The organism is Dietzia sp. Die43, from assembly GCF_024519835.1.
Classification (GTDB): domain Bacteria; phylum Actinomycetota; class Actinomycetes; order Mycobacteriales; family Mycobacteriaceae; genus Dietzia; species Dietzia kunjamensis.
This window is the reverse complement of sequence record NZ_JALJRF010000008.1, coordinates 115,344-169,741: the sequence shown is the minus strand read 5'-3', so window position 1 is coordinate 169,741 and position 54,398 is coordinate 115,344. Positions and strand designations below refer to the sequence as shown.

The 54,398-nt window shown below is 70.6% G+C and carries 59 protein-coding genes, 1 tRNA gene and 1 pseudogene (1 of these 61 only partly in view); 42 read left to right on the top strand and 19 right to left on the bottom strand.

The features are described from left to right. The 3 genes and pseudogenes from NR111_RS08940 to pgi form a co-directional block, all read right to left on the bottom strand. A pseudogene (locus tag NR111_RS08940) lies at window positions 1-322 on the bottom strand (hypothetical protein); the annotation flags it as partial. A gap of 136 nt (window positions 323-458) precedes the next feature. After that, entirely contained in the window at window positions 459-1,049 is a 591-nt protein-coding gene (locus tag NR111_RS08935) for a dihydrofolate reductase family protein (protein ID WP_256820616.1), read from the bottom strand. A gap of 104 nt (window positions 1,050-1,153) precedes the next feature. Beyond that, window positions 1,154-2,812 carry a glucose-6-phosphate isomerase gene (gene pgi / locus NR111_RS08930; protein ID WP_256820610.1) on the bottom strand — a complete coding sequence of 553 codons (1,659 nt, stop codon included), beginning with the start codon at window positions 2,810-2,812 and terminating at the stop codon, window positions 1,154-1,156. Window positions 2,813-2,863: 51 nt separating this feature from the next. Here pgi and NR111_RS08925 point away from each other — a divergent pair, with 51 nt between their 5' ends. After that, a complete protein-coding gene (locus NR111_RS08925) occupies window positions 2,864-3,535 on the top strand; it encodes a DUF5701 family protein (RefSeq protein WP_256820609.1) in 672 nt (223 codons plus the stop codon). 24 nt (window positions 3,536-3,559) lie between these two features. On the opposite strand, the gene NR111_RS08920 is transcribed toward NR111_RS08925, so the two are convergent. Further along, a complete protein-coding gene (locus NR111_RS08920; RefSeq protein WP_069388780.1) occupies window positions 3,560-3,841 on the bottom strand; it encodes a chorismate mutase in 282 nt (93 codons plus the stop codon). Window positions 3,842-3,887: 46 nt separating this feature from the next. Here NR111_RS08920 and NR111_RS08915 point away from each other — a divergent pair, with 46 nt between their 5' ends. Together NR111_RS08915 and NR111_RS08910 are read left to right on the top strand one after the other, a co-directional pair. Further along, a complete protein-coding gene (locus NR111_RS08915; protein ID WP_096907084.1) occupies window positions 3,888-5,324 on the top strand; it encodes a sodium:alanine symporter family protein in 1,437 nt (478 codons plus the stop codon). A gap of 39 nt (window positions 5,325-5,363) precedes the next feature. Continuing rightward, entirely contained in the window at window positions 5,364-7,862 is a 2,499-nt protein-coding gene (locus NR111_RS08910; protein ID WP_256820608.1) for a UvrD-helicase domain-containing protein, read from the top strand. Window positions 7,863-7,938: 76 nt separating this feature from the next. Here NR111_RS08910 and NR111_RS08905 read toward each other — a convergent pair whose 3' ends face one another. Next, window positions 7,939-8,787, bottom strand: a complete 849-nt coding sequence (locus NR111_RS08905; protein WP_256820607.1) for a M23 family metallopeptidase — start codon at window positions 8,785-8,787, stop codon at window positions 7,939-7,941. 318 nt (window positions 8,788-9,105) lie between these two features. Between NR111_RS08905 and sucC the strand changes: the two genes are divergently transcribed. The 6 genes from sucC to NR111_RS08875 all read left to right on the top strand — a co-directional run bounded on the left by sucC (window position 9,106) and on the right by NR111_RS08875 (window position 16,018). After that, complete coding sequence (sucC, locus tag NR111_RS08900) at window positions 9,106-10,272, top strand: ADP-forming succinate--CoA ligase subunit beta (protein WP_120283984.1); 1,167 nt, start codon at window positions 9,106-9,108, stop codon at window positions 10,270-10,272. A gap of 22 nt (window positions 10,273-10,294) precedes the next feature. Further along, window positions 10,295-11,197: a succinate--CoA ligase subunit alpha gene (gene sucD, locus NR111_RS08895; RefSeq protein WP_067717326.1), complete on the top strand. Its 903-nt coding sequence runs from the start codon at window positions 10,295-10,297 to the stop codon at window positions 11,195-11,197. A 127-nt stretch (window positions 11,198-11,324) separates the two neighbouring features. Beyond that, complete coding sequence (locus tag NR111_RS08890; protein WP_256820606.1) at window positions 11,325-13,055, top strand: DUF6350 family protein; 1,731 nt, start codon at window positions 11,325-11,327, stop codon at window positions 13,053-13,055. 148 nt (window positions 13,056-13,203) lie between these two features. Then, complete coding sequence (purN, locus tag NR111_RS08885; protein WP_067717350.1) at window positions 13,204-13,785, top strand: phosphoribosylglycinamide formyltransferase; 582 nt, start codon at window positions 13,204-13,206, stop codon at window positions 13,783-13,785. Then, complete coding sequence (gene purH / locus NR111_RS08880) at window positions 13,782-15,362, top strand: bifunctional phosphoribosylaminoimidazolecarboxamide formyltransferase/IMP cyclohydrolase (RefSeq protein ID WP_096907086.1); 1,581 nt, start codon at window positions 13,782-13,784, stop codon at window positions 15,360-15,362. Before purN ends, purH begins: the two co-directional genes overlap by 4 nt. Before the next feature lie 26 nt (window positions 15,363-15,388). Further along, window positions 15,389-16,018 (top strand): TetR/AcrR family transcriptional regulator, encoded by a 630-nt coding sequence (locus NR111_RS08875; protein WP_256820605.1) that lies wholly within the window; start codon window positions 15,389-15,391, stop codon window positions 16,016-16,018. 23 nt (window positions 16,019-16,041) lie between these two features. Here the strand turns inward: NR111_RS08875 and NR111_RS08870 are convergent, their stop codons facing one another. Next, window positions 16,042-19,659, bottom strand: a complete 3,618-nt coding sequence (locus tag NR111_RS08870) for an indolepyruvate ferredoxin oxidoreductase family protein (protein WP_256820604.1) — start codon at window positions 19,657-19,659, stop codon at window positions 16,042-16,044. Window positions 19,660-19,826: 167 nt separating this feature from the next. On the opposite strand from NR111_RS08870, the gene NR111_RS08865 reads away from it, so the two are divergent. Continuing rightward, the gene (locus NR111_RS08865) at window positions 19,827-20,294 is read left to right on the top strand and encodes an Lrp/AsnC family transcriptional regulator (protein WP_067717341.1); all 468 of its coding nucleotides are present in this window, start codon (window positions 19,827-19,829) and stop codon (window positions 20,292-20,294) included. A 3-nt stretch (window positions 20,295-20,297) separates the two neighbouring features. On the opposite strand, the gene NR111_RS08860 is transcribed toward NR111_RS08865, so the two are convergent. Then, on the bottom strand, window positions 20,298-21,788 hold the full coding sequence (locus tag NR111_RS08860) for an amidase (RefSeq protein WP_256820603.1): 1,491 nt from the start codon (window positions 21,786-21,788) through the stop codon (window positions 20,298-20,300). Between the two features lie 141 nt (window positions 21,789-21,929). On the opposite strand from NR111_RS08860, the gene NR111_RS08855 reads away from it, so the two are divergent. Continuing rightward, window positions 21,930-22,607, top strand: a complete 678-nt coding sequence (locus NR111_RS08855) for a hypothetical protein (protein WP_256820602.1) — start codon at window positions 21,930-21,932, stop codon at window positions 22,605-22,607. A 28-nt stretch (window positions 22,608-22,635) separates the two neighbouring features. Here the strand turns inward: NR111_RS08855 and NR111_RS08850 are convergent, their stop codons facing one another. Next, a complete protein-coding gene (locus NR111_RS08850; protein ID WP_154828363.1) occupies window positions 22,636-22,926 on the bottom strand; it encodes a DUF1540 domain-containing protein in 291 nt (96 codons plus the stop codon). Between the two features lie 356 nt (window positions 22,927-23,282). On the opposite strand from NR111_RS08850, the gene NR111_RS08845 reads away from it, so the two are divergent. From NR111_RS08845 to NR111_RS08805, 9 genes are all read left to right on the top strand, one after another. Next, window positions 23,283-24,857 (top strand): carboxyl transferase domain-containing protein, encoded by a 1,575-nt coding sequence (locus NR111_RS08845; RefSeq protein ID WP_256820601.1) that lies wholly within the window; start codon window positions 23,283-23,285, stop codon window positions 24,855-24,857. Window positions 24,858-24,865: 8 nt separating this feature from the next. Next, window positions 24,866-26,983, top strand: coding sequence for a biotin carboxylase N-terminal domain-containing protein (locus tag NR111_RS08840; RefSeq protein ID WP_256820600.1), 2,118 nt, complete (start codon window positions 24,866-24,868; stop codon window positions 26,981-26,983). Then, window positions 26,976-28,133, top strand: coding sequence for an acyl-CoA dehydrogenase family protein (locus NR111_RS08835; RefSeq protein WP_256820599.1), 1,158 nt, complete (start codon window positions 26,976-26,978; stop codon window positions 28,131-28,133). Before NR111_RS08840 ends, NR111_RS08835 begins: the two co-directional genes overlap by 8 nt. Window positions 28,134-28,136: 3 nt before the next feature. Continuing rightward, a complete protein-coding gene (locus tag NR111_RS08830) occupies window positions 28,137-28,652 on the top strand; it encodes a MaoC family dehydratase (RefSeq protein ID WP_185950209.1) in 516 nt (171 codons plus the stop codon). After that, window positions 28,649-29,515 carry a CoA ester lyase gene (locus NR111_RS08825; protein WP_185950210.1) on the top strand — a complete coding sequence of 289 codons (867 nt, stop codon included), beginning with the start codon at window positions 28,649-28,651 and terminating at the stop codon, window positions 29,513-29,515. The genes NR111_RS08830 and NR111_RS08825 overlap by 4 nt, the downstream gene beginning before the upstream one ends. Window positions 29,516-29,582: 67 nt before the next feature. Beyond that, the gene (locus NR111_RS08820; RefSeq protein ID WP_256820598.1) at window positions 29,583-31,232 is read left to right on the top strand and encodes an AMP-binding protein; all 1,650 of its coding nucleotides are present in this window, start codon (window positions 29,583-29,585) and stop codon (window positions 31,230-31,232) included. A gap of 27 nt (window positions 31,233-31,259) precedes the next feature. Beyond that, entirely contained in the window at window positions 31,260-32,036 is a 777-nt protein-coding gene (locus NR111_RS08815) for a CoA transferase subunit A (RefSeq protein WP_067713235.1), read from the top strand. Then, window positions 32,036-32,689, top strand: a complete 654-nt coding sequence (locus NR111_RS08810; RefSeq protein ID WP_067713237.1) for a 3-oxoacid CoA-transferase subunit B — start codon at window positions 32,036-32,038, stop codon at window positions 32,687-32,689. Before NR111_RS08815 ends, NR111_RS08810 begins: the two co-directional genes overlap by 1 nt. Next, entirely contained in the window at window positions 32,686-33,435 is a 750-nt protein-coding gene (locus tag NR111_RS08805) for a type II CAAX endopeptidase family protein (RefSeq protein WP_256820597.1), read from the top strand. The genes NR111_RS08810 and NR111_RS08805 overlap by 4 nt, the downstream gene beginning before the upstream one ends. Here NR111_RS08805 and NR111_RS08800 read toward each other — a convergent pair. From NR111_RS08800 to rpmB, 5 genes are all read right to left on the bottom strand, one after another. After that, entirely contained in the window at window positions 33,424-34,368 is a 945-nt protein-coding gene (locus NR111_RS08800; RefSeq protein WP_256820596.1) for an AEC family transporter, read from the bottom strand. The two genes, NR111_RS08805 and NR111_RS08800, sit on opposite strands and share 12 nt — an antisense overlap. A gap of 169 nt (window positions 34,369-34,537) precedes the next feature. After that, window positions 34,538-34,795 carry a 30S ribosomal protein S18 gene (gene rpsR, locus NR111_RS08795; protein WP_007632792.1) on the bottom strand — a complete coding sequence of 86 codons (258 nt, stop codon included), beginning with the start codon at window positions 34,793-34,795 and terminating at the stop codon, window positions 34,538-34,540. A 10-nt stretch (window positions 34,796-34,805) separates the two neighbouring features. After that, window positions 34,806-35,111 (bottom strand): 30S ribosomal protein S14, encoded by a 306-nt coding sequence (rpsN, locus tag NR111_RS08790; RefSeq protein WP_017836289.1) that lies wholly within the window; start codon window positions 35,109-35,111, stop codon window positions 34,806-34,808. 3 nt (window positions 35,112-35,114) lie between these two features. Further along, window positions 35,115-35,279, bottom strand: coding sequence for a 50S ribosomal protein L33 (gene rpmG, locus NR111_RS08785; RefSeq protein WP_010542298.1), 165 nt, complete (start codon window positions 35,277-35,279; stop codon window positions 35,115-35,117). A gap of 1 nt (window position 35,280) precedes the next feature. After that, window positions 35,281-35,517, bottom strand: coding sequence for a 50S ribosomal protein L28 (gene rpmB / locus NR111_RS08780; protein ID WP_010542299.1), 237 nt, complete (start codon window positions 35,515-35,517; stop codon window positions 35,281-35,283). A gap of 384 nt (window positions 35,518-35,901) precedes the next feature. Here rpmB and NR111_RS08775 point away from each other — a divergent pair, with 384 nt between their 5' ends. From NR111_RS08775 to NR111_RS08745, 7 genes are all read left to right on the top strand, one after another. Then, window positions 35,902-36,159: a type B 50S ribosomal protein L31 gene (locus NR111_RS08775; protein ID WP_067713246.1), complete on the top strand. Its 258-nt coding sequence runs from the start codon at window positions 35,902-35,904 to the stop codon at window positions 36,157-36,159. Window positions 36,160-36,212: 53 nt separating this feature from the next. Next, the gene (rpmF, locus tag NR111_RS08770; protein ID WP_067713249.1) at window positions 36,213-36,383 is read left to right on the top strand and encodes a 50S ribosomal protein L32; all 171 of its coding nucleotides are present in this window, start codon (window positions 36,213-36,215) and stop codon (window positions 36,381-36,383) included. A 193-nt stretch (window positions 36,384-36,576) separates the two neighbouring features. Then, a complete protein-coding gene (locus NR111_RS08765) occupies window positions 36,577-37,260 on the top strand; it encodes a response regulator transcription factor (RefSeq protein WP_069388691.1) in 684 nt (227 codons plus the stop codon). Then, the gene (locus tag NR111_RS08760) at window positions 37,260-38,651 is read left to right on the top strand and encodes a HAMP domain-containing sensor histidine kinase (protein ID WP_163376479.1); all 1,392 of its coding nucleotides are present in this window, start codon (window positions 37,260-37,262) and stop codon (window positions 38,649-38,651) included. The genes NR111_RS08765 and NR111_RS08760 overlap by 1 nt, the downstream gene beginning before the upstream one ends. A gap of 61 nt (window positions 38,652-38,712) precedes the next feature. Continuing rightward, window positions 38,713-40,164 carry a S1C family serine protease gene (locus NR111_RS08755; protein WP_256820595.1) on the top strand — a complete coding sequence of 484 codons (1,452 nt, stop codon included), beginning with the start codon at window positions 38,713-38,715 and terminating at the stop codon, window positions 40,162-40,164. Window positions 40,165-40,217: 53 nt separating this feature from the next. After that, the gene (locus tag NR111_RS08750; RefSeq protein ID WP_200841576.1) at window positions 40,218-40,736 is read left to right on the top strand and encodes a molybdenum cofactor biosynthesis protein B; all 519 of its coding nucleotides are present in this window, start codon (window positions 40,218-40,220) and stop codon (window positions 40,734-40,736) included. A gap of 14 nt (window positions 40,737-40,750) precedes the next feature. Further along, entirely contained in the window at window positions 40,751-40,882 is a 132-nt protein-coding gene (locus NR111_RS08745) for a hypothetical protein (protein ID WP_256820594.1), read from the top strand. 92 nt (window positions 40,883-40,974) lie between these two features. Here NR111_RS08745 and mscL read toward each other — a convergent pair whose 3' ends face one another. The 4 genes from mscL to NR111_RS08725 form a co-directional block, all read right to left on the bottom strand. Further along, entirely contained in the window at window positions 40,975-41,403 is a 429-nt protein-coding gene (gene mscL / locus NR111_RS08740; RefSeq protein ID WP_185950214.1) for a large conductance mechanosensitive channel protein MscL, read from the bottom strand. A gap of 79 nt (window positions 41,404-41,482) precedes the next feature. Further along, window positions 41,483-41,932, bottom strand: a complete 450-nt coding sequence (locus NR111_RS08735) for a hypothetical protein (protein WP_256820593.1) — start codon at window positions 41,930-41,932, stop codon at window positions 41,483-41,485. 244 nt (window positions 41,933-42,176) lie between these two features. After that, a complete protein-coding gene (locus NR111_RS08730) occupies window positions 42,177-42,557 on the bottom strand; it encodes an FmdB family zinc ribbon protein (RefSeq protein ID WP_256820592.1) in 381 nt (126 codons plus the stop codon). A gap of 38 nt (window positions 42,558-42,595) precedes the next feature. Next, window positions 42,596-43,288 carry a 5-formyltetrahydrofolate cyclo-ligase gene (locus tag NR111_RS08725; RefSeq protein ID WP_256820591.1) on the bottom strand — a complete coding sequence of 231 codons (693 nt, stop codon included), beginning with the start codon at window positions 43,286-43,288 and terminating at the stop codon, window positions 42,596-42,598. Here NR111_RS08725 and NR111_RS08720 point away from each other — a divergent pair. From NR111_RS08720 to NR111_RS08700, 5 genes are all read left to right on the top strand, one after another. Continuing rightward, entirely contained in the window at window positions 43,287-44,186 is a 900-nt protein-coding gene (locus NR111_RS08720) for a UTP--glucose-1-phosphate uridylyltransferase (protein ID WP_256820590.1), read from the top strand. The two genes, NR111_RS08725 and NR111_RS08720, sit on opposite strands and share 2 nt — an antisense overlap. 64 nt (window positions 44,187-44,250) lie before the next feature. After that, window positions 44,251-45,510 carry a gephyrin-like molybdotransferase Glp gene (gene glp / locus NR111_RS08715; RefSeq protein ID WP_067713280.1) on the top strand — a complete coding sequence of 420 codons (1,260 nt, stop codon included), beginning with the start codon at window positions 44,251-44,253 and terminating at the stop codon, window positions 45,508-45,510. Between the two features lie 13 nt (window positions 45,511-45,523). Then, the gene (locus NR111_RS08710) at window positions 45,524-46,192 is read left to right on the top strand and encodes a GNAT family N-acetyltransferase (RefSeq protein ID WP_154828326.1); all 669 of its coding nucleotides are present in this window, start codon (window positions 45,524-45,526) and stop codon (window positions 46,190-46,192) included. Window positions 46,193-46,324: 132 nt separating this feature from the next. After that, entirely contained in the window at window positions 46,325-47,566 is a 1,242-nt protein-coding gene (glpR, locus tag NR111_RS08705) for a gephyrin-like molybdotransferase receptor GlpR (protein WP_132061604.1), read from the top strand. Window positions 47,567-47,679: 113 nt separating this feature from the next. Then, window positions 47,680-47,752, top strand: a tRNA-Ala gene (locus NR111_RS08700). A 33-nt stretch (window positions 47,753-47,785) separates the two neighbouring features. Here NR111_RS08700 and NR111_RS08695 read toward each other — a convergent pair. Together NR111_RS08695 and NR111_RS08690 are read right to left on the bottom strand one after the other, a co-directional pair. Next, the gene (locus tag NR111_RS08695; protein WP_256820589.1) at window positions 47,786-48,934 is read right to left on the bottom strand and encodes a site-specific integrase; all 1,149 of its coding nucleotides are present in this window, start codon (window positions 48,932-48,934) and stop codon (window positions 47,786-47,788) included. Window positions 48,935-48,937: 3 nt separating this feature from the next. Next, window positions 48,938-49,366: a helix-turn-helix domain-containing protein gene (locus tag NR111_RS08690; RefSeq protein ID WP_256820588.1), complete on the bottom strand. Its 429-nt coding sequence runs from the start codon at window positions 49,364-49,366 to the stop codon at window positions 48,938-48,940. A gap of 134 nt (window positions 49,367-49,500) precedes the next feature. Between NR111_RS08690 and NR111_RS08685 the strand changes: the two genes are divergently transcribed. From NR111_RS08685 to NR111_RS08640, 10 genes are all read left to right on the top strand, one after another. Further along, window positions 49,501-49,677 carry an AlpA family transcriptional regulator gene (locus NR111_RS08685; protein WP_256820587.1) on the top strand — a complete coding sequence of 59 codons (177 nt, stop codon included), beginning with the start codon at window positions 49,501-49,503 and terminating at the stop codon, window positions 49,675-49,677. Further along, the gene (locus NR111_RS08680; RefSeq protein WP_256820586.1) at window positions 49,674-50,960 is read left to right on the top strand and encodes an AAA family ATPase; all 1,287 of its coding nucleotides are present in this window, start codon (window positions 49,674-49,676) and stop codon (window positions 50,958-50,960) included. The genes NR111_RS08685 and NR111_RS08680 overlap by 4 nt, the downstream gene beginning before the upstream one ends. A gap of 179 nt (window positions 50,961-51,139) precedes the next feature. After that, window positions 51,140-51,454: a hypothetical protein gene (locus tag NR111_RS08675; RefSeq protein WP_256820585.1), complete on the top strand. Its 315-nt coding sequence runs from the start codon at window positions 51,140-51,142 to the stop codon at window positions 51,452-51,454. Continuing rightward, complete coding sequence (locus NR111_RS08670; protein WP_256820584.1) at window positions 51,451-51,780, top strand: hypothetical protein; 330 nt, start codon at window positions 51,451-51,453, stop codon at window positions 51,778-51,780. The genes NR111_RS08675 and NR111_RS08670 overlap by 4 nt, the downstream gene beginning before the upstream one ends. Continuing rightward, window positions 51,770-51,940 (top strand): hypothetical protein, encoded by a 171-nt coding sequence (locus NR111_RS08665; protein WP_256820583.1) that lies wholly within the window; start codon window positions 51,770-51,772, stop codon window positions 51,938-51,940. Before NR111_RS08670 ends, NR111_RS08665 begins: the two co-directional genes overlap by 11 nt. After that, window positions 51,937-52,278, top strand: a complete 342-nt coding sequence (locus NR111_RS08660) for a WhiB family transcriptional regulator (RefSeq protein WP_256820582.1) — start codon at window positions 51,937-51,939, stop codon at window positions 52,276-52,278. The genes NR111_RS08665 and NR111_RS08660 overlap by 4 nt, the downstream gene beginning before the upstream one ends. Before the next feature lie 313 nt (window positions 52,279-52,591). Further along, a complete protein-coding gene (locus NR111_RS08655) occupies window positions 52,592-53,467 on the top strand; it encodes a phage major capsid protein (RefSeq protein ID WP_256820581.1) in 876 nt (291 codons plus the stop codon). Between the two features lie 212 nt (window positions 53,468-53,679). Then, complete coding sequence (locus tag NR111_RS08650; RefSeq protein ID WP_256820580.1) at window positions 53,680-54,012, top strand: hypothetical protein; 333 nt, start codon at window positions 53,680-53,682, stop codon at window positions 54,010-54,012. A 1-nt stretch (window position 54,013) separates the two neighbouring features. After that, window positions 54,014-54,265 carry a hypothetical protein gene (locus NR111_RS08645; protein WP_256820579.1) on the top strand — a complete coding sequence of 84 codons (252 nt, stop codon included), beginning with the start codon at window positions 54,014-54,016 and terminating at the stop codon, window positions 54,263-54,265. Next, window positions 54,258-54,398, top strand: the 5' end (the start) of a protein-coding gene (locus tag NR111_RS08640; RefSeq protein WP_256820578.1) for a hypothetical protein. 147 nt of this gene lie beyond the right edge of the window; 141 of the gene's 288 nt are visible here — the first part of the coding sequence; the start codon lies at window positions 54,258-54,260; its stop codon lies off the right edge, out of view. The genes NR111_RS08645 and NR111_RS08640 overlap by 8 nt, the downstream gene beginning before the upstream one ends.

The following is a 54,398-nucleotide window of genomic DNA, read 5'->3' as shown; positions in this document are numbered from 1 at the left end:
TCGAGATCGCCATCGCCGACACCACGTACCCGGCCGCGACATCGATCGGATCGAGTACCGCATGACCGGGCCGACACTCACCGCTGCCCGCCCCGGACTCCTCCCGGCGTTGGCATTCGACAAATAGCTCGTAGCAGGCCACGAACCGGCGCGCCGCCGCGCGATTCTCGCCCATCCACCCCTCACGCGCCGCCGCCCGCAGCTCCGACAGTGAAGAGGGCGAGGCGGAAGACGAGGAGGCGCCGGCCGCACTGCCGCCCGGCGACGACGAACCACCGGACGGGAACGAGCCGCCGGACGAACGGTCTGCGTTACCGCCCATGTGCCCCACCCCCTGACCGTGCGCCGCCTACCCGGTGTCGAATCTGTGTTCTATAATACGCACACACATTCGACTAGGCAAGGGTTTTCCCCCGGCGCACCGGGGGAGCACCGGGGGCGCACCGGGGGTCGAGCAGCTAGGCCGAATCGCGTGGTTCCGGGCCGACGACGTCGAAGAGCATGGCGGTGAACTGCCCGTCGGTGTCGACTTGACGACGGTGGAGGCGGAGCCGACGGGGCAGCAGGGGTCGGCCGGAGCCGAGGACGACCGCGCACTGATGGATCCACACCCGGTCGAGCAGGCCGAGATCGGCGAACTGGCCGGCGAGGTCGCCTCCGCCGACCACCCAGACGTCCCGCCCTGCCGCGGCCTCGACGAGGCGGGGGTGCAGGTCGGCGATATCGCCGGCGAAGTATTCCACGCCGTCGACGGGGTCGAGGTCCCGGTGGGTGACGACCCAGGTGGGCTGGGAGTACGGCCAGACGAACGGCTGGCCGTCCTTGGTGAGATCCCGGCGGACCCACTCGAAGGTGTTCGCACCGCAGACGATCGAGCCGACGCCGGCGAAGAACCGGTCGAAGTGGAGCTCGGGCACCGACTCGTCATCGGCCCCGGCAGTCGACCCCGGCGCGGCGCCTCCGGGAGTGGCGAACAGCCAGGAGAGGCTTTCGTCGTCGTCGGCGATGTACCCGTCGAGGCTCGTCGCGGTGCAGTAGATCGTGGCCATGCTCAAGAATCGCACGGTGGCGCGCCCCGCGCGAGGGGGACGGCGCACCCCGCTGAGCGGGCCGGGCGCACGAGCCGGCGCGGGAGACGGCGCCGGTGCGGGCGTCAGCGCCGGCCGCGTGCCTCGCGATAGATCTCGACCAGGGAGTCCGTGGAGGAATCGAAGGCGGGGCCCGGGTGGGTGCCCGCGGTGAGGGCGCCCAGCAACTCGCCGGCCTGGGCCTTGCCCAGCTCGACTCCCCACTGATCGAACGCGTTGATGCCGAGGATCGCGGCCTGGGTGAACACGATGTGTTCGTACAGTGCGATGAGCTGGCCGAGGACCCCCGGCGAGAGCGACGGCGCGAGGATCGTGGTGGACGGCCGGTTCCCGGGCATGACCTTGTGCGGCGCGAGGGTCGGGTCGACGCCGTCGGCGAGGACCTCCTCCTCGGTCTTGCCGAACGCCAGGACCCGCGACTGCGCGAACAGGTTGGCCATGAGCAGGTCGTGCATGGACACCGCGTCCGACCCGTCGGTGGGGTGGGCGTCCAGGTCCGTGCCCGGGCGGGCGATCCCGATGAAATCGACGGGAACCAGCTGGGTGCCCTGGTGGAGGAGCTGGAAGAACGCGTGCTGGCCGTTGGTGCCGGGCTCGCCCCAGTAGACCTCGCCGGTGGGGTGGGTGACATCGGAGCCGTCGAGCCGGACCGACTTGCCGAGCGACTCCATGGTCAGCTGCTGCAGGTAGGCCGGGAACCGTCGGAGGTCCTGGGCGTAGGGGATCACGGCCTTGGACTGCGACCCGAGCAAGCACGTGTACCAGATCCCCAGCAGCGCCATGAGGACCGGTGCGTTGTGCTCGGGCGCCTCGGTGGCGAAGTGCTCGTCCATCGTGTGGAAGCCCTCGAGCAGTTCGATGAACGCCGGTGGCCCCACCGTGATCATCACCGACAGCCCGATGGCGGAGGAGACGGAATATCGTCCACCGACCCAGTCCCAGAACTCGAACATGTTGTCCGCCGCGATGCCGAAGTCGGCGACCTTCTCGGCGGCGGTGGAGACGGCGACGAAGTGCGAGGCGATCGCGTCCTCGGAGCCGAGGGCCTCCACGAAGTGGCGGCGCGCCGCGTGCGCGTTGGCCATGGTCTCCTGGGTGGTGAACGTCTTGGACGCCACCACCACCAGGGTCGTTGCCGGGTTGATCTCCGCGAGCGTGGCCGAGAGGTCGGCGGGGTCGACGTTGGAGACGTACCTGGCGCTGATGCCGGCCGTCCGGAACTGCCGCAGGGCGCTGTCGACCATCACCGGGCCAAGGTCGGAGCCCCCGATGCCGATGTTGAGCACCGTGTCGATCCGCTCGCCCGTGTGTCCGGTCCACTCGCCGGAGCGGACGCGGTCGGAGAAGTCGGCCATGCGTGTGAGTACCGCGTGGACGTCGGCCACCACGTTCCGGTCGTCGACGACGAGTTCGGCATCGGGCGGAAGACGCAGCGCAGTGTGGAGAACCGCGCGGTCCTCGGTCGTGTTGATGCGGTCGCCCCGGAACATCGCGGCCCGCTGCGCCGGCAGCCGGGCGGCGTGGGTGAGTTCGAGCAGGGCGGACAGGATCTCGTCGGTGACCAGATGTTTGGACAGGTCCACGTGCAGATCGCCCGCGGTGACCGACATCCGGCGGCCGCGGTCCGGGTCGGCGTCGAACAGCTCCCGCAGAGACACCTCGCCGATCGACGGAACCAGGTTCTCCACCGCTGCCCACTGCTTCGTCGTGCTGATGTCGGTCATGGCTTCGAGGCTAACCGGGAATAACGGCGGGCCGCGGGCCGTTCCGGCGATGTGACCCCCGTAGTTCCTCCCGACGCCCCCATCGCCCGCCAGGCCGAGCGACTCATCGAGCTCGGCGTGCCCGAGCTCGCCGGAATCACGGCCGACCAACTGCGGGCCCACGCCCGCGCCCTGCCTGCCGGACCCGGTGACAGCGAAGGCGGTGGCGGGTCCGTGCTGGCCGTCCACCCGTCCCTGGTGCCCACCGCGCGACTGGCCACCCTCATGCGCCGCCACGGTAAGGCGGGCTTCGTCGTCGTCGACATGACCGACCTGGCCGAGTTCGTGCCCACCGACGACGTCCACGTCCCGGACGCCCCGTTGTACCTGGTGGGGGACGTGACACGCGACGACGACATGCTGGACTGGACGCCCACCGACGCCCACACCGAGATGGGCGTCCGGGGTCGTACCCCGCTCACCGTTTCCGAGGGGATCAGCTGGCTGCTTCAGCGCCCCGACCTACTGGAGCCCGGGAAGTGCTTCATGTGCATCGGCTCACGCAAACCCAAGAAGGGCGGCGGGCTGGACTCGCGGACGCCCGCACTGTGGATCAGTGGCGGGACGGGCCGCGACGGCAAGCAGAACAAGGGCGCGCCCAAGGTGGGGTGGTGCTGGGCGAACAATCACCACACCTGGCTGGGCTTCGCGTCCACGGCGGGCAGGGTCGGGCCGGAGGAGTAGCCGGGGCCCTGGTTGTCAGTACAGCTAGTAGCCCAGGCGGCCCCGGCCGAGACGCAGCAGCATGCCGGCGAGGGTCTGCCCTTCCTCGCCGAGCGAGGAGAACCGCTCGTAGACCTTGAGCTCCCGGGTGTGGACGAGTTTCGTGCCGCCCGACTTCATGCGGGTGCGGCCGATGCGCTTGGAGATCTCGCTGCGGCGGACGATCGCATCGAGGATCTCGGCGTCCAGGCGGTCGATCTCCAATCGCAGTTCCTGGATTTCGGACTCTGACAGCGGGTCGTCGGTGCCGGCGGGATCGATGCTCATGACCGAATTATCCCACTGCGCCCCGAACCGGACGAATGACCGTCTAATGTTTCCGCCCGTGGAAGATATCAACACGTTTCTCGCCGACATCGGATCGGTGATCTGGGGGCCGTTCGTCCTCATCCCGTTGCTGCTGGGCACCGGCCTGTTCCTGACGATCCGGCTGCGGATGCTGCAGTTCCGCAAGCTGGTCCCCGCCCTGCGGCTGGGGCTGCTCAAACGGAAGGACGACGGCGGCGAGGGTGACATCTCGCAGTACCAGGCGTTGACCACCGCCCTGGCCGCGACCGTCGGTGTGGGCAACATCGTCGGTGTCGCCACGGCCATCGCGCTGGGCGGACCGGGTGCCCTCTTCTGGATGTGGATCACCGCGCTCGTCGGCATGGCGTCCAAGTACTCCGAGGCGTTCCTCGGTGTGCGCTTCCGCGTCACCGACGCCCGCGGCGAGCAGTCCGGCGGCCCGCAGTACTACCTGCACCGGGGGTTCGCGGAACTCTTCGGGCGCACCGGCGGCAGGATCGGCCTCGTCCTGTCCATCGTGTTCGCGGTGTTCGCCGTCCTGGCCAGCTTCGGCATCGGCAACATGACGCAGGGCAACGCGGTGGCCACCCAGTTGGACAACTCGTTCGGCGTCCCGCACGTCACCACCGGCATCGTGATGTTCGTCCTCACCGGCGCGGTCCTCCTCGGCGGAATCAAGGCGATCGGCCGCGTCACCGCCGGGTTCGTGCCGCTGATGATCGTGCTCTACCTCGTCGGCGGGACCGTCGTGCTCGTGGTCAACGCCGGCCAGATCCCGTCGGCATTCGGTCAGATCTTCTCGGATGCCTTCACCGGCACCTCGGCGGTCGGCGGCTTCGTCGGCTCGGCGATCCTCTACGCCATCCAGATGGGTGTCGCCCGCGGCATCTTCTCCAACGAGTCCGGTATGGGATCCGCAGCCATCGCGGCGGCGGCCGCCAAGACCACGCACCCCACCCGGCAGGGCCTGGTGTCGATGACCCAGACGTTCATCGACACCATCATCGTCGTGACGTTCACCGGTCTGGTGCTGGTGACCACGGGTGTGTGGCAGGAGGGCAGCGACAGCGCCGGGACGATGACCGCAGACGCCTTCGGCTCCGCGATCCCCGAGGGCGACAAGCTGGTCGCGGTGTCCATCGCGTTCTTCGCCTTCTCCACCATCCTCGGTTGGTCGTACTACGGCGAGCGCTGTATGGAGCGGCTCGTGGGCGCGCGCGGCGTCATCCCGTACCGCATGGTGTTCACCTGTGTGGTGTTCGTGGGGGCGGTCACCGAGCTCGAGGTGGTGTGGAACTTCGCCGACGTCATGAACGGCCTCATGGCCATCCCCAACCTCATCGGCCTCCTGGTCCTCTCCGGCCTCATCGTCCGTGAGACGCGCCACTACCTGGACAACGACCCCGGTCTGACCGCCACGGCGTCCCAGGTGAAGGAGTTCACGGGGGCCGGTCAACGCTGAGCCCGGGGTGTCGGACCGAGTGGGTAGATTGGACCCACGATGACCGACACCGCACACGCTTCCGCCCGACCGACCACGCCCCACTCGCCCCTCCTGGACGGGCTCAACCCACAGCAGGCCGCCGCGGTCACACACCGCGGCGGCCCGTTGTTGATCGTGGCCGGCGCGGGCTCGGGCAAGACCAGCGTGCTCACGCGGCGGATCGCGTACCTGCTGGCCGAGGGTGGCGCGCACCCGGGGCAGATCCTGGCCATCACGTTCACCAACAAGGCCGCCGCCGAGATGCGCGAGAGGGTCGCCACACTGGTCGGCCCGCACGCCGAGCGGATGTGGGTGGCGACGTTCCACTCGATCTGTGTGCGGATCCTTCGCGCCCAGTCCGCGCTGCTCGGGACGCGGAACTCGAACTTCACGATCTACGACTCGGACGACTCCCGGCGGCTGCTGGGGATGATCGCCAAGGAGCAGCAGCTCGAGGTCAAGAAGTTCACCCCCCGGATGCTGGCCACGGCCATCTCCAACCACAAGAACGAGTTGCGCGAGCCGTCCGAGGCGATGGACCGGGCGATGGAGGACTCCGACCGCACCGGGCAGACCGTCGCGGCCGTCTACACGGAGTACCAGTCGAGGTTGCAGGCGGCCAACGCCTTCGATTTCGACGATCTGATCGGGGAGACGGTCGCGCTGCTGCGTGCCCACCCCGAGGTCTCGGCGTACTACCGGCGGCGGTTCCGTCACGTCATGGTGGACGAGTACCAGGACACCAACCACGCCCAGTACGTCCTGGTGCGCACGCTCGTCGGCGGGGCGGCCGGGAACGACGACGACGAGGTGGGCGTCCCCCCGGCCGAACTCTGCGTTGTCGGTGACGCCGACCAGTCGATCTACGCGTTCCGCGGGGCCACGATCAGGAACATCGAGGACTTCGAGCACGACTACCCCGATGCACGTTCCATCCTGTTGGAGCAGAACTACCGTTCCACGCAGACCATCCTCACGGCCGCCAACGCCGTGATCTCGCGCAACCCGGGCCGCCGGGAGAAGAACCTGTGGACCTCCGAGGGTGCGGGTGAGCTGCTGGTCGGCTACGTGGCGGACAACGAGCACGACGAGGCGAGGTTCATCGCCGGGGAGATCGACAGGTTGGTCGACTCGGGTGAGGCCTCCTACTCCGACATGGCCGTGTTCTACCGGACCAACAACTCCTCCCGCGTGGTCGAGGACGTGTTCGTCCGACTGGGCCTGCCCTACAAGGTCGTGGGCGGCACCCGGTTCTACGAGCGCAAGGAGGTGCGCGACATCGTCGCCTACCTCAAGGTGCTGGGTAACCCGGACGACACCGTGGCGCTGCGCCGGATCCTCAACACCCCCCGACGAGGGATCGGGGATCGTGCCGAGGCGTGCGTGGTGGTCCACGCCGAGCAGCGGGGGATCGGGTTCGGCCGCGCGTTGCGGGACGCGGCTGAGGGAAAGGTGTCGCTGCTGCCGACGAGGTCGGTCAAGGCGATCGCCGGGTTCGTGCAGATGCTCGACGACCTGCGGGGGCGGCTGGACGGCAGCGGTCACGCCGCCGGGGAGGACTCGGCGCCCGATGTCGGGGCACTGGTGGAGGCCGTGCTGGAGAGCACCGGCTACCGCGCCGAGCTGGAGGCGTCCAACGATCCGCAGGACGCCGCCCGCCTGGACAACCTCAACGAGCTCGTCGGCGTGGGCCGGGAGTTCTCCTCGGAGGCCGCACTGCAACGTTCCGCGCGGGAACAGGGCTTCGGGATCGAGGACGCCGGGGAGGCCGCGGGTGCGGTGCCCGACCAGGCGGATGCCGAACTCGACGAGGGTCTTGCGGAGCCCGGGTCGCTGGCGGCGTTCCTCGAGCGGGTCTCGTTGGTCGCCGACGCCGACCAGATCCCGGACGAGGATCAGGGGCAGGTCACTCTGATGACCCTGCACACCGCCAAGGGGCTGGAGTTCCCGGTGGTGTTCCTCATCGGCATGGAGGACGGACTCTTCCCGCACATGCGGGCGTTGGGGGACCCGGCGGAGCTGTCCGAGGAGCGCAGGCTCGCCTACGTGGGGATCACCCGCGCCCGAAAGCGCCTGTACCTGACCCGCGCGATGATGCGCTCGTCGTGGGGGCAGCCCATGACGAATCCCGGATCGCGGTTCCTCGAGGAGATCCCCACCGAGGCGATCGAGTGGCAGCGCGAGGAGCCGGCCGGTGGTGGCGGATTCGGGGATGACGACTCGTACGTCCCGCGCCGCCGCTTCGGAGGCGGCTCGGGCGGCTACGGTTCGGGCGGGTACGGCTCAGGTGGAGCCGGGTCCGCGAGTGGACGGTCGTCCGGGATCCCCCGCGCGAAGGCGTCCGCGCCCGCGCTCGAGCTGGCGCCGGGGGACCGGGTCACCCATGACAAGTACGGACTCGGCAAGGTGTTGTCCTGCGACGGCAGCGGGCCGCGGGCCACCGCGACGATCGACTTCGGTGCGTCGGGCAAGGTACGGCTGATGCTCATCGGGGGCGTCCCCATGCAGAAGCTCTAGGGCAGGGGCGTCATGGCGACGCCGGGGCCGGGCCTCTCGGACAATCGAGTGGGCCCGGCCGGGACAGGTCGAACTGTCAGCTACCGAAGGCGGAGGCGACGCTGCCCGCGAGCACGTCGAGGCCGTGCTCGGCCAGCCAGATGACGGGATCGACGAGCTGCTGGCCGTCGTTGACGAGCACCTCGAAGTGCAGGTGGGTGCCGGTCGAGAAACCCAGGTTGCCCATACCGGCGATCTTCTGACCGGCGTAGACGCGCTGGCCCTTCTGGACGTCGACGGTCTCCATGTGGCCGTAGACCGTCATGGTGCCGTCGTCGGACATGATCCGAACCCAGTTGCCGTAGCCCTGGGCGGGGCCCGCGTCGACCACGACGCCGTCCGTGGCAGCCAGGATGGGCGTGCCGTTGACGTTGGCGATGTCGATGCCCGAGTGCATCACGCCCCACCGCATCGCGTAGGGGGAGGTGAACGCGCCGGTCGCGGGGATGACGACCTTCGGCCGTCGCGCCTGCTCCTCGGCGATCTCGCGCTGGGCGTTGATCTCGGTGCCCGCGTACAGCATCGTCGAGCTGATGTCATCGGTGGACGAGCCGTCGGCAGCGGCCGGCAGGACGACCGGCGCCGGGGCCGAGGGCGTCGCCGGCGCCGAGGTCGACGGTGCACTGGGCGCGGAGGTGGCGGGGGCGGGCTCCCCGTTGGCGAGCAGGGCGATGTCCCCGGCCTCGGCCGAGTGGGTGCTCGTGTCGCTCATGGCGGAGCCGGCCGAAGCCGCGGTCACCGCGGCGCCGGCCGCGACGGCCAGGACGGCTGCGCGACCGCGCAGTGCGTGCGGCGGCGCGGGCATCCGGTGACGGCCGACCCGGTGCGCACCGGCAGGGGGGATGACGACGGGAGTCGCGGCTTCCTCGAATTGCGACTTCTGCACCGTGTCGTTTCCCCTCTGCGTTCGCGCCGTGATCTTTTCGTGATGAACGTCGTCCAACGTAACGGATCGGCAACGGTGCCGCAAGGTTGTCGGCGGCGCGTGGGGGAGGGGTGCGTCACACCGGTGTGACTCGTGGTGCCCGAGGGGCTCCGGGGTGCCCATGTGTGGGGTGTGACGGTTCGGACTGCCGTCCGGTGTGATCCACTACACACAGCTACCCCCAGTGTGCGACGGGGGACACACCACGCGCCTAGGATGAGGAAGGACTCGGCTTTCAACAGGGCCGGGCGAATCTACCCACGTCAAGATGGTGAGCTGATGGATCTCTTTGAATACCAGGCAAAGGCTCTTTTCGCGAAGCATGACGTGCCCACCACCCCGGGGCGCGTCGCGGACACCGCGGAAGAGGCCGAGAAGGTTGCGGCCGAGATCGGCAAGCCTGTCGTCGTCAAGGCGCAGGTCAAGGTCGGAGGCCGTGGCAAGGCCGGCGGCGTGAAGCTGGCGGAGGATGCCAAGGAGGCCCGCGCCCGGGCCGAGGACATCCTGGGCCTGGACATCAAGGGCCACATCGTCAAGAACCTGCTGGTCGCCGAGGCCAGCGACATCGCGGAGGAGTACTACATCTCCTTCCTGGTCGATCGGTCGAACCGCAACTACCTGGCCATGTGCTCGGTCGAGGGCGGCGTCGAGATCGAGCAGGTCGCCGAGGAGTCCCCGGACCGCCTCGCCCGGATCAACATCGACCCCACGGTCGGTGTCGACGAGGCCAAGGCCCGCGAGATCGCGAAGGCCGGCCACCTGCCGGAGGAGGTGCTGGACGCCGCTGCGGTGACCATCGCCAAGCTGTACGACGTCTTCATCAACGAGGACGCCACGCTGGTCGAGGTGAACCCGCTCGTCCGTACGCCGAATGACGAGATCCTCGCCCTCGACGGCAAGGTCACCCTGGACGAGAACGCCGAGTTCCGTCACAAGGAGACCTTCGCCGACTTCGCCGACGCGGGCACCACGGATCCGCTCGAGCAGAAGGCCGCGGAGAACGACCTCAACTACGTCAAGCTGGACGGACAGGTTGGCATCATCGGCAACGGCGCCGGTCTGGTCATGTCGACCCTCGACGTCGTCGCCTACGCGGGCGAGAACCACGGCGGCGTCAAGCCCGCCAACTTCCTCGACATCGGCGGCGGTGCCTCTGCCGAGGTCATGGCCAACGGTCTCGACGTCATCCTCAATGACGAGCAGGTCAAGAGCGTGTTCGTCAACGTCTTCGGCGGCATCACCGCGTGTGACGCGGTCGCGAACGGCATCGTCAAGGCCCTGGAGATCCTGGGCGACGAGGCCAACAAGCCCCTCGTGGTCCGACTCGACGGCAACAACGTCGAGGAGGGTCGCAAGATCCTCGCCGAGGCGAACCACCCGCTCGTGACCCTGGCCGACAACATGGACTCCGGCGCCGACAAGGCCGCCGAGCTGGCCGCCAAGTAAGAAGCTAAAGGACCTTACACACATGTCGATTTTCCTCAACAAGGACAACAAGGTCATCGTCCAGGGCATCACCGGCGGCGAGGGCAGCAAGCACACCGCCCGCATGCTCGCGGCCGGTACCCAGATCGTCGGCGGCGTCAACGCCCGCAAGGCCGGCACGACGGTGTCCCACAAGGACGCCGACGGTAACGACGTCGAGCTGCCCGTGTTCGGTTCCGTGAAGGAGGCCATGGAGGCCACCGGCGCCGACACGACGATTCTGTTCGTCCCGCCGCCGTTCACCAAGGACGCGATCATCGAGGCCGTGGACGCGGAGATCGGGCTCGCCGTGGTCATCACCGAGGGCGCCCCAGTGCTGGACACCGCCACCGCGTGGAACTACAACGTCGCCAAGGGCGGCAAGACCCGCATCATCGGCCCCAACTGCCCGGGCATCATCACGCCGGGCGAGTCGCTGGTCGGTATCACCCCGGCCAACATCGCGGGCAAGGGGCCGGTCGGTCTGGTGTCCAAGTCGGGCACCCTGACCTACCAGATGATGTACGAGCTGGCCGACTACGGTTTCTCGACCGCCATCGGCATCGGTGGCGACCCGATCGTCGGCACCACGCACATCGACTGCATCGAGGCCTTCGAGAACGACCCGGAGACCAAGGTCATCGTCATGATCGGCGAGATCGGCGGCGACGCCGAGGAGCGTGCGGCCGATTACATCAAGGCCAACGTCACCAAGCCGGTCGTCGGCTACGTGGCCGGCTTCACCGCCCCCGAGGGCAAGACGATGGGCCATGCCGGCGCCATCGTCTCCGGCTCCGCGGGTACCGCGCAGGCCAAGAAGGAGGCCCTGGAGGCCGCGGGCGTCAAGGTCGGCAAGACGCCGTCCGAGACCGCGCAGCTGGCCAAGGATCTTCTCGACGCCATGTGATCCACCCGCGGTGGCCCTCCCGGCGACCGCGAGTGCGCACTACCCAGCGACCCCCGTCATCCCCGGATGGCGGGGGTCGCGGCGTGCCGGGGGTGCCCCGCGCCGGTGGGTATCTACGGTTGTCAGAGTGAGTCCCCCACGCGTCATCCGGCCCGCTGCGAGACGGTCGCCCGCGGGTGCCCGCTCGTTGTTGTGGACGGCGGCCGCCGCGGCGCTGCCCGTCATCGTCTCCGTACTGGTGCTGGCGGCGCTCACCCTGGCGGTGCTGCTGTTCGCCGCCGACGGGTTCGACTCGCTGTTCGCGGTGGTCGCGGTGGAGTGGCTGGTGGTCAACCGGGTGCCGTTGACCGTGGACCAGGTCGAGCTGGGGTTCCTGCCGTTGTTGCCCGCGCTGATCTATGTGGCGGTCCTGGCCCGACAGACCCGTGCGGTGCTGGCGGACGTCGAGCAGCCGGGCCCGCGCGAGGCGGGTGCGGCAGTGGCCGGTGTGACGCTGGCGGGGCTGCTGTTGACCGGTCTGGCGACGCTGCTGGTCGGGTCGGCCGCCTCGGATTTCGCGGTACGCGAGTCGGCGCTGTCGACGGCGTTGCTGTGGACCGCAGGTGTGGGGATCGTGGGTTCGGGGCTGGGGGTGTGGCTGTACTTCCGCCGTGACCTGCGCGAGATCCTTCCGCTGTGGGTGCGCGGGGGGATCCACCTGGGCACCGCGTTCGTCGCCGCGACGTGGGCCATCGCGACACTGCTGGTGCTGGTCGGACTGGTGATGGCGTGGGAGCCGGTGGGGTCGGTCCTGGAGATCGGCAAGGGCGTCGTGGGCGCGGCCGCGCTCGCGGGCATCTCGGTGGCGTACCTGCCCAACGTGGTGATGACCGGGGCCGCGCTCATGGTGGGCGGGGAGGCGCACCTGGGCGAGGCCTCCTACAGCGTGTTCGCGGTGTCTCGAGGGCCGATGCCGGAGGTGCCGTTGGCGGCCGTACTGCCCACCACCAACCCGCACTGGGTCGTGCAGGGCCTGTTGCTGGTGACCGTGTTCGTGGCGGCAGGGCTCGCGAGGTCGGTGGCGCACTGGTTCCGCACAACCGGCGACGCCGTCAAGGCGACGTGGTTGGCCGCCGGGATCGTGGCTCTGGTGGTCGCGGTGAGCCCGGTCATCGCGGGCGGCCGGCTGGGGATGCTCGGCATGGTCGGGACGGGCTCGCTCATCGCGGCGTCGATGGCCCTGGTGCTGTTCGGCATCATCGGGTCGGCGACGATCGCCTTGTCGTTGGCGGGCCTGACTCGGCGCCGCGAGCGGGCCGAGAGCGAACTCGAGCGGCGTCGTCGCCGCGCCGGGACCGCCCCGGTGGTCGAGGACCCGGTCGAGGACCCGGCGGAGTATCCGGTCGAGGACCCGACCGGGAGCGGGGTGGGCGAGGTCGGCGAGGCCAGCACGTCCGGTGTCGAGGACGCTGGTGTCGAGGACGCCGGGGTCGACAGCGCCGGGGTCGACGACGAGGTCGCCGCTTCCGACACCGCCGCGGAAGCCGAGGTGGACGCGCAGCCAGACCTCGACCCGGCTGCCGACGAGGACGCCACGGTTGCCGGGGGTCCGCCATCACCGGCGGTGGTCGAGGACCCACGGTCCGCGGAAGGCCAGTCCGGGGAGGAGCGGTCTGCGGAACGCCAATCCGCCGAAGGCCAGCCCACCGAAGATCAGCCCGCCGAGGATCAGTCCGAGGAGGCCCGGGTCGACGAGGGCGAGTCCGAGGACACCCGGCGTGGGGACGCGGTGGCCGACGATGCCGAACCCGGCGATGCACAGTCCGACTCCGACGATCCGACCGGTCTGCCTGCCGAGGGCAGAGGGGCGGCCGACTAGACTCCCAGCCGTGGCCCGCGCTCCCGGTGGGTCTGAGGATCGACGGGTAGGAGAGCCGGACGTGGTCGGTAGCGAGACCCCCAGCGCCTCTCCACCCAGCGCCGGCTCCCCTGATGCCGACCCTGCCGGTGCCCGCCGCGTCGTGGTGATGGCGTCCGGTTCCGGGACCCTCGCGCAGAGCGTGCTCGACGCCGCCGACGCCCCCGGCTGCCCGTACCGCATCGTCGCGCTGGTCTCCGACCGCGACTGCGAGGCCGTCGCCAGGGCCGGCCGCGCCGACCTCCCGACGGCCGTCGTCCGGCCCGGCGACCACGCCGACCGCGCCGACTGGGACCGCGCCCTCGCCGACGTGGTGAGCGGGTTCGATCCCGACTGGGTGGTCTCGGCGGGCTTCATGCGCATCCTCGGCGCCGCGTTCCTCGGACGGTTCGACGGTCGCGTGCTCAACACCCACCCGGCGTTGCTGCCGTCGTTCCCCGGCGCCCATGCGGTGCGCGACGCGCTCGCCTACGGGGTGACCGTCACCGGCAGCACCGTCCACCTGGTCGACGCCGGCGTCGACACCGGACCCGTGATCGCCCAGCGTGCCGTCGACGTCCACCCGGACGACACCGAGGCCACCCTCCATGAACGCATCAAAGTCGTCGAGCGCGAGATGCTCGTCGACGTCCTCGCGGCCGCCGCCCGTGGCCGACTCCACATCGAAGGTCGAAAGGTGCACCTAACGTGACCGATTCCCGCAGGCCCGTCCGCCGCGCACTCATCAGCGTCTACGACAAGACCGGGCTCACCGAGCTCGCCCGGGGGCTCGCCGACGCCGGGGTCGAGATCGTCTCCACCGGCTCGACCGCGCAGCGTATCGCCGACGCCGGGGTCGCCGTGACGCCCGTCGACGCGCTGACCGGGTTCCCGGAATGCCTCGAAGGCCGCGTCAAGACCCTGCACCCGCGGGTTCACGCCGGCATCCTCGCCGACACCCGCAAGCCCGAGCACCTCGAGCAGATCGCCGACCTCGGTGTGCAGCCGTTCGAGCTCGTCGTCGTCAACCTCTATCCCTTCACCGACACCGTCGCCTCCGGCGCCGATTACGACGCCTGCGTCGAGCAGATCGACATCGGCGGACCGTCGATGGTCCGCGCGGCCGCGAAGAACCACCCGTCGGTGGCTGTGCTCGTCGACCCCGCCGGATACGGCGAGGCGCTCGAGGCCGTCGCGGCCGGTGGGTTCACCCTCGAGAAGCGCCGCAGTCTGGCCGCCGCCGCGTTCCGCCACACCGGGGCCTACGACGTCGCCGTGGCCACGTGGATGACCGCACAGACCGCGGACGGCGCGGGCGACGGGGCAGCGGGCGGCTCCGGCGAGTTCCCGGTCTGGCAGGGGCAGAGCCTCGACCTCGCCGCCACCCTGCGCTACGGCGAGAACCCGCACCAGAGCGCCGCTCTCTACACCGACGCGGCCGCCGCGCCCGGCCTCGCCCAGGCCACCCAGGTGCACGGCAAGGAGATGAGCTACAACAACTACGTCGACGGCGACGCCGCGTGGCGCTCCGCCTTCGATCACGCCGAGCCGTGCGTGGCGATCATCAAGCACGCCAACCCGTGCGGCATCGCGATCGACGCCGACATCGCGGCCGCCCACCGCGCCGCGCACGAGTGCGACCCCGTCAGCGCGTTCGGTGGTGTGATCGCGGCCAACCGTGAGGTCACCGTGGAGATGGCGGAGCAGGTCGCCGAGATCTTCACCGAGGTGATCATCGCCCCGTCCTACGCGGACGGTGCCGTGGAGATCCTGCAGCGCAAGAAGAACATCCGCATCCTCTCCGCGCAGGCGCCCGCCGAGGGCGAGTTCGAGCGCAAGCAGATCTCCGGCGGCGTGCTGGTCCAGCAACGTGACTCGCTCGACGCGGACGGCGACGTGGTCGCCGGCTGGACCAAGGCGTGCGGCGACGACGCCGACGAGCAGACCCTGCGCGACCTGCTGTTCGCGTGGCGCGCGTGCCGCGCGGTCAAGTCCAACGCCATCCTGCTCGCGCAGTCCGGGGCCACCGTGGGCGTGGGCATGGGCCAGGTCAACCGCGTCGACTCCGCCCGGCTCGCCGTGCAGCGCGCGGGGGAGCGGGTCACCGGGTCGGTCGCCGCGTCGGACGCGTTCTTCCCCTTCGCGGACGGTCTCGAGGTGCTCGCCGAGGCCGGCGTGCGCGCGGTGGTCCAGCCCGGCGGGTCCGTGCGGGACGCCGAGGTGATCGAGGCCGCGGAGAAGGCGGGGATCACCATGTACTTCACCGGCGCCCGGCACTTCTTCCACTGAGACGGCACGTCCGAGATGGCACTGAGATGACGGAGACCGGGGCCGGGGGCAGCGGCGTGGGCGAGCGGCAGGACGCCGCGGCCCCGCTGACCCCGCGCGCCCGGGCCAAGGCCCGGCGACGCGACGAGATCCTCGTGGCCGCCGCCCGCCTCATGGCCCGGCGCGGATTCCACGCCGTGCGGCTGGACGACATCGGTGCCGAGGTCGGGATCTCCGGGCCGGGCATGTACCGGTACTTCACCTCCAAGGAGGACGTACTGGCCGAGATGCTGCTCGACATCTCCCGTCGCCTGCGGGACGGTGGGCGGGCGGCGGTCGAGCGGGCCGGCGAGCCGGTGGATGTGCTCGATGCCCTGCTCGGGGTGCACGTGGACTTCGTCGCCACGGAGCCCGATCTCATCAGCGTGCAGTTCCGTGACCTCGGTTCCCTGCCGGCCGCTCCCCGGCACGAGGTGCGCACCCTGCAGCGGGAGTACGCGCAGTTGTGGGTGGACGCCCTCGTGCGGGTGCGTCCCGAGCTCTCGTCGATCGAGGCGCGGGCCCACGTCCACGCGGTGTTCGGGCTCCTCAACTCGAGCCCCCGGCTGCCGGCCATGGCCGAGGCCGACCTTCGGCGCGTGCTCACGGCGATGGCCTCGGCGGCGCTGCGGTCCTGAGCGCCTGCCCGGGTGTGTGCCGATCAGGTCAGGGCGGACCGGAGGTGGGCCATCTCCTCCCGGTACCGCTCGACGTTCGCGAGCTTGACGTGCTCGTAGCCGCGGACCATGTCCGGCAGCTCCGCGAGCGCCACCGCGGTCGCCAGCCAGGTGGCGTCCTTGCCCACCGGGCCCGCGCGCCGCAACTCCGAGGCCAGGTCGGCGACGAGATCCCGGTACCCGGCCAGCAGCTCACGCTCGACGCGGCGGACCTCCGCGTAGCCGAAGAGGTCCATCCGCGTGCCGCGCAGTCGCTTCATCCGGGCCAACGCCTTCATCGCCGGCATGGCCCGCGGGCCGATCGAGATCTTCTTCTTCATTCCCATCGCGCGCAGCACCGGGGGATGCAACTTCAGTCTGGCCACCGCCCCTTCGCCCCAGTCCTCGTCGAGCTGCGTCGCGAACTGTGGATCCACGGCCAGGCGGGCGACCTCGTACTCGTCCTTGTAGGCCATCACCTTGAACAGGTTGCGGGCCACGGCGAGGCTGAGCTGCTCGGAGGTCGGCCCGGCCGGGTCGCCGTCCTCGAGGGACCCGGCGGCGCGGACCTCCTCCACGCGCCGGACGTAGTCGACCGCGTACGCCTCGTCCTGGTAGCCGATCAGTTCGTCGACCCGGAGCGCGACCACGTCGCGGAGCTCGTCGGAGGCGTCGGCGTCGAGGTGGGTCAGCAGTCGCTCCGCCGCGGGGGAGGGCACGTGCCGGCCCGCCGTGGCCGTTCCGGCCGGGCGGTGCAACCCGGCCGCCAACGCCGCCAGGGCGTTCGGCTCGGCGACCGCCTGCCGGCCGCGACGGAAGGCCTGCAGGTTCGCGTCGACGGCCACCCCGTTGAGCTCGATCGCCCGCTCGATCGACTGCGCCGAGATCGGCAGGGCCCCGCTCTGGTACGCCGCCCCGACCATGAGCATGTTGGCGGTCTGGGTGGACCCGAAGAGCTGCTCGGTGAGCGCCCCCGGGTCGAGGTACAGCCCGCGCGAGGTGGTCGGGTCGATGATCGCCTGGATGTCCGAGGTGGTCGGGTAGTGCTCGGAGGTGTCGATCACCATCTTCCCGGTGGGGATCTGAGTGGTGGACACCACCGCCGTGGTGCGATCGGGAGCGGCCACCTTCAGGTGGGTGCTGTCCGCGCCGACCAGGCCGTCACAGCACAGGTAGAGGTCGCAGTCGCCGGCCCCGATCTTCGGGGGCTGTTCGGTCGGCGTGCGGGTCACGCGGACGTCGGAGACCACCGCGCCGCCCTTCTGGGCGAGCCCGGTCATGTCCAGGGTGCGCGCCGAGTGGCCGTCGAGGACGGCCGCGGTGGCGAGGATCGCCGAGACGGTGACGATGCCGGTGCCGCCGATCCCGGTCAGCCGCAGGGAGAAACCGCGGTCGGGCGCGACCCCGGCGCGGGCCGGTTCCGGGATCGCGTCGGCCGCCAGGGCAGGCGCGGACGTCACCCGCCGGGACTTCTCACCGGGGACGACGGTGACGAACGCGGGGCAGTCACCCTCCAGGCACGAGAAGTCGAAGTTGCAGGTGGACTGGTCGATCTGCGTCTTCCGGCCGAACTCGGTCTCCACCGGATGGACCGACAGGCAGTTGGACTTCCGGCCGCAGTCCCCGCATCCCTCGCAGATGCGCTCGTTGATCACCACCCGCTCGTCCGGCGTGGGGAAGGTGCCACGCTTGCGGTGGCGGCGCTTCTCGGCTGCGCAGTACTGGTCGTGCACGAGAACCGTGACCCCCGGAACGGCCGCGAGTTCCCGCTGTACCTCGAGGGTGTCCACCCGGTCGCGGACCTCCACGCCCCTCGGCAGGCCCCGGGACCGGGTCGCCCTGACGTCGTCGGTGGTGACGACGATCCTCGCGACCTTCTCGGCCTGCAGGAGCCGGAGGATCTCGGGCAGGGTCATCTCGCCGACCGGGTCCTGCCCGCCGGTCATCGCCACCGTCCCGTTGTAGAGGAGCTTGTAGGTGATGTTGTCGCCGGAGGCCACGGCGGCCCGGAGCGCCAGGGAGGCCGAGTGCATGAAGGTGCCGTCGCCGACGTTCTGCACCATGTGCTGCTCGGTGAGGAACGGCGCCATCCCGGTCCACTGGATCCCCTCGCCGCCCATCTGGGTGACTCCGGTGACGTGGCCGACCTGCTCCTCGTCCATCATGAGCACCATCGCGTGACAGCCGATGCCCCCGCCGACGAGCGTGCCGTCGGCGACCTTGGTCGAGCTGTTGTGGGGGCACCCCGAGCAGAAGTACGGGGTGCGGCTCGTGGCGAGCGGCAGCGCGATCCGGGAGCGTCCGCGTCCCGGGCCGTCGAGCCAGGCCCGAGCCGATTCGATTCCGTGGACCGGGCCGAGACGCTGCGCCAGGCCGCGGGTGACGGAATCGACGTCGAGCTCGCCGAACCGGCTGAACAGGGTGGACCCGTCCTCGTGCGCCTTGCCGACCACGTTCGCCACCCCGGGCTTGCGGAACTGGATGTCCCGGATCATGGTCTCGATGAAGTCGCGCTTCTCCTCCACCACGATCACCTCGTCGAGACCGGACATGAACTCGTCGAGGATCGTGCGCTCCAGGGGGTAGATCATGCCCAGCTTGAGGATGCGGATCCCGCGGCGGCCCAGCTCGTCGTCGCCGATCCCGAGGCGGCGCAGTGACTCGCGGACGTCCAGGTAGGTCTTCCCGGCCGCGACGACGCCGATCCGGTCGTCGGGGGTCGACTGCACGATCCGGTTGAGACGGTTGAGGCGGGCGTACTCCAGCGCACGGGGGAGGCGGATGGTGAGCTGGTTCTGCTCGAGCTCCATGAGGCTGGCCCCCAGGAGCCGACCGGACGGCACGTGCGGGCTCGTCCCGAGGTCGCCGTACACGGGCAGGATCCGGTCGGGATCGACGAGGGCGGTCGCCGAGGCGTCCGCGACGTGCGCCGAGATCTTCATCGCGGACCACAGGCCGGAGACCCGGGACAGGATCGCGGCGTGGACGCCGAAGTCCAGGACGTCCTGCGGGTCCGCGGGGTAGAGCGTCGGCATGTACAGGTCCGCGAGTGCCAACTCGGACGCGCACGGCACGGTGGAGGACTTGGCGCCCGGATCGTCGCCGACCAGCACCACCGCGCCGCCGTTCGGATCGGTGCCTATCAGGTTGGCGTGCCGCAACGCGTCGGTGGCACGGTCCAGGCCGGGCGCCTTGCCGTACCAGTACCCCACGACCCCCTGGAGGGCGGCACCGCCGGTGTTGGCGGTGGCGCGCAGGGTGCCCGTGCGCCGGGCGAGCTGGGACCCCATCACCGCCGTGGCGCCCGCCTCCTCGTTGAGGGCGGGGCGGTGCACGATGTCGAACGGCCCGAGGAACTCGCGACGCCTGGCCAGTTCGAGGTCGTACCCCGCGAGCGGCGATCCCTCGTAACCGCTGACCAGGCTCGCGGTGAGCAGATTCTGCCTGCGGTCGAGCCGTGCCCGGTCGCGGACCGTCCGGACCAGTGCCTGGATCCCGGAGAGGAAGACCGTGCCGCTCTCGCGCGTGTAGCGATCGGAGAGGGAGAACGATCCGGCGTCCGCTTGCCCGGTCCGCGGCAGGTCGTCATGCGTGCCGTCCGTGGAGTGGAGGAGAGAGGTCATGATCAACACCTGGCCTTCGCGATACGAACGATGTGCCCCCAGGCTAGGACGAACTGTGAGGCGCGTCACGCGGCCAGTCCGAGATCGAACAGTCTGCACATTAGGGGTCCCGTGTGTGCGTCATGACTGGACCATCTGTCCACCTCGTCGTCGTATACCGTGGACACATGGACCCTTCACCCAACCTGGACGACACCGACCGACGGCTCCTTGACATCGTCCTGTCCGACCCGCGCGTCGGGGTCCGCGAGTTCTCGCGACGACTCGGGGTGGCCAGGGGCACCGCCCAGGCCCGGCTCGACAAGTTGGAGGCGCGCGGTGTGCTCGCCTCGTGGGCGCCGAGGCTCGACCCCGCCGCCCTCGGGTACCCGCTGGGCGCGCTCGTCCACATCCAGGTGGCGCAGGCCAGGCTCGACGAGACGTGTGCGGGGCTGGCGCAGGTGCGCGAGGTGCTCGAGGTGGTGAGCATCGCCGGCGAGTTCGACGTCGTCTGCCGGGTCGTCGCGCGGGACCACGCCCACCTCGAGGAGGTGTTCAGCGCCATCATCTCCACGCCCGGCGTCCTGCGCACCCGCACCGAGGTGATCCTGCGTCAGCGGGTCGGGCCGCGCGTCACCCAGCTGCTGGGGGAGTGAGCCTCACTCCCAGATCCGGGCGAACGGATGGGCGGCCTCGTACTCCGAGGCCAGCTCCAGCAGGAGCCGGTCCTGCCCCCTGCGGGCGGAGAAGTGCACGCCGACGGGCATCCCGTCCGGCGCGTGACCGGTGGGCAGCGAGACGGCCGGCGACCCCGCGATGTTCTGCAGCGGGGTGAAGGTGACCCAGTTGGAGACCCGCTCCAGGTGGGTCTCGAACGGCAGGTCCGCGTCCAGGTACCCGACCTCCGGGGTCTCGTGGGCGACCACCGGGTTGATGTACACGTCGAGGTCGCCGAACCTCGCGTCGAACTGCCGCCGGGTCCTCGCCAACCGCAGTAGGTGCAGGGGAAGCGAGGCGATGTTCCGTCGGGCCATCCGCGCGAGCCCGATCGTGAAGGGGTCGAGTTCGGCCGGGTCGAAATCGGGGTCGAAGAGCCTGCGCCCGGACGATGACGTGCTCAGCGCGAGCAGCCCCCAGTAAGCGATGAAGTCGTCCCGGAACCCCGTCGGGACGGGAGCCTCGGTCGGCACCACCTCGTGGCCCAGTCCGGCCAGCCGCACGGCGGTCTCGCGGAGGACCGCCAGGGTCGCGGCATCGGTCGCACCGCCCGCCGGGCTCTGCTCCACGAGTCCGATGCGCAGGCGCCGTGCCGGGGCGGGGGCGACGGGGCCCACCGGGGGGACGCCGACGGGGAGGTGGCTCGCCTCGAACGCGGTGAGGAACGTGGCGGTGTCCCGGACGGACCGGGAGACCACCGACTGCGACACGATGGGGATCGGCATGCCCCGGGAGAACTTCTCGTCGGTGTGCCTACCCCGGCTCGGCTTGAACCCGACCAGCCCGGTGACGGCCGCGGGTATCCGGATCGACCCCCCGCCGTCGTTGGCGTGCGCGATCGGCAACGCCCCCGCGGCCACGAGGGCCGCGGAACCACCCGAGGAGCCGCCACTGGTGCGGCCGGTGTTCCACGGGTTGCGGGTCACCAGGCCGCCCTGCCGTTCGGTTGCGGCGGTCCAGCCGAACGGGGGCATGGCGGTGATGCCCAACGGGATCAGGCCGGTGGCGCGGAACGCACGTGCGTAGTCGCCGTCGTGGAGGGCGGGGGAGTCGGGAACGGCGGGGGAGCCGAGCCGCATCGGGGCGCCCTCGACCTGCACCGCGTCCTTGAAAGCCGACGGCACGCCGGCGAACGGCGAGGACAGGCGCGAGTCCGCGGTCCGGCGTGCGTGCTCGCGGGCCCTGTCGAAGGCGGTGAAGACCAGGGCGCCGAGCGCCGGATCCACCTGCTGGCATCGTTCGATGGCGGCCTCGACGAGCTCGGTCGGTGACACCTCGCCGACGCGGACCCGCTCGGCGAGGGCGGTGGCGTCGTCGTACCCGAATGCGTCGTCACGGAAGGCGTGGACCCGCGCGGTGTCGGGGTGGGGCCGGGCAGGGGCGGTGTCATCGGTTGTGGCATCGGTTGTGGCATCGGTTGTGGCGTCGGTCACCCCCCCACTGTAGGACGAGGGGGTGTGAAAATCGGTGGCCCTCTTGACAGGTTCCGCATCGTCGGGCACTTTAGGGGTACCTAAGTAAGGCGAGGGTCACCTAACGCATCTGCGGGCGGGGCCGATCTCTGGAGGCAATCGATGGCAGCGCACCCGGTCGTGTCGGATCCGATCACCACCGGCGCGCGCCGGCTGCTCGACGGAGCCGGCATCGCGACGGTCGCCGTGCGCGGGACCAAGAACCGTTCGGACGTCATGGTCTCCGCCGGCCATCGCTGGGTCGGGGAGGGGGCGATCATCGTCACCGGGACCCCGGCCCCCTGGTCCGCGCTGATGGTCGCCCCGGGAGAGTCGGTCGAGGTGGTCGTCATGATCGACGAGTACGCCCCGATCGTCGAGGCCAAGGTCCACGTCGCGAGCCTGTACGGCTTCGGCGTGGCGCGTGCGGCCAGGCAGGGTGAGGGCTGGGTGGTCGAGATCGAGATCGAGCTCGGCGACCTCGACATCCGCCGACTGGGGCACGAGGGCACCGTCCACGCGGGCTGCCTGGACGCGGTCCCGTCGGACCCCCTGGCATGCGAGGCGCCCGGCCTCGCGGACGAGATCCGGGCGCGCTTCGGCTCTGACCTGGCCATGCTGGCCGGGTCCGCCGACCCGGCGCAGCCGCCGTATGTCCTGGGCGTCGATCCCGACGGCCTGCATCTGCTGACGGCGCTCGGTACCCACGCCGATGTCATCCACCTGCCGTTCCTGACCCGCGCGGAGTGCGTCAATGACGTCGTCCGTGAGATGGGTCAGTACGTGGCCCGCGCCAGCTAGCTTCCCGCGATGGCGCGGACCGGGCCGATCAGGCCGGGCTGTAGGTGAGGCAGTCGGCGGTATCGGCGCCGGAGCCGATCTCGACGGAGTCCGCCGAGCAGAGCAGGTCCTTGTTGTGGGTGCACTCCACCCGTTGGCAGGCGCCCACGTGTGCGCTGGCGGTGGGCAGTCCGCCGCGGACGTCCAGCGAGATGAAGGTGCCGCACTCGGCGTGATCCGGGGTTCCGGCGACGGTGATGGCGCCCGCGTTGCAGCTCTCCTCACTGTTGAAGGAGCACGCCGTGACGGTGCAGGCGCTGATTCCGGTGAGTGTGGCCATGATGATCGCTCCTCGTATGACGGTGGCGTGGTGTGCCCCAGAGTCAACACCGCATCCCCCCGGCTTGCAAGCAAGTTGAGGCTGTGCTAAGTCAGGTCAGCCTAAGCTGTCCACCTGCACGGATGGCGGGAATGGCGGCGTCTCCGCGCGGGGTTCTCGGCCGGATCGGCGGCGCGACGACCGGGAGCTGCAACCCCCCGCCGGGACGCCGGCCGTGCGCGTCGTCGGGTCCGCGGAGTGGGTGAGCGCGGGTCCGGGTCCGGGTGGGTGATCCCGGATCCGCTCTGGACATTTGTGAGGCGCAGCACTATCGTCGGTTTCAGTTAATCCGACTTAACTGAAAGGGAGCGGCACTGATGACTTCCGCGACCACCAATCGCCAGGCCCACGAGGAACTTCTCGCCGACCTCCGCGAGCGCCTCGAGCGGGCCGCGCTGGGCGGCGGTGAGAAGGCCCGTGCGCGCCACCTCGAGCGCGGCAAGCTGCTCGCCCGCCAGCGCGTGGACGTGCTGCTCGACCCGGGCAGCCCGTTCCTCGAGCTCTCGCCGCTGGCGGCGGAGGAGATGTACGGGGGCAAGGCCCCCGCCGCCGGCGTCGTCGCCGGGATCGGCCGGGTGTCGGGCCGCGAGTGCCTGATCATCGCCAACGACGCGACCGTCTCCGGCGGCACCTACTACCCGATGACGGTGAAGAAGCACCTCCGCGGCCAGGAGGTGGCGCTGGCCAACAACCTGCCGTGCATCTACCTCGTGGACTCCGGCGGCGCGATGCTGCTGCAGCAGGACGAGGTCTTCCCCGACCGCGACCACTTCGGCCGGATCTTCTACAACCAGGCGAACATGTCCGCCAAGGGCATCCCGCAGATCGCCGCGGTCATGGGGTCGTGCACCGCCGGTGGCGCGTACGTCCCCGCGATGAGCGACGAGGCCGTGATCGTCCGGAACCAGGGCACGATCTTCCTCGCCGGCCCGCCGCTGGTGAAGGCCGCGACGGGCGAGGAGGTCACCGCCGAGGAGCTCGGTGGCGGCGACCTGCACGCCAAGACCTCCGGTGTGGTGGACCACCTCGCCGACGACGACTACGACGCCCTGATGAAGGTCCGCCGGATCGTGGCGACCTGCCCGCCGGCGCCCGAGCCGGACTGGGAGGTGCTCGAGCCCCGCGAGCCGGTCCGCCCGCAGGCCGACCTCTACGACCTCGTCCCGGTCGACTCGCGCCAGCCCTACGACGTGCGCGACATCATCGGCACGATCGTCGACGGCGGCGAGTACACCGAGTTCAAGGAGAACTACGGCACCTCGATGGTGACCGCGTTCGCCCATATCCACGGGCACCCGGTGGGCATCATCGGCAACAACGGCGTCATCTTCTCGGAGTCCGCGCTCAAGGGCGCCCACTTCATCGAACTGTGCGACCGCCGCAAGATACCGCTGGTCTTCCTGCAGAACATCACCGGCTTCATGGTGGGCCGGCAGTACGAGGCGGGCGGCATCGCCAAGAACGGCGCCAAGATGGTCACCGCCGTGGCGTGCGCCCGGGTCCCCAAGTTCACCATCGTCGTGGGCGGGTCCTTCGGTGCCGGCAACTACTCCATGTGTGGCCGTGCGTACTCCCCGCGGTTCCTGTGGATGTGGCCCAACGCGAAGATCGCCGTGATGGGCGGGCCCCAGGCGGCCGACACCCTCGCCTCGGTGCGCGCAGCCCAGGTCACCAAGTCGGGCGGGGAGTGGACCGACGAGCAGCAGGCCGAGTTCACCGCGCCGATCCGTGAGCAGTTCGAGGAGCAGTCCACCGCGTACTACTCCACGGCCCGCCTGTGGGACGACGGGATCATCGACCCCGCAGACACCCGCACTGTCCTCGGTCTGGCCCTGGCGGCCGCGGCCAACGCCCCCCTCGAGCCGGTCAACAACGGCGTCTTCAGGATGTGAGCAGCCCCATGTCAGAACAACTGTCACAGAAACTCCACACCGTCCTGGTGGCCAACCGCGGGGAGATCGCGTGCCGCGTGATCCGCTCGCTGCGGGCAGCGGGTATCCGCTCGGTCGCCGTCTACTCCGACGCGGACGCCGACGCGCTGCACGTGCGCATGGCCGACGCCGCCGTCCGCCTCGGCCCGGCCCAGGCCTCGCAGTCCTACCTCGACATCGACAAGGTGATCGACGCCTGCCGCCAGACCGGGGCGCAGGCCGTGCACCCGGGCTACGGTTTCCTGTCCGAGAACTCGCGGTTCGCGCGGGCACTCGCCGAGGCCGGCCTGATCTTCGTCGGACCGCCGGCCTCGGCGATCGAGACCATGGGCGACAAGATCACCGCCAAGGCGGCGGTGTCCGCACGTGACGTCCCCACCGTGCCCGGGATCTCGCGTCCGGGACTGACCGACGACGAACTGATCGCCGGTGCCGCCGAGGTCGGCTACCCGGTCCTCGTCAAGCCCTCGGCCGGTGGTGGCGGCAAGGGGATGCGCCGCGTCACCGATCCCGCCGATCTGCCGGCGGCACTGGAGTCCTCGCGACGGGAGTCGGCAGGCGCCTTCGGCGACGACACCCTGTTCCTCGAGCGGTTCGTCGACACCCCGCGCCACATCGAGGTGCAGGTCCTGGCCGACACCCACGGCAACGTCATCCACCTGGGTGAGCGGGAGTGCTCACTGCAGCGCCGCCATCAGAAGGTCATCGAGGAGGCGCCCAGCGCACTGCTCGACGAGGTCACCCGTCAGCGCATCGGTCAGGCGGCGTGCGACGCCGCCCGGTCGGTGGGGTACGTGGGCGCGGGCACGGTGGAGTTCATCGTCTCCGCGCACGCCCCGGACGAGTTCTTCTTCATGGAGATGAACACCCGCCTGCAGGTCGAGCACCCGGTCACCGAGATGGTCACCGGTGTCGACCTGGTCGACTGGCAGGTCCGCATCGCCGCGGGCCAGGAGCTCACCCTGCGCCAGGAGGACATCACCCTCACCGGCCACGCGATCGAGGCCCGCGTCTATGCCGAGGACCCGGCCAAGGGCTTCCTGCCCACCGGCGGCACCGTGGTCGGGCTCGAGGAGCCCTCCGGCGACGGCATTCGCGTGGACTCCGGCCTCCGTGTGGGCACGGTCGTCGGCAGCGACTACGACCCGATGCTCGGCAAGGTCATCGCGCACGGCGCCGACCGCGCCGAGGCACTGGCCCGGCTCGACGCCGCGCTCGCCGGCACCCACGTGCTGGGTCTGCGCACGAACGTCGACTTCTGCCGGTTCCTGCTCTCGCGGCCGGAGGTCGTCTCCGGCGAGCTGGACACGGGCCTGCTCGACCGGTCCGTCGACGACTACACCGCGACGCCCGCCCCCGAGGGCGGACTGATCGCCGTGGCCATGCACCGCACCGAGGAGCGCTGGGCCCGGGTGCCCGCGCAACGCCGCGGCCCGTGGGACGTTCCCAACGGGTGGCGGATCGGCGGGCGCGCCGAGGTGTGGACCCGCCTGGACGCCGGCGCCGGGTCCGACGCGGTCACCGTGGGACTGCGGGGGACCCCCGACGACGCCGAGGTGACCATCACCGACGCCACGATCGGATCCACCGAGGCGCCCGAGGTCTCCTCCCGACATCGTGCGCGGGTCGCCCGGGACGGCGCCTCCCTCCGGCTGACCGTCGACGGCACCCAGCAGCGCTGGACCGTCGTGCGCTCGGCGGACCCCAAGGCCGCCGACACCTTCTGGGTGGCCGGCGACGGCGGGACCTGGGACCTCCGGATGCTCCCGCTCATCGACTCCCGGATCCACGACGCCGGGATGTCGGACGGCCAGATCGTCAGCCCCATGCCCGGTTCGGTCATCGCGTGCTTCGTCGCCGACGGCGACGAGGTCACCGCCGGACAGAACATCCTGGCCGTCGAGGCCATGAAGATGGAACACGCGCTGCCCGCGCCGATCGACGGTGTGGTCCGCGTGCACGTCACCACCGGCGAGCAGGTGCCCGCCGACCACCTGCTCGCGACTGTTGAACCGAGCGCTGTTGAACCGAGCACCGTCGAGCCCCACCCCTCCACCGAGGAATCCGAAGGAGAAGGCAATGCCTGAGTTGGAAGAGCACTACGCCGACCTGAAGTCGACGGTCGCGGACTTCGCCGACAAGGTGGTCGCCCCGGCCTCGGCCGAGCACGATCGCAACCACACCTTCCCGTACGAGGTCGTCGCCCAGATGGGCGACATGGGCCTGTTCGGTCTGCCGTTCCCGGAGGAGTTCGGCGGGATGGGCGGCGACTACTTCGCCCTGTCACTCGCCCTGGAGGAGCTCGGCCGCGTCGACCAGTCGACCGCCATGACCCTCGAGGCAGGCGTGGGCTTGGGCGCCATGCCCATCTACCACTTCGGCAACGACGAGCAGCGCGCCACGTGGCTCCCCGATCTGGCCGCCGGCCGCACGCTCGCCGGCTTCGGCCTGACCGAGCCCGGTGCGGGCTCGGACGCCGGCGCCACCAAGACCACCGCGAAGCGTGACGGCGACGAGTGGGTGATCAACGGCAACAAGCAGTTCATCACCAACTCCGGCACCGACATCACCTCGCTGGTCACCGTGACCGCGGTGACCGGAGAGCGGCGGGCCGCGGACGGTTCTGTGAAGAAGGCCATCTCGACGATCATTGTCCCGGCCGACACCCCCGGATTCACCGCGGAGCCCGCGTACGACAAGGTCGGGTGGAACTCCTCCGACACGCACCCGCTGACCTTCGCCGACGCCCGGGTGCCGGCGGAGAACCTCCTCGGCGAGGAGGGGCGCGGGTACGCGAACTTCCTGTCGATCCTCGACGAGGGACGCATCGCGATCGCCGCCGTGGCCACCGGTGCCGCGCAGGGGTGCGTCGACGAGTCCGTGAAGTACGCCCGTGAGCGCGAGTCCATGGGCCGCAAGATCGGCGAGTTCCAGGCCATCGCGTTCAAGATCGCCCGCATGGAGGCCCGCGCCCACACGGCGCGTTGCGCCTACTACGAGGCCGCGCGCCTCATGCTGGCCGGCAAGGAGTTCAAGAAGGAGGCCGCCATCGCCAAGATGATCGCCTCCGAGGCGGCCATGGACAACGCCCGCGACGCCACCCAGATCCACGGTGGCTACGGCTTCATGAACGAGTACGCGGTGGCGCGGCACTACCGCGACTCCAAGATCCTCGAGATCGGCGAGGGCACCACCGAGGTGCAGCTCATGCTCATCGCACGCGGTCTGGGGCTGTAGGCGATGACTGACCAGCGCAGAGAGGTCGTCCAGCGTGGCCTGTGGTTCGAGGAGTACGAGGTGGGGACCGCCTACCTCCACCGCCCCGGGCGCACGATGACCGAGACGGACAACGTCCTGTTCACCACGCTGACGATGAACACGCAGGCCCTGCACCTGGACGCGGCGTGGTCGGCCGAGCAGCCGGGCTTCGGCGGCGAGCGACTCATGAACTCGATGCACACGCTGTCGACGCTCGTGGGACTGTCGGTCGCCCAGCTCACCCAGGGCACGATCGTGGCGAACCTCGGCTTCTCCGAGGTCAGCTTCCCTAAACCGGTCCTGCACGGTGACACGCTGTACGCGGAGACCGTGTGCACCGACAAGCGCGAGTCGAAGTCGCGGCCGGGAGAGGGCATCGTGACCCTCGAGCACATCGGCCGCAACCAGCACGGCGACATCGTGGCCAGGGCGGTCCGTAAGACGCTGGTCCGCAAGCGGCCGACGGAGTCGGGCCCGGGCGGGGAGGCCACGGCATGACCCCCGCACCCGCCTGGATTCCGCCCGGCCCGGCACTGCTGTTCTGCCCGGCCGACCGGCCGGAGCGCTACGGCAAGGCGGCGGACCGCGCGGACGTCGTGATCGTCGACCTCGAGGACGCCGTCGCACCGGCGGACCGCCCCGCGGCCCGTGACGCGCTGCGGGCCTCGACACTCGATCCGGACCGGACGATCGTGCGGGTCAACCCGACCGGCACCGACGACCACGCGGCCGACCTCGAGGCCCTGGCCGACACGGAGTACCGCTGCGTGATGCTGGCCAAGACCGAGTCCGCCGCGCAGGTCACGGATCTGCACTCGACGACCGGCGCCGCGGTGCTGGCGTTGGTCGAGACCCCGCTCGGGGTCGTCCGCGCGGAGGAGATCGCCGCCGCGCCCGGGTGCGCCGGGATGATGTGGGGCGCCGAGGACCTCCTGGCCGCGATGGGCGGATCGACCAGCCGGTTCTCCTCCGCCGAGGCCGGTGGCCCCCGCGAGGCGGGGGAGTACCGCGACGTACCCCGTCACGCCCGTGCGCGGGTCGCGCTCGCCGCGGCCGCGTTCGGTCGGTGGGCGGTCGACTCCGTGCACCTGGACATCGCCGACTCCTCCGGTCAGCGCGCCGAGGCGCTCGACGCCGTCGCGCTGGGGTTCGTGGCCACCGCGTGTATCCACCCGTCCCAGGTGGCGGTGGTCCGCGAGGCCTACGCCCCCGACGACGACGAGGTGGCCTGGGCCCGGAAGGTCCTCGCCGCCGCGGAACACAACCAGGGCGTGTTCCGGCTGGACGGTCGCATGGTCGACGGTCCCGTCTTCCGTCAGGCCGAGGCGACGATGCGTCGCGCCGCGGCCGCCGCCACCTGATACCGCAATCCCCGTGTCGCGCCCCCCTGTCGCGGGCCGTCCGGCCCCACCCCCAAGGAGTACCGAGATGACCACCACCGATCTCGATTCCACACCCCTCGACCCCGCCGGGTCCCACACGCGCGGGGAGACCGACGTCCCCCTGCTCACCCAGACGATCCCCGAGAACCTCGCGGCGACCGTCGAGAGGTTCGGCGACCGCGACGCGCTCGTCGACGTGCAGGCCGACCGGCGGTGGACCTACGCCGAGTTCCTCGCCGACGTCCGCCGCCTCGCCTCCGGACTGCACCGCCTCGGCATCCGTGCGGGCGACCGGGTGGGGATCTGGTCGCCCAACCGGTGGGAGTGGGTGATGGTCCAGTACGCCACCGCCGAGATCGGCGCGGTGCTGGTCAACATCAACCCGTCCTACCGGGTCCACGAGCTGGAGTACGTGCTCAAGCAGGCGGGGATCAAGGCCGTCGTCGCCGCCCCCCAGTTCAAGGATTCCGACTACACCGGGATGCTCGCGCAGGTCCAGCCGAACTGCCCCGACCTCGAACTGGTCGTGCTCTTCGGCGACGAGGAGTGGGAGTCGCTGGTCTCGGGCCCCACCCACGCCGAGGAACTGGCGTCGATCCGCGCCGCACTGCAGCCGGGCGACCCGATCAACATCCAGTACACCTCCGGCACCACGGGCTTCCCCAAGGGCGCCACGCTCTCGCACTCGAACATCCTCAACAACGGGTACTTCGTCGGCGAGCTCGTCAACTACACGGAGGTCGACCGAGTGTGCATCCCGGTGCCCTTCTACCACTGCTTCGGCATGGTGATGGGCAACCTCGCGTGCACCAGCCACGGATCGGCAATGGTCATCCCGGCGCCCGCGTTCGACCCCGCGGCCTCGCTGCGCGCGGTGGAGCAGGAGAAGTGCACGAGTCTCTACGGCGTGCCCACGATGTTCATCGCCGAGCTCGCGCTGGAGGATTTCGACTCCTACGACCTGTCCACGCTGCGCACCGGGATCATGGCCGGCTCGCCGTGCCCCGAATCCACCATGCGTCAGGTGATCGACAGGATGAACATGGAGGAGGTCTCCATCTGCTACGGCATGACGGAGACCTCGCCGGTGTCCACCCAGACCCGTCGGGACGATTCGCTGGACCGGCGCGTGTCCACGGTCGGCCGGGTCGGGCCGCACCTCGAGATCAAGATCGTCGACCCGTCGACCGGTGCCACCCTGCCGCGCGGCGAGGCCGGCGAGTTCTGCACGAAGGGCTACAGCGTCATGCTGGGCTACTGGGACCAGCCGGACAAGACCGCCGAGGCGATCGACGCCGAGGGCTGGATGCACACCGGCGACATCGGGGAGATGGACTCGGGCGGTTACGTCCGCATCACCGGCCGCATCAAGGACATGGTCATCCGCGGTGGCGAGAACATCTACCCGCGGGAGGTCGAGGAGTTCCTCTACACCCACCCGGACATCCTCGACGCCCAGGTGATCGGCGTGCCCGACCCCAAGTACGGCGAGGAGCTCATGGCCTGGGTCCGGCTCAAGCCGGGACGCGACGATCTCACGGCCGAGGAGGTCCGCGAGTTCGCCACCGGCAAGCTCGCCCGCCACAAGATCCCGAAGTACGTCCACGTGGTCGACGAGTTCCCCATGACCGTCACCGGCAAGGTCCGCAAGGTCGACATGCGCAAGAGCGCGATCGAGATCCTCGGCATCGCCTGACCGCCCCCACACCCAAGGAGTGCGTGTATGTCCAGCAAGATCATGACCGCGGCGGAGGCCGTCGCGGACATCCCCGACGGGGCGTCCATCGCCGCCGGCGGGTTCGGCCTGAGCGGGATCCCGCAGATCGTCATCGAGGCCCTCGCCGCCCGCGACGTCGGGGACTTCGAGGTGTTCTCCAACAACGCCGGCGTCGACGGCAAGGGCCTCGGCATCCTGCTGGAGAGCGGCAAGCTCCGGCGCATCGTCTCCTCCTACGTGGGGGAGAACAAGGAGTTCGCCCGCCAGTACCTGTCCGGTGAGCTCGAGGTGGAGCTCACCCCGCAGGGCACGCTCGCCGAGCGGATGCGTGCGGGCGGGTCCGGTATCGGGGCGTTCTTCACCCGCACCGGCGTCGGCACGTTCGTCGCGGACGGCGGCATGCCGTGGAAGTACGACTCGGCCGGCGGGATCGCGGTGGCCTCCCCGCCCAAGGAGACCCGCGAGATCCGCGGCGAGACCTACGTGCTCGAGCAGGCCATCGAGGCCGACTACTCGCTGGTGCGCGCCGCGGTGGCCGACCGCAACGGCAATCTCCGGTTCAACCTCACGGCCCGCAACTTCTCACCGCTCGCGGCGATGGCCGGCCGGGTGTGCATCGTCGAGGCCGAGAAGATCGTCGAGGTCGGAGAGCTCGCGCCCGACGACATCCACCTCCCGGGCATTTTCGTCCACCGTCTGGTGGAACTGACCCCGGAGCAGGTCGCCCAGACCAAGTGGATCGAGAAGACCACCACCAACCCGCCCTCGGAAGGACAGCGCTGATGAGCAGGATCGGACGCGACCGCAAGGCCATGGCCGCCCGCGCGGCCCTGGAACTGGAGGACGGCCAGTACGTCAACCTCGGGATCGGCCTGCCGACCCTGGTCCCCAACTACGTCCCCGAGGGCGTCAACGTGACCCTGCAGTCCGAGAACGGGCTGCTGGGCATCGGGCCGTACCCGCACCCCGACGACGTCGACCCGGACCTCATCAACGCCGGCAAGGAGACCGTCACGACCCTGCCGGGGTCGGCGATCTTCGACTCGGCGATGAGCTTCGGCATGATCCGCTCGGGCAAGATCGACGTGGCGATCCTCGGCGCGATGGAGGTCAACCCGGCCGGTGACATCGCCAACTGGATGGTCCCCGGCGCGATGGTCAAGGGCATGGGCGGGGCCATGGACCTCGTGGTGGGCGCCCGCCGGATCGTCGTGGTCATGGACCAGGTCGCCAAGGACGGTTCCTCCAAGATCGTCTCCGAGATCTCCCTGCCGCTCACCGGCCTGGGCTGCGTCGACCGGATCATCACCGAGCTGGGCGTGTTCGACCGGGACGCCGACGGGCTGACCCTCATCGAGATCGTCGACGGGGTGACCCTCGAGCAGATCGAGGCGGCCACCGACGCGCCGTTCCGGGTGGCCGAGCACCTCAGGTGACCCCGCCGCCGCCGGCGCCGCCCGGCCTTTGGACCACACCGGTCCGGGGCCGGGCGGCGCTGTCGGCGTTGGCATGGGTCCTCGCGTACGGGGCCTCCCTCGTCGTCGTCGTCCTCCTCGGCCTGGTCACGGCACGGACCCTCGGGGCCGGCCGCCCCGACACCGCGCTCCTCGCCCTGGTCGTCCTCGCCGGCACCGCCGTGGCCGCGCTGCTCGCGGTGCGGATCCACCTCCTGCGCCGGCGCGGTCTCGGGTGGGCGGACGTCGGGATCCGGCCACCGGACCGCTCACCCTGGCACCTGGCGTGGCAGATCCCCGCGGTGATGGCGGCCGGCGTCACCGCCTCGATGATCGTGCTCATCCCCCTGGGGGCGGGCGCCGAGTCGACGGGGGAGGAGGCCGATGCGGCGATCGCGGACCTGGCGGCCGGCGGGCCGATGTTCGCCGCCCTCGGGCTGATGACCGTCGCCGTGCTCATCCCGGTGGCGGAGGAGGTCGTGTTCCGCGGCATCGTGCTGCCGGCCCTGCGGGCGCGGCTGCGGGCCGTCGCGGGGATCACGCTCGCGGGAGCGGTGTTCGCCGCCGTGCACCTGCTGCCCCCGGCGCTGCCGTACCTGCTGGTGGTGGGGATCTCACTGTGCGCGATGGCCGAGTGGTACCGGTCGATCGTGCCCGGCATCGTGCTCCACGGCGTCAACAACGCGATCGTGTTCACCGGCGTGATCGCCGCCGGGTCAGGCCAGTAGCGCCGAGACCAGCAGGAGGACCGGCAGCGCGCCGAGGGTCGTGAGGACGGCGGAGTCCCGGGCCAGCAGAGTCCCGTGTCCGTACCGGGTCGCGACCACGAGGACGTTCTGCGCGGTGGGCAACGCGGCGGCGACCACCACGGTGAGGAGCTCGTGGCCCCGCATCCCCATGAGCCAGGCGCCGATGGCGTACGCGAGCACGGGGTGGGCGACGAGCTTGAGTGCGCTCGCGAGGAAGATCTCCCGGCGGGGCGAGGCGCCGGCCTCGAGGACCTTGACCCCGTAGAGCGACATGCCGAACACCAGCAGGGCGCCGGGGACGGAGATCTGGCCGACCAGGTGCACGGGCTCGAGGAGATTCTCGGGCGGTGTCCAGGGCAGGGCCGCGACGACGACGCCCGCGAGCGCAGCGAGGACGATCGGGGCGCGGACCGACTGCAGCAACGCGCCGAGAGCGCCCCCGTCCCCGCCGCCGTCCGACCCCTCGGCCCGCGCGGCCCGCTCCAGCACGGCGATGGCGACCGGTTGGAGCACCACCACCTGGAAGAGCAGCAGCGGCATGACGAACCCGAGGTCCCCGAGGACGTACAGCGCGATGGGGATGCCGAGGTTGGCCGAGTTGACGTACCCGGCGGACAGGGCACCCACCACGAGGTCCGCCGCCGGGCGCTTGAGCCACAACCGGGCGATCGCCACGTACAGGACCGCGACGATGATCGCCGACACTGCGGACACCACGAACACGCCGGTGAAGACCTGGTCGAGTGTGGTGCGGGCGAGGGAGTCGAACAGCAGCGCCGGGGTGGCGACGTAGAAGACGAGCCGGTTGAGCACCAGCCGTGCGTCCGTGCCGAGGACCAGGGTGCGGGCGAGTATCCAGCCCAGCGCGACCAGCGCGACGATGACGGCGAAGCCGTTGAGGACGCCGGCCACGGGTTGACTCCTGGTGTCGGGGAGGGGAGGGAAGGCGCGGTAACGCCGATCGGGGTCGCGCACTCCTGCGTGAGGAGGCACGACCCCGATCGGGTTGCTGTTGCCTGAGTCGGCGGCTAGAGGCCGCAGGCGGGACGGGCGGTCCGGTTCACCCGCGCCGAGTGGTGACTCAGCGGCTGGTGAACGGCAGCAGGGCCATCTCGCGGGCGTTCTTGACCGCGACGGCGACCTGACGCTGCTGCTGCGGCGTGAGGCCGGTGACCCGACGCGAACGGATCTTGCCGCGATCGGAGATGAACGTACGGAGGGTGTTGACGTCCTTGTAGTCGACCGTCTCGATACCCGCCACCTTCAACGGGTTCTTCTTGGGTCGACGGCCCTCCTGGGCGCGGATCTTCTTGGACGGGGTGCTACGTGCTTTAGCCATGGTTACCTACTCACCAACTCGACTTCGTGACACCGGGCAGCTCGCCACGGTGGGCCATCTCGCGCATGCGGACGCGGGAGAGGCCGAACTTGCGGAGGTAGCCGCGGGGGCGACCGTCGGCGACGTCGCGGTTACGCACCCGCACGGGCGAGGCGTCACGCGGCATCTTGTTGAGAGCGGTCTGGGCATCCATACGTGCCTCGTCCGTGCTCTCGGGGTTCTTGATGATTGCCTTGAGCTCGGCGCGACGCTCGGCGAACCGGGCGACCTTGGCCTTGCGCTGCTCGTTGCGCGCGATCTTGGACTTCTTGGCCACGAGTCAGCGCTCCTCTCGGAATTCGACGTGCTTACGGACGACCGGGTCGAACTTCTTGAGGACGATGCGGTCCGGATTGTTGCGACGGTTCTTGCGGGTCACGTACGTGAACCCGGTACCGGCCGTGGACTTCAGCTTGATGATGGGGCGGATGTCGTTACGGGCCATCTCAGATCTTCTCCCCACGGGCGCGGATGCGGGCCACGACGGCCTCGATGCCATCGCGGTCGATGGTCTTGATGCCCTTGGTCGAGACCGTCAGCGTGACGCGACGACCCTCGGAGGGCACGAAGTAGCTACGGCGCTGGATGTTCGGGTTCCAGCGACGGTTGGTCCTGCGGTGTGAGTGCGAGACGGACTTGCCGAAACCCGGCTTCCGTCCCGTTACCTGGCAATGCGCCGACATGGCGTGGTTCTCCTTCCGCCCCGTCCTGCGGTGGCGCGCGGCGGAGGGGGCACCCTCGGTCGGCCTGGGCCGTACGGGGGCTTACCGCCACGTCGCGAGCACCGTGAGAGGCGATAGCAAACGTGCAGACAACAGCGATGGTCTAGTTTACGGCCCGACCGCGTGAAACGGTAATCGGCACGTCAGTGGGCATAAAGGCGGCCGCACCGGCTCCGGCGGCCGGATGTCCGCGGCGCACGAATTGGGTGCCCGGCCATCCTACGGGTACGATCTACCGATGCGTGTGCTGACACCGGGATCCCCGGTTCGGCCACTGGCAATTGCGCGCTCTTGCAGGAGCGAGCGCCAGACCCACAGACTTCTACCGAGCTAGAGGGATCCAGTATGAAGAACGACATTCACCCCGACTACCACCCGGTGGTCTTCCAGGACTCGGGCACGGGCACCAAGTTCCTCACCCGTTCCACCGCGACCAGCAGCCGCACTGTCGAGTGGGAGGACGGTCAGACGTACCCGCTCATCGTCGTGGACGTGACCAGCGAGTCGCACCCGTTCTGGACCGGCGCGCAGCGCGTCATGGACACCGCCGGCCGCGTCGAGAAGTTCCAGCGTCGCTACGGCAACCGCACCCGCCGCAAGTGAGCAGCGGGGCGTCCGCGCCCCGACCACCCTCCTAGACCCCGAGGACGATAATCATGGCAGTTCCGAAGCGCCGCCTCTCGCGTGCCAACACCCACTCCCGCCGGTCCCAGTGGAAGGCCGACAACGTCGCCCTCCAGGAGACCAAGATCGACGGCCGCCCCGTGGCGCTGCCGCGTCGTCTGGTCAAGGCCGCTCAGCTCGGCCTGGTCAACCTCGACCGCTGAGCCGCGTCGGCTGCCGCCCCCGGGGCGCAGCTGAGCACGGCGGCGCCGCGGGCGCCGCACGCACACGCCCGGTCACGAGCCCGGCGGGTCCACACGGACCCGTCGGGCTCGTCGGCGTCTGCGGCGCGCGTGGCGGCGGCCCTCCGGGGCGGATCCTCAGCCGCGCTTCAGTCGGGTGGGCGAGAATCCCGTCATGAAGATTCTCGTTGTCGACGACGACCAGGCCGTGCGCGAATCGCTCCGGCGCTCCCTGACTTTCAACGGCTACGACGTGGAGCTCGCCGGCGATGGCATCGAGGCGATCGAGAGGGTCGACACCAACCGGCCCGACGCGGTCATCCTCGACGTGATGATGCCCCGTCGGGACGGGCTCGAGGTGTGCCGGATCCTGCGCAGCAGGGGGGACGACCTGCCGGTGCTCATGCTCACCGCGAGGGACGCCGTCTCCGAGCGGGTCGCTGGTCTGGACGCGGGGGCCGACGACTACCTGCCCAAACCCTTCGCGTTGGAGGAACTCCTCGCCCGCCTGCGGGCTCTGCTGCGTCGTCGCGGCACGGACGCCGAGGAGGTCGACGAGGTGCTGGAGTTCGAGGACCTGCGGATGGATATCGCGACCCGCGAGGTCACCCGCGGCGAGCGCCGGATCCAGCTGACCCGCACCGAGTTCTCCCTGCTCGAGCTCCTCATGCACCACCCACGCCGGGTCCTCACCCGGAGCCACATCCTCGAGGAGGTGTGGGGCTACGACTTCCCGACCTCGGGTAACGCTCTCGAGGTCTACATCGGCTACCTACGGCGTAAGACGGAAGGGGAGGGTGAGAGCCGGTTGATCCACACCGTGCGCGGTGTGGGTTACGTGCTGCGCGAGACGCCGTAGTGCCCGCCCGCACGATGCGGACGGGGTCCGCACCGATCTCCCTGCACCAGCGGGTGACGCTGCTGGCGGCGAGCTCGGTGGGTGTCGCGGTGGCCCTCATGGCCGTCGCGGCGTACTTCGTCGTGTCGGGGTCGATGTACAGCGATGTCAACAACCGCCTGCAGCAGCAGGCCGACCAGTTGGTCAACAGCCAACTCGCCTCCGAGTTCGCCCTGCAGTCGCGCAGCACGCTGATCGCACTGCGGGCGTTCAACCCGAACCTGGACGCGCAGATCGTCGCTCCCTCCGGGGTGCGCACCGCGACCGGGGAACCCTTCCAGATCGGTGGCCCGGAGATCGCGGTCGTGCGCGGCGAGGCCGAGTCGAGCCTGCGTACCTCCGGGGGCAAGCAGATCTACGCGGTCGGGGTCCGAGACGGCTCGACCCTCATCCTGGCCCAGGACCTCAGCCCCACCCGGGCTGCGTTGAACCGTCTGGCGATCGTGCTCACGCTCGTCGGGGCAGCGGGCATCGCCCTGGCCGCGGTGGCCGGGACGGCCGTCGGCCGCACCGGGTTGGCGCCGGTGGCCCGGCTGACCAGGGCCGTGGAACGCATCGCCCGCACCGATGATCTGCGGCCGATCCCCGTGGCCGGTGACGACGAGATCGCCCGCCTGACGAGCAGTTTCAACCAGATGCTCGTCGCGCTGGGGGAGAGCCGGGAGAGACAGGCGCGGCTCGTCGCGGACGCCGGGCACGAACTCAAGACGCCCCTGACGAGTCTGCGGACGAACGTCGAGTTGCTCATCGCGGCCAGTCGCCCCGGCGCACGGACGATCCCCGACGCCGACCGGAACGAACTCGAGGCAGACGTCGTGGGGCAGATCTCGGAACTCAGTCAGCTCGTCGGGGATCTGGTCGAGCTCGCCCGGGAGGACTCCGGCGAGGTCGAGCTGGAGCCGGTGGCCGTCTCCGACGCGGTCGAACGGGCCCTCGAGCGGGTCCGGCGTCGCCGACACGACGTGGACTTCGACGTCGAGTTGATGCCGTGGTACTCCTTCGGCGATTCGGCCGGGATCGAGCGGGCGGTGCTGAACGTGTGCGACAACGCGGCCAAGTGGAGTCCCGCCGGCGGGACGGTGACGGTGCGGATGCGGCCCGTCTCCGACGCGGTGATGGAACTGACGGTCGCCGACCAGGGGCCCGGCATTCCCGAACAGGACCGCGAGTTGGTCTTCGAACGGTTCCACCGCTCGCACGAGGCGCGCGCGATGCCGGGGTCGGGTCTGGGGCTGGCCATCGTCCGACAGGTCACGACCCGACACGGTGGAACCGTCGAGATCAGCGACGCCGAGGGCGGCGGCGCACTGGTGCGGGTGACCATCCCCGGAAGCGAGCAGCCGCCCGGGTGAGTCCCGGGATGGCGCGCACCGTCTCAGCGGGCACACAGCGCCATCGGGAACCATGGGCCTCATGGAGAACGAGAACGAGAACGGCCGGGGCAGGGGCGAACCCGGGTCCCCGGACGAGTGGGCCGGCAGATCGGGTGCCGGTCTCGGAGGACCCGCACACGGACCCTCCGGCCAGAACCCCTACGCCGCCGAGAATCCCTACGGCATGGCCCAGGGGTGGGGTGGAACCGATCGGCCCACCACGGCCTTCCCCGCTCAGCACCCCGCACAGCACCCCGCACAGGCGCAGGCGCAGGGGCAGCACCCCGCACAGGGGCAGGCGCAGGGGCACGCCGGACCGTGGCGACCCACGGACGCCATACCCCCCTCCGACGCCATGCCCCCCTCGGGCCCGCCGCCCCACCCCGGGGCCGGGCCGGGTGTCGATCCTGGGACGCCGCCGGGACAACGGAAGTCGGGCCGGGGCCTGCTCGCGGCCGGCATCGTGGCCGCCATGCTCGTCTCGGGTGGGCTCGGTGGGTGGATCGGTGCGACGGTCGCCGGTGGATCCGCGGCGGGGTTGTCCTCGCCCATCAGCGCGACCCAACCCGAGGGGACGGCGCCCGACGGCACCGTCGAGGCGGTGGCGGACAAGGTGCTGCCGAGCGTCGTGTCGATCGACGTGCGTTCCCAGACGGGCCGCGGCGAGGGGTCCGGGGTGGTGTTGACCGCCGACGGCCTCATCATCACCAACAGCCACGTCATCGGCGCAGCTCAGGCCGGGGGCCAGATCCAGGTGCGCTTCGACGACGGCTCCAAGGCTCCCGCCAGCGTCGTCGGCACGGACCCGGCCACCGACATCGCGGTCATCAAGGCGGAGACCTCCCGCCCGCTCACCCCCATCGCCCTGGGCACCTCGGCGACGTTGACCGAGGGACAGGCCGTGGCCGCGGTGGGGTCGCCACTGGGGTTGTCGGGCACCGTCACGACCGGCATCGTCTCCGCGCTGAACCGCCCGGTGCGGGCCGGCGGCGCCCAGTCGGACCAGAGCACGGTGATCGACGCCATCCAGACCGATGCAGCCGTGAACCCGGGCAACTCGGGCGGCGCGTTGGTCAACATGAACGGCGAACTGGTCGGGATCAACTCGGCCATCGCGTCGTTGGGATCGGGCAATTCGGGATCGATCGGCCTGGGCTTCGCCATCCCGGTGGACCAGGCCCGGCGGATCGCCGACCAGCTGATCAAGCAGCAGTACGCGACCCGCGCGGTGCTCGGGGTCTCGGTCAGCGACTCGCCGGAGGGCGACGGCGCGCTGGTGCGTGCCGTCGAGCCGGGTGGGCCCGCCGAGCGCGCGGGGATCGAGCAGGGCGCGGTCATCACCGGGGTGGGGGAACGGCTCATCGAGGGCGGCGACGCGCTCGTCGCGGCCATCCGGTCCCAGGCACCGGGGGACACGGTGACCGTCACCTATGCTTCTCGTGAGGGCGATTCGCCGAACACCGTAGACGTGATGCTGGGAGAGGCCAGATGAGCACCAGATTTGACCCGCGGGCTCTGCCCGGAGGCCGCAAGCTCCCCACTGGTATGGACTTCGACCCCGCGGCCGTCGAGCCGGTCGAGCCGCAGATCGCCGGGCGCGCCATGGTCGTGGTGGTGACCGACCGCCTCAACGAGCGGGAGGACTCGATCGGCCCCCTGGTCACCGAGCTCCTCGAGGAGGAGGGGTTCCTCGTCGGCGGTGTCGTGGGTGTGGCGTCCGACGAGGCGGAGGTCCGCAAGGCCCTCGAGACGGCGGTGGTCGGTGGATTCGACTTCGTCGTGACCGTGGGGGGCACCGGGGTCGGTCCCCGGGACATCACGCCCGAGGTCACCGAGGAGATCCTCGACCAGCGCCTGCCCGGCATCGCCGAGGCCATCCGGTCGTCGGGTCTCACGGCCGGCGCGGTCGACTCGATCGTCTCTCGCGGTTACGTGGGGGTGTCCGGCAGCACGGTGGTCGCCAACCTCGCGCCGAGCCGCGCGGCCATCCGCGACGGGATGGCGACCCTGTGTCCGCTGGTCTCGTACGTGGTGGCGCAGCTGTCCGCCTTCGACGAACTGTGACGGATCCGCGGCCGGTGGACAGGGCGCGCCTCGACGAGGTGTTCGGGGAGACCCTGCCCGAGACGACCTCTGATGAGGCGCGCACCGCGGACAGTCGGATCGACGACGACTGGTGGCGCGATCAGCGCCCGCCGCACCACGGCTGACTCCACGGCGATGCAGCGCCACTGCCGGCAGACGCCGACGCCCCGTCGGCCATGACGGCGCCGACGGGACGTGGGACGTGGACCGGGGTTGATCAGGCGTTGCTCGACGGGCTGTCCGGCTCGGACGGGTGCGTGAGCGGGCGGCCGGCGAGCAGGTCGCGGATCTCCACGAGGAGGTCGTTGTCCGAGGCGGGGGCCTCGATGCCCTTGCGCTTGGCGGCGGCCTCCTTCATCTTGTTCATCGGCCCGACCAGGACGAAGTAGATGATGGCCGCGATCAGCAGGAAGTTGATGATCGCGGTGATGAGCATCCCGAAGTCCATGACGGTCTCGGGGTTGCCCTCCAGGAGCTGGACGGCGAACCCGATCTCGCGGTCCCCACCGAGCAGCGCGATCAGCGGGTTGATGATCGCGCTGGTGAACGCGTCGACGATGGAGGCGAACGCGGTGCCGATCACGACGGCGACCGCCAGATCGATCACGTTGCCCTGCATGATGAATTCCTTGAAACCCTTGAGCATTCGTGGCGCCCCTTTCCCAGACGGGTCTTCTTACCGGATCCGGTGACGATACCAGCCGGCCGTGCCGTTTCAGGGCATCTCAACCGTGGACCACGACGGCCAGCGGGGTCCCGGCGGCCGTCGCGGCGAGGCGGGCGGCGTCGGCCGCGGGGACCTCGACGAGGAGGGATCGCGCGCCCGACCGTCCCACGGGGGCGTCCCGTACCCGGGCGGCGTGGGCGACGAGCGCGGGTGTCTGCCCCGGGGCGAGTTCGGTGGTGCCGACGAGATCGACCAGGTCGCCGGGCCGGAGCAGATCGGCCACGGTCGGGTCGGCGAGCGGGACGGGCACCACCCGGACCGGCCCGCGAGCGGGATCGTCGCCGGGTCCCGCGGCGGCGGCCGGGGCGGTGAGCTCCGCCGGGTCCGGGGCGCCGGATCGGTCCACGAACGGGGCGGCCACGACGAGCGCGGCCGCGAGCCCGATCCGAACCGCGCGGCGCCGCCGCCACCGCCCGGGCGTGGTCACCGAGGCGATGGTGCGGCGCATGGGGTCCCCCGTCGGTCGGTGCGCTCGACTCGAGCGCCGGGTCGGTGGGCGCCGGGCGGGCCGGTGCCGTTCGATCAGACCGTAGCGGCGCGGCGGGGCGGCCATGCCGCCCCGGAGGCGCGGAGGTGCGGCGCTTGTGGAGACGGCCGGGGGTGTGGATAACCGCGCGGGGAAAGCCGGCGGGCGGTACCCCGGCCGGGGGCGGCGGTGACGCGGCCGGTGACGACGACGGTGACGGTGCCGGTTACGACGACGACGAGGTCGACGACCCCGAGGAGGAGCCCGAACCGGTGGATGCGCCGGAGCCGGAGGCCGAGCCGGATCCCGAAGAGCCGGATCCCGAGGAGCCGGACGTCGAGGAGCCGCTGTCCGACGAGCCGGAGCCCGAGGAGCTGCTGCCGGACGAACTGCCGCCCGATCCCTTGCCGGCCGAGCCGCTATCGCCGGAGGCCCGGCTGTCGGTGCGGTAGAAGCCGGAGCCCTTGAAGACGACGCCGACCGTGTTGAAGAGCTTGCGCAGGGTGCCGTCGCACCGGGGGCAGACCGTCAGCGAGTCCTCGTCGAAGGACTGCTGGATGTCGAAGGCGACGTCGCAGTCGCGGCACCGGTAGGAGTAGGTTGGCATCTGGCCTCCCGAGGAGTATCGGACAACGATTTGGCACTCTACTCTGGCGAGTGCCAAGTTCCGAAGTCGAGAACCGCCTCCGGGGTGATGACGCCGTCGACCGGCCGGTCGTGAGGCTCTGCGGGGACGTGGTCGACGACGTTCTCGGCGTCCAGCAGCGCGAGCATCCTCGTGTGCGGGCCGGTCAACGCGAGGGACCGGTCGTAGTAGCCACCGCCCCGGCCGAGCCGGTTCCCGGACCGGTCCACGGCGACGGCGGGGACGAGGACGAGATCGGCACCCGAGATGAACTCCGGCCCGGCGGGCGGTGCCGACGGGACGGGGATACCGAAACGTCCCGGCACCAGGTCCGCCGGCCCCGCGTACGCCGCCCATTCCAACGGGCCGACCACCGGCGAGACAGGCAGGAACACCCGCGCACCGCACCGGGTGATTTCCTCGGCCAGACCCCGTCCGCCGGCCTCGTCGTCGTCGGGGACGTACGCGCAGACCACCATCCCGGCGGTGACGACGCCCCCCAGGCGCCCGAGGATCCTCCGGTCGCGCTCGGCGCGCACCGGCGCCGGTACCGCGGCCCGACGATCGAGGACCTCGCGGCGCAACCGCGTCTTGGCGACCGGGAGCGCGACGGTCTCGTCGGTGCGATCGGGCCGGTCGGACTGCATGACCCCAGTCTGCCGCGCGTGGCGCCACCCCGAGCGGGCGGGTGCGAGGTCTAAGGTGGTCGCCATGACGTCCAGTACCTCTGTCGACCCGCAGTTCCGGACCGCCGTCGTGCCGGCGGCCGGCCTGGGGACCAGGTTCCTGCCCGCCACCAAGACGGTGCCCAAGGAACTGCTTCCGGTCGTGGACACCCCGGGCATCGAGCTCATCGCCGAGGAGGCGACCGAGGCCGGCGCCGGGCGGCTCGCGATCGTCACCTCCGAGCGCAAGGTCGGCGTGATGGCGCACTTCTCCGAGGACCAGGTCCTCGAGGACACGCTGTCCGACCGCGGCAAGGACGTCCTGCTGCACAAGGTCCAGCGCGCCCCCGGGCTCATCGAGGTCGTGGACGTGCGCCAGGACGAGCCGCTGGGGCTCGGTCACGCGGTCGCACAGGTGGAGTCGGTGCTCGGCGACGAGGAGCAGGCGGTGGCCGTACTACTGCCGGACGACCTCGTCCTGCCGTTCGGGATCCTCGGCCGGATGTCGGCGGTCCGCGCGGCGCGCGGCGGCAGCGTGCTGTGCGCGTTCGAGGTGGATCCGGAGGACGTGTCGTCCTACGGCGTGTTCCGGGTCGAGGACACCGATGACCCGTCGGTGAAGAAGGTGCTCGGCATGGTCGAGAAGCCCGCCGCCGAGGACGCTCCGTCCAACCTCGCCGCGGCCGGGCGGTACGTGCTCGACCGGGCGATCTTCGACGCGCTGCGCCGGATCGAGCCGGGTGCCGGAGGCGAGCTCCAGCTCACCGACGCGATCGACCTGCTCATCGGCGAGGGACACCCCGTGCACGTGGTGGTCCACGACGGTACGCGGCACGACCTGGGCAACCCGGGCGGCTACATCAAGGCCTGCGTGGACTTCGCGCTGGACAACCCGGCGTACGCGGACGATCTCCGCGAGTGGCTCTCGGACCGACTGGGTTCCTGACGAGCACCGTAGGTGAGGCGGGCCCGCTCGGCGGGCGGTGACTGGTACGGGAAGGGGACACTGGGTGCGCTCCGTCGAGGAACAGCTGGCGCTGGTGACGGCGGCCGCGGTCGCCCCGCGCCCGGTCCGTGTGGCGATCTCCGAGGCGCAAGGCTTGTTGTGCGCCGAGGAGGTCGTCGCGGAACGGCCGCTGCCGGCGTTCGACCAGGCCGCCATCGACGGGTACGCGGTGCGCAGCGTCGACGTGCGCGCCGGCGGGTCCACCGCCCAGGGCGGGGACGGCCCGGCCGGACCGGCGACACTGCCCGTGGTCGGTCAGATCACCGCCGGATCCCGCCAGCCGACCCGCCTCCAGCCCGGCCAGACCGTCCGGGTGGACACCGGCGCGCCGCTGCCCACGCTCGCGGACGCGGTCCTGCCGATCGGATGGGCCACCGCCGACGGGCGTCACATCACCCCCTCCCGCGCCGTCCGCACCGGGGACTACGTCCGACGGGTCGGCGACGACGTGCAGCCCGGGGACGTGGCGGTGCGCGCGGGCAGCATCATCGGACCGGCGCAGGTCGGCCTGCTCGCCTCGGTCGGGCGCGCGAAGGTATTGGTGCACCCCAAGCCGCGGATGGCGGTCATCTCCGTCGGCGACGAACTCGTCGACGTCGACGGCCGGCCCGGCACCGGACAGGTCTACGACGTCAACTCCTACGCCCTCACCGCGGCCGGCCGGGACGCCGGCGCCGACGTCCACCGCGTGGGCATCGCCAGTACCGAACCGTCCCGCCTGCGCGAGGTCCTCGAGGGTCAACTCGTGCGCAGCGAGCTCGTCGTGGTCTCGGGCGCCGCCGGCGGTGAGGCGACCACCCGCATCCGCCAGGTCATGGCCGAGCTCGGCCAGATCGAGGTCAACCGGGTGGCGATGCATCCCGGGTCGGTCCAGGGGTTCGGGCGGCTCGGACGCGACGAGGTCCCCACCTTCCTCCTGCCGTCCAACCCGGTGAGCGCCCTGGTGGTCTTCGAGATCATGGTCCGCCCACTCATCCGGATCGCCCTCGGCAAGCGCCAGCCCATGCGCCGCACCGTCCGCGCACGGACCGTCGCGCCGATCTCGTCGGTCGAGGGTCGGCGCGGCTACCTGCGCGGACAACTGATGCGCGACACCGACACCGGGGAGTACCTGGTCCGCGCCCTCGGCGGCGCCCAGGGGTCGTCCACCCACCTGCTGGCCTCGCTGGCGGAGGCGAACTGCCTCGTCGTGATAGACCCCGGCGTCACCGCGGTGCGTACGGGTGACGAGGTCGACGTGATGTTCCTCGCCCAGCGCGGGTGACCGGGCCGGCGACGTGAGCGGACCGTGGAGCGCGTTCGCCGCCGACACGGTGACCCGCCCCGGGTGGCCGATCGAGGCCGGGCCGGTGCGGGTGCGCGCAGGGGTCGTGACCCTCCGCCCGGTCCGCCGCCGCGACGCCCGGGACTGGGCGGCGCTGCGGTTGTTCGAGCGGGACCACCTCGAACCGTGGGAGCCCACCGTCGAGGGGCGCTGGCACGAGAACAACTCCGCGCGCGCCTGGCCCCCCATCCACGCCCAGCTCAAGCGTTACGCCCGCGCCGGCGCGAGCCTGCCCGCCGCCATCGAGTTGGACGGCCGCTTCTGCGGGCAGCTCACCGTGGGCGGGATCGTCCGCGGCGCGCTGCACTCCGGCTGGATCGGCTACTGGGTGGGGCGACCCTTCCTCGGTGGCGGGGTGGCCACCGCCGCCCTGGCGCTGGGGGTCGACCACGCATTGGGCCCGGGAGCGCTACACCGGGTCGATGCCACCGTCCGGCCGGAGAACACCGCCAGCCGCGTGGTGCTGGACCGGTGCGGTTTCCGCGAGGAGGGACTGCTCCGACGCTACCTCCACGTCGACGGTGCGTGGCGCGATCACCTCCTCGTGGCGAGGACCCGCGAGGAGCACGGGCGGGGCGCCGTCGCGGCTCTCGTGGAGGCGGGTCTGGCGCGACGCGTGTGACCGCGCGTCTGAGTATGTCCTGAGCATCGTGACCTGCGGCGCGCCGTCACTGGACGGGGCTCGGGCCCCGATACGGTTGGGACCTCACCACGACGTCCCGTGTCGGGGTAGACGCTCGAGGAGGCCTGATCGATGTCGAGCTCGCTGCTGATCATCCTGCTGGTGGTGGTCTGGCTGTTCGTCCTCGCGCCGATGCTCATCCGGTCGCGGAATCCCATCCGCCGCACCGGTGACGCACTGGCCCAGACGCGCACGCTCTACTCCGGCGGTTCCGGCCGTCTGGTACCGAGTCGTGGCCGTGCCGCCGCCGACCCGGTCCAGGCCGAGGACGAGGACTCCCTCTTCGGTCTACCCTCCGGGGCGGGCGCGACGGACGCCGAGTTGCTCGACACCGAGACGTGGGAGCACCTGCTCGAGCAGACCCTGCGCCGTGAGGCCGCCGGCCGCCGGGGCGAGGCCGTCCGCCGGGCGATGGAGGAGCGGCGCGCCGCGGTGGCAGGGGACCCGGCCGCCGAGGAGGTCACCTCCGAGATCCCGGCTGTCCCCGTTGTCGACGAGCACGACCCGGCCAGGGCGGTCGCAGGGGTGGACGAGCGGTCCGCCTCGGCCGTGGGCGCCCGGGTCGGCGACCTCCGCTCGAACGGCGTGGGTTCGAATGGCGTGGGCGCGGCGGCCGCGGACTCGGACGTGTCGGGCGCGGAGGCGGACGACGAGACCCGGCGACCGGTGGTCGTCGACGGCGAGCTCGTCGAGGGCACGGCGGGGGAGCGGACCGCGGCTCGGACCGATCACGCCGAGGACGCCGCGGGCATCGACGAGGAGGCCGTGCTCACCCATCGTGGGCGCCGACGCCCGGCCGAGCCCGAGGTCGAGCTCACCGACGCCGATCTGAGCTTCGCCGAGCGGCGTCGCGGGCGCGGGGCCTACGACCCGATGGCGGACCGCGAGGCCGCCGAGCAGCGGGCCCACGCGCGCCAGCGCACCGCGCTCATCCTCGTGGCGTTGTCCGTCGTCACCGTGATCGCCGCGCTGCTCACCGTGCCCGCCGTTTGGTGGTTCGCCGGAGGCTCCGTCCTGCTGCTCGCCGCCTACCTGACCTACCTTCGCCGCCAGGTCAAGCTCGAGGAGAGCCTGCGCCGGCGCCGCATCGAGAGGATGCGTCGCGCCCGGCTCGGTGTGGAGTCCCGCGAGGACGACGAGCTGTCCGTCGTGCCGCCCCGCCTGCGGCGTCCCGGTGCGGTCGTGCTGGAGATCGACGACGAGGACCCGGCGTTCGACGTCCTCGATACGTTCGACGATCACCTGGACTCCGACCCCGGGCACCACGATCACCGGCGTCGGCAGCACGCACCGCTGCGGCGCGCGGTGGGGTGATCGACGGCCCGGTTTGGTCGGGGGGCCGACCATCCTGGTAAGGTGTTCCACGCTGCTCGAGAGGGCGGCACCGTCACCCGCGAGGGGGACATCGTCGCCCGCGAGGGCGGCGAGGGGCTATAGCGCAGTTGGTAGCGCGTCTCGTTCGCATCGAGAAGGTCAGGGGTTCGATTCCCCTTAGCTCCACCCAAGTACCGCAAGGTCAGAGGCCGTTTCCGCTCAGGCGGGGACGGCCTTTTCGCTTTCCGTGGACACACTTTGGACACGGAATGTCCCGATGGACGCGGCCCTGGCCTCATCCAGCCGCGCGGCCACCGCCTCCAGGTCGTCCGGGAACAGGTCCGCGTAGGTGTCCAGGGTCATGGCGGCCGACGCGTGGCCCAGCATGGTCTGGACGGCCTTCACGTTGGCCCCGGCGGAGATCGCCAGGGAGGCGGCGGTGTGCCGGAGGTCGTGCGGCGTCACCTCCGGGAAGTCCGGATCATCGAACCGCGCGGCCATCACGGCCGGGAGGAACACCCGCCGTCGCCAGTTGTTCAGGCGGATCACCGCCCCACCGGAGCCGGTGAACACCAGGGCATGCCGGGACCGGCCGACCATGAGCGCGGCCAGGTCATCGGCCAGGAACGCGGGGAAGGGGACCGTCCGGCGCTCCGAGGTCTTCCCCGGCGTCCACTCCATGCCTGCGCCGGTCTCCGTGACCGACCGTTGGACCATGACGCGGCGGCGGAGCATGTCCACGTTCGCCACCGTGAGCGCCGCCGCCTCCCCGAACCGTAGGCCGGTGTAGGCCAGGAACCGGACCAGGGCGGCGTCGTCGGCCTCCAGGCGTCCCGCCAGGGCCTCTACTTGCGCGTGGGACAGGTACCCGCGCGCCCGGTGCTGGCGGCGGGGGACACGGACGTCGGCGGCGGGATTGCTGGCTAGGTGTCCGTCCTCCAGGGCCACGGCCAGCACCTGGCGGAGGACTCCGGTGGCCCTCTCCATGGTGGCCACACCGACACCGGCGGCGGCCATCTCCGTCACCCACGTCCGCACCGCTGACGGCTTCACCTTGCCCACGGGGGCCTCTGCCCAGCGCGGGGCCACGTGGGTCCTCCAGGCGGACAGGTTCGTCTCCCGGGTCTTCGCCGCCAGGCCCGCCAGACCTGACTCCCACCGGGCGGCCACGCTGGCCACGGTGACCCGTCCGGCCGACGGGGCGACGTATGCGCCGGTGGACTTGGAGTGCTCCGTGGAGGTGGCGAAGGCAGAGGCGTCCCGCTTCGTGGTGAACCCCCGCTTGCGCGTGGTCTTACCCTCCGGGGTCCGGTAGCGGACTTCCCAGCGTTCCCCGCTGGCGGTGGCGTAGCGCGTGATCGTGGCCATGGGTCAGTCCTCCTCATCGTCTTCCGGGGTGGCGGACGGCCGGTGGAACTCCACCTGGTCGCCGGGGATCTTCATGGCCGGGGCTACCGGCCGGTGTTGAGTGACCCAGTTCCACACCGATTCTGGGGTGACCTCATCGTCCACACCGGTGACCTTCGTGGCCCCCTCCCAGCCGTCCCGGCCCGGAAGGGGCACCAGGAGGGCGACGGGGGAGCAGTCCAGCGCCAGGCACAACACCATGAGGTCGTCCACGGTCACGGCGCGCTCACACTTCTCCATGCGCCGGATCCCGATGGGTGGGACGTCGTGGCCACGCTCTGTCAGGGCGGCGGCCAGGTCCGCCTGGGACATCCCCCGGAGGGTGCGCAACGTGCGGATATTCGCCGCCACGGTCTGAGCCGTGGGGCCGGGGTCCTTCTTCGTTTGAGCCATGGTGAAAACAATAACGAACTATCGCGGGACAAAAAAGGCTTGCGCAGTGAATGACAAGCGCGTAGTTCTGGATGCAGGGGAAGGCAGAACTGAGCGAAAGAGGGACAATAATGAGCGCATACCGTGAGCGGCCAATGAGTGCCAGGGAGGTGTCGGAGGCCACCGGGATCCCCGTAGGCACCCTGGCCTTCTGGCGGCACCAGGGCCGGGGTCCGGCCTACATGAAGTTTGGCAAGTCCGTTCGGTACGACCCGTCCACGCTCTGGGCGTGGATCGACGCCCAGGCCAAGGATCCGGAGGCGGTGGCGTGATTAAGTACGACTACTCACGGGCTATCGCGCTCCGCCAGGCGGAGGCCGACGCCGCCCAGCGCAACGCGGAGGCCAAGGCCACCGCCCTGGGACTACGGGGTGGATACAGGCCCCGCACCCACGAGGAGCGGGTCCGTGAGGAGACCGCACGCCGTAAGGCCAACGATGAGGTGAGTCGTGCGCTGGCGGCGGAGGAGGCCACCCTCATCGGTGCGATCACTCCGGAGGTCAAGGGTCTGGACGTGATGCTGGAGGAGCCAGACGACCCGGTGGTCTATCGAGTCTCCGGGCTGTGGCCGGTCGGTGGCCGAGTGGTCCTGGCAGCCCAGTACAAGGCGGGCAAAACGACCGTGGTCCAGAACCTGGCCCGCGCCCTGGCCGACGGGACGACGTTCCTGGGTCATCCAGTCCAGGGTCCGCTGAAAGTGGCGGTGATCGACACGGAAATGGATGAGGCAATGCTTCGCCGCCAGTTCCGCACCCAGGGGGTCAAGCACCCCGAGAACATCGGAGTGGTGCCCATGCGCGGGGCGGCGGGGACGTTCGACCTGACCAGTTCCCACGTCCGGGCTATGTGGGCCTCCCGCCTCCAGGGGTTCGACGTGGTGATCCTGGACTGTCTCCGCCCGGTGCTGGATGGGATCGGGCTGGATGAGGACAGGGAGGTCGGGAAGTTCCTCCGGGGCTTCGATGCCCTTCTGAAGGAGATGGCCCCCGAGGACGCCACCCACGCCGTAGAGGGTGTGGTGGTCCATCACGCGGGCCATAACGGGGAACGTGCCCGTGGGTCGTCGGTGATCCTGGACTGGCCGGACGCCAACTGGCGTCTCTCACGTGAGAACAAGGACGACCCGCGATCGGATCGGTTCTTCTCCGCCTACGGGCGGAGCGTGGACGAAGGGGAGCGCCAGATCCTCATGGACGCCCGGGGCCGGTTGGACCTGTCGGTCACCGGTGAGAGTCGCGCCCAGGTCCGTCGGTCCGCCATCGAGCGGGCTATGTCCGACTTCTTCCGCACCCACGAGGGGCAGGTCGGCAAGACGGAGACCGTGGAGGCCCTCCACCGGCTGACGGGCAAGGCCCGGGCGGTGATCCGGAAGACGGTGGAGACCGCCATGGAAGACGGCCGTCTTCAGGTGGAGGCCAAGGGGGCGGCGCGTCTGTTGTCCCTGTCTCCCGAGTTCGCGGCCCGGGAGGCGGAGTCCGATCTGGAGGCCGCCGCCATCCCGCCCGCCGACACCCCTGGAGGGGCCGACCGGGGCATGTTCCACCGCCCGGCATAGGGGTGTTTGCCGTTCTGCCGCCGTTTGCCGTTGTGCGGCGGCAAACCCCGTGAGTATCTGCCGCCGCCTTATAGGGCGGCAGAACGGCAAATAGAAGAAGAAGCAGGTCAACCGCTGGATACGTCCGGCAGATAGAACCTCCGGTGCATGAGGCGGCGGAGGAATCGAGAGGAAGCACGATGCAACTGTTCAACGAAGGGGACTGGGTCGCCATCGGCACCGCCGACGGCCAGTGTCCCGTGGGAGTGGTGGAGGCGGCGACCGACGTGGCCGTCCGCGTGGCCCTGGTGTCCGCGCTGACAGGGGAGCGCATGGGGCGGTCCCTGGTCGTCCCGGTTGCCCGGATCGTGGACTGTGAGGTCCTCACTGGGCCACCGCTTCACCGCGACTACCCGAGGGCCTACCCGGCCGTGGATATCGACATGCTGTGGCACTTCCAACGGGCGTTCCAGGGCCAGCACCAGGACGCTGTGGATGCGGGGTGGCGACGATGAGCCGCCGACGTCTCCGCATCACGGAGATCCCACCGAAGCCCTACGTGGCACGGATCCCGGAGGACCACCGGTACACCCCACCGCCGACCGACCCGGCGGAGGATCCCCGCCAGCGGAGTGTCACGTGGCCGGGGATGCCCTCCGGGATCCTGTCCTTCGGACAGGCCCTCCTGGTATTCGCCAACACGATCCAGGAGGGCCTGGAGGCGTGGCGGTGGAACTTCCCGGAGTCTGCCGCCGTCCACGACGGCGTCACTGTAACGGAGGCCGGCGTGGTCCCACTGGACCAGCCCTACCAACTCGAAGGAGAAGACGATGGACGCTGACTGGAACGCTGACGACGCCCTCCCTCCAGGGTTCACCGTGGAGGGTTCCAACGGCCCGGCGGTTGTGCGCGCCTTCTGGGAGAAGGCCACGAACGTCCTGGGAGAACTCCAGCGGGAAGCGGACTCCCACCGGAATCTCTATCCGGAGGATGACCAGTGAGCCGCACGGGTGCCCCGTCGGCCACGTTCGCCTACCTCCTGGACCCTCCAGGCCAGTGGACGGCGGAGGCCGCCTGTGCGGGTCATGCGCCGCTTCACGACCCGCCAGGCAGCATCACGGACAAGGGCGCGGCGCTACAGGCCCGCCTGGACCATGCCACGGCGGTGTGTCGGTCCTGCCCGGTCTTGGCCCAGTGTCGGGCGTGGACGGAGGCCACGCCCCGGGCGAAGGTCGCCGGTGTCCTGGCGGGGACCTTCTTCCCGGTGCTGGGGCCTGGCGACCCCGGATACCACGCGCGGGGGACCACGTTTCCGATGGCGGAGAAGTCCGCCGCGTGAGAACTAGACGTCCGTAGAGGACGCGGCGTAAAGTCGGAAGTGTTCCACCGATGGGAACACGTGGTGTGTGTGGCTGGCGGCCGGTAGCGGGGCAGGTGCCCCGTCCGCCGTCACCACCTTCCACACCGGCGCACTAGATGACTCGAACCGCCGACCATCGGAACCCAGGGGCAGGTGCCCCGCCTCGACGGGCAGATCCCGAGCGGGACCAGCAGTAATCGCCGCCCTCCACAGCGGTAAAGGCAGGACGCCTCCCACGTGGTGGTCGATGGCGGCGGTCCCGTTTGTCATCCATCCTCTGAAAGGGGCAATCATGCCTTTCCTACTCGCTGACCCCGGTAACCGTGGACTCCTGAAGGAGTTCGGTGTCGGTCTCATCCAGGCCATCGAACGCGACTCCGTCGCCTTCCAGGTGGCCACCACCATCACGTCCAACTCCTACCGCGTACAGATCCCGCGCCTGGCCGGTCACACGTCGGCCGCGTGGGTGTCCGAACTGGAGGAGATCCCCCAGTCCGCGCTGGACGTGGAAACCGACGACGTCATCCTGGCGAAGGTGGCCGGGCTGGCGACGATCTCGAATGAGGCGGTCTACTCCCAGACCCAGGACCTGGTCAACCTCCACGGCTCCGACCTCCGCCAGCAGATCGTCCGCCAGATCGACACCGCGTTCTTCACCGCGAAGGCGGTGGGGTCGAAGGCTCCCCAGGGTCTGGCCGACCGGACCGACCTGGAGGTCCTGCCCGTCGGTCCGCTGACGAACCTGGATCCGATCTACGCAGCCATCTCCCACCTGAACGGGTCGCCTGACGGGCTGGTAGCGGACAGCATCACGATGCACCCCGCCGACCTCCTGAAGGTCCGGCAACTGAAGGAGGCCAGCGGATCCCAGAAGGGCCTGGTGGAACTGGACGTCTCGAACGGGACGCCTGGCCTGGACGGGAAGGCCAACATCGTGGGACGGCTGGCTGGCCTGGAGTTGCGGACCAGCCCCTACATGCCGGAGGGCACCATCTGGGTCACCGCCCGTCGTGGTCTGGTCACCGTGCGGACCGGGGAGGCGGAGGTCGTGGCATCCACGGACGCGGCGTTCTCGAAGGACGCCACGATGGTCCGCGCGAAGATGGGCGTCGCCTTCGGCGTGGCCAGCCCGGACTCCGCTATCGCGCTGGATATCACCACCCCGTGATGAGCACCCGCGCTGACGACGTGACGCCTCCGTCGTCGGCGCGGGCTACCACGCCTGACCGGGGAGAACGACGAGACCCAGGGGAGGGTCCCCTCCCCCCACGGCACCGGCTTACGGCTAGGCATTGCACGCCAGGCCGTGAGCATTGCAACGCAGACCCCCAGGGGTACTGGATCCGCCGGAGACCCCGGCATCACACAAGGAGTACCGAGATGGCCGCGATGACACCGGGCCGGAAGTTGGTCCGCCGACTCCGCACTGACCTGGCTGAAGGGCTGGAGTTCTCCGCCGCCGAGGAGGCCACACTGGCGAAGGTGGAGGCGGCGGAGAACCGGCTCCACACCCTCCGGGCCGTCCTGGAGACTGTTCTGGCCGACGGGTCCCGATCCTCCCGGCGTGTGGTCGAACTTGCCGGTGAAGTCCGGCAGACCGAAGCGGCGGTGGAGAAGATGGTCGCCTCCATCGGCCTGGAGGAGGAGACGGTCGGTAAGTCCGTCCGTCACCAGCGAGCCGCCCGCGCGCGGTGGAATCGGGAGGGCCGCTGAGATGCCCAGGCAACCGCGTAACCCGCTGTCCCGGAACACCGAGGTGGACCAGTTCCTCACGGGGCGGTTCTTGGAGACGATGAGGCTCTACGGCGAGATGGCGGGGACGACGAACCCGGCCATTCATGCCGCTGACGCCCTCCAGGCCGGACAAGCCGTGGAGGTGCCGGGGGAGTGGATCGGCCCGGAACACGGCGGTCTCACGTTTCGCCTCCAGAAGGGCCGACCGGCGGAGGTGACCGAAGATGAGTGATTTCCGCGCCGCCCTGGAGGCCGCCCTGGCACGGCCGGTCACCGACGATGAGGTGGACCAGGCTTACCGGCTGGGCCACGCCGCTGGCCGTCTCCTCCGTCGGAGGATCGGCCCGGTCCCACACAGTCAGTAC

Bases quoted from the DNA above. Each gene is read 5' to 3' on its own strand.
- sucC (WP_120283984.1), top strand. From the start codon at position 9,106: ATGGATCTCTTTGAATACCAGGCAAAGGCTCTTTTCGCGAAGCATGAC.
- NR111_RS08695 (WP_256820589.1), bottom strand. From the start codon at position 48,934: ATGGCCACGATCACGCGCTACGCCACCGCCAGCGGGGAACGCTGGGAA.
- NR111_RS08850 (WP_154828363.1), bottom strand. From the start codon at position 22,926: ATGGCCACACTCACCGGAATCAGCGCCTGCACCGTCACGGCGTGCTCC.
- rpmF (WP_067713249.1), top strand. From the start codon at position 36,213: ATGGCAGTTCCGAAGCGCCGCCTCTCGCGTGCCAACACCCACTCCCGC.
- NR111_RS08845 (WP_256820601.1), top strand. From the start codon at position 23,283: ATGACTTCCGCGACCACCAATCGCCAGGCCCACGAGGAACTTCTCGCC.
- sucD (WP_067717326.1), top strand. From the start codon at position 10,295: ATGTCGATTTTCCTCAACAAGGACAACAAGGTCATCGTCCAGGGCATC.
- NR111_RS08670 (WP_256820584.1), top strand. From the start codon at position 51,451: ATGAGCCGCCGACGTCTCCGCATCACGGAGATCCCACCGAAGCCCTAC.
- NR111_RS08655 (WP_256820581.1), top strand. From the start codon at position 52,592: ATGCCTTTCCTACTCGCTGACCCCGGTAACCGTGGACTCCTGAAGGAG.
- NR111_RS08875 (WP_256820605.1), top strand. From the start codon at position 15,389: ATGACGGAGACCGGGGCCGGGGGCAGCGGCGTGGGCGAGCGGCAGGAC.
- rpmG (WP_010542298.1), bottom strand. From the start codon at position 35,279: ATGGCCCGTAACGACATCCGCCCCATCATCAAGCTGAAGTCCACGGCC.
- NR111_RS08920 (WP_069388780.1), bottom strand. From the start codon at position 3,841: ATGAGCATCGATCCCGCCGGCACCGACGACCCGCTGTCAGAGTCCGAA.
- NR111_RS08915 (WP_096907084.1), top strand. From the start codon at position 3,888: ATGTTTCCGCCCGTGGAAGATATCAACACGTTTCTCGCCGACATCGGA.
- NR111_RS08910 (WP_256820608.1), top strand. From the start codon at position 5,364: ATGACCGACACCGCACACGCTTCCGCCCGACCGACCACGCCCCACTCG.
- NR111_RS08720 (WP_256820590.1), top strand. From the start codon at position 43,287: ATGACGTCCAGTACCTCTGTCGACCCGCAGTTCCGGACCGCCGTCGTG.
- NR111_RS08775 (WP_067713246.1), top strand. From the start codon at position 35,902: ATGAAGAACGACATTCACCCCGACTACCACCCGGTGGTCTTCCAGGAC.
- NR111_RS08820 (WP_256820598.1), top strand. From the start codon at position 29,583: ATGACCACCACCGATCTCGATTCCACACCCCTCGACCCCGCCGGGTCC.
- NR111_RS08810 (WP_067713237.1), top strand. From the start codon at position 32,036: ATGAGCAGGATCGGACGCGACCGCAAGGCCATGGCCGCCCGCGCGGCC.
- rpsR (WP_007632792.1), bottom strand. From the start codon at position 34,795: ATGGCTAAAGCACGTAGCACCCCGTCCAAGAAGATCCGCGCCCAGGAG.
- NR111_RS08835 (WP_256820599.1), top strand. From the start codon at position 26,976: ATGCCTGAGTTGGAAGAGCACTACGCCGACCTGAAGTCGACGGTCGCG.
- glpR (WP_132061604.1), top strand. From the start codon at position 46,325: ATGTCGAGCTCGCTGCTGATCATCCTGCTGGTGGTGGTCTGGCTGTTC.
- NR111_RS08935 (WP_256820616.1), bottom strand. From the start codon at position 1,049: ATGGCCACGATCTACTGCACCGCGACGAGCCTCGACGGGTACATCGCC.
- NR111_RS08765 (WP_069388691.1), top strand. From the start codon at position 36,577: ATGAAGATTCTCGTTGTCGACGACGACCAGGCCGTGCGCGAATCGCTC.
- rpmB (WP_010542299.1), bottom strand. From the start codon at position 35,517: ATGTCGGCGCATTGCCAGGTAACGGGACGGAAGCCGGGTTTCGGCAAG.
- NR111_RS08815 (WP_067713235.1), top strand. From the start codon at position 31,260: ATGTCCAGCAAGATCATGACCGCGGCGGAGGCCGTCGCGGACATCCCC.
- NR111_RS08750 (WP_200841576.1), top strand. From the start codon at position 40,218: ATGGACTTCGACCCCGCGGCCGTCGAGCCGGTCGAGCCGCAGATCGCC.
- NR111_RS08855 (WP_256820602.1), top strand. From the start codon at position 21,930: ATGGCAGCGCACCCGGTCGTGTCGGATCCGATCACCACCGGCGCGCGC.
- NR111_RS08825 (WP_185950210.1), top strand. From the start codon at position 28,649: ATGACCCCCGCACCCGCCTGGATTCCGCCCGGCCCGGCACTGCTGTTC.
- NR111_RS08870 (WP_256820604.1), bottom strand. From the start codon at position 19,659: ATGACCTCTCTCCTCCACTCCACGGACGGCACGCATGACGACCTGCCG.
- NR111_RS08685 (WP_256820587.1), top strand. From the start codon at position 49,501: ATGAGTGCCAGGGAGGTGTCGGAGGCCACCGGGATCCCCGTAGGCACC.
- mscL (WP_185950214.1), bottom strand. From the start codon at position 41,403: ATGCTCAAGGGTTTCAAGGAATTCATCATGCAGGGCAACGTGATCGAT.
- NR111_RS08730 (WP_256820592.1), bottom strand. From the start codon at position 42,557: ATGCCAACCTACTCCTACCGGTGCCGCGACTGCGACGTCGCCTTCGAC.
- NR111_RS08645 (WP_256820579.1), top strand. From the start codon at position 54,014: ATGCCCAGGCAACCGCGTAACCCGCTGTCCCGGAACACCGAGGTGGAC.
- NR111_RS08650 (WP_256820580.1), top strand. From the start codon at position 53,680: ATGGCCGCGATGACACCGGGCCGGAAGTTGGTCCGCCGACTCCGCACT.
- NR111_RS08665 (WP_256820583.1), top strand. From the start codon at position 51,770: ATGGACGCTGACTGGAACGCTGACGACGCCCTCCCTCCAGGGTTCACC.
- NR111_RS08735 (WP_256820593.1), bottom strand. From the start codon at position 41,932: ATGCGCCGCACCATCGCCTCGGTGACCACGCCCGGGCGGTGGCGGCGG.
- NR111_RS08840 (WP_256820600.1), top strand. From the start codon at position 24,866: ATGTCAGAACAACTGTCACAGAAACTCCACACCGTCCTGGTGGCCAAC.
- pgi (WP_256820610.1), bottom strand. From the start codon at position 2,812: ATGACCGACATCAGCACGACGAAGCAGTGGGCAGCGGTGGAGAACCTG.
- NR111_RS08675 (WP_256820585.1), top strand. From the start codon at position 51,140: ATGCAACTGTTCAACGAAGGGGACTGGGTCGCCATCGGCACCGCCGAC.
- NR111_RS08865 (WP_067717341.1), top strand. From the start codon at position 19,827: ATGGACCCTTCACCCAACCTGGACGACACCGACCGACGGCTCCTTGAC.
- NR111_RS08830 (WP_185950209.1), top strand. From the start codon at position 28,137: ATGACTGACCAGCGCAGAGAGGTCGTCCAGCGTGGCCTGTGGTTCGAG.
- NR111_RS08755 (WP_256820595.1), top strand. From the start codon at position 38,713: ATGGAGAACGAGAACGAGAACGGCCGGGGCAGGGGCGAACCCGGGTCC.
- NR111_RS08690 (WP_256820588.1), bottom strand. From the start codon at position 49,366: ATGGCTCAAACGAAGAAGGACCCCGGCCCCACGGCTCAGACCGTGGCG.
- NR111_RS08725 (WP_256820591.1), bottom strand. From the start codon at position 43,288: ATGGCGACCACCTTAGACCTCGCACCCGCCCGCTCGGGGTGGCGCCAC.
- purN (WP_067717350.1), top strand. From the start codon at position 13,204: ATGGCGTCCGGTTCCGGGACCCTCGCGCAGAGCGTGCTCGACGCCGCC.